Source organism: Streptomyces sp. NBC_00271 (genome assembly GCF_036178845.1).
Classification (GTDB): Bacteria; Actinomycetota; Actinomycetes; order Streptomycetales; family Streptomycetaceae; genus Streptomyces.
This window is the reverse complement of the sequence record NZ_CP108070.1, coordinates 5338962-5396632: the sequence shown is the minus strand read 5'-3', so window position 1 is coordinate 5396632 and position 57671 is coordinate 5338962. Positions and strand designations below refer to the sequence as shown.

Below are 57671 nucleotides of genomic sequence, written 5' to 3'. Positions count from 1 at the left end.
AGGCGGCGCATTCCCACGTCGATGTCGTGGTCGCGGGTTTCGATCAGGCCGTCGGTGTACAGGGCGAGGAGACTTCCCTCGGGCAGTTCCAGCTCCACGGCCTCGAAAGGGACCCCCAGCCCGATGCCGAGCGGGGTTCCGGTGGGAAGGTCGGGGAAGGTGACCCCGCCCTGCGGGTCGATGATCGCGGGCGGGGGATGCCCGGCCCGCGCCATGGTGCACCGGCGGGTGACCGGGTCGTAAACGGCGTACAGACAGGTGGCGCCTACGACCGTGGGGGTCTGGTCCGCGGCGTCGGCGTCTTGCTCGGCCAGTCGCTGGAACGTGTCATCGAGATGGGTCAGCAGTTCGTCGGGAGGCAGCTCCAAGTCGGCGAGCGTGCGTACGGCGGTGCGGAGCCTGCCCATGGTCGCGGCGGCGTTGATGCCGTGTCCGACGACATCACCGACGAGGAGCGCCACCCGGGCGCCGGACAGCGGGATCACGTCGAACCAGTCGCCTCCGACGCCGGCTTCCGCGTCGGCCGGCAGGTAGCGCCAGGCCGCCTCGACCGCCTCGCCGCCCATCAAACGGCGGGGGAGCAGGTCGCGTTGCAGCGCGAGGGCCGTGGTGTGTTCGCGAGTGTATTGGCGGGCGTTGTCCAAGGACAGCGCGGCCCGGGTGACGAGCTCCTCGGCGAGGAGCAGGTCGTCCTCGTGAAACGGAACGGGGTCCTCGGTGCGGAGGAACAGCGCGATACCCAGGACGGCGCGCCGCGCAATGATGGGCACGATCATCAGGGAGTGAATCCCGTACTCACGGATCTTTTGCGCCCGCGCTGGATCCCGGTCGACCCATGTCCCGGGGGAGGCGTCCAGCACCGGTTCCAAATGGGACCTTCCCGTGCACAGAACGCTGGTGAGCGGCGAGGCCGGGGGGACGAAAACCGTCTCCCCGCGCGCAAAGGTCGATTCTGGGATTCCTGGGTGGATCGAGGCCTGACCGGCACGGAGGAAAACGGTAGGGCGATCGCTCATCGTGTCGATTCGGGGCGAGGGCTCTTCGCCGAACGGGATGGATTCCCCCAGGTCGACGTAGGCGTAGTCGGCCAGCAGGGGCACGGCAAGGTCGGCCAGTTCCTGCCCGGTCTGCATGACGTCCAGGGTGCTGCCGATACGCGTGCTGGCCTGGCTGAGGATGGCAAGGCGCTCGCGCGCCCGCTGACTGCTGGTGACATCAACGCTGATCCCGCACAGCCCCAGTGTCTTGCCGTCCGCGTCCTGGAGGCAGAAGTACGAGGCCGAGAATGCATGCTCCCGGCGCGGATCTTCCGCCGGCCACGCCCGGTACTCGTGGACCGCGGTGGTGCCGTTCCGCAGCGCCTGCCGCATCACCGCTTCAAGGGCTTCGGCCTCGAAGCCGGGCCGTGAACCGGTGAGTCGCCGGTCCAACCGCCGGTCACGGGAGATGCCGTCCTGGCTCTCCATCGTGTCGTTCACCCAGACGCAACGTAGCTGCGGGTCACGAACGATGATGCCGATCGGCGCATGGGTGAGAAGCGACTCCCGCACCGATCCGTCTCTCGCTTCCCGGGAGAGCGTGCCGATGTCGGTGACGGACACAAGCCACCGGAATGTTCCGTCCTGCCCCCACACCATCGAGATCCGATGGTTGATGTCGAGCATGTGGCCGTCGCGGTGGCGCACCGTCATCGTGCCCGACCAGTCGTTGTGGGCACGCCACTGCTCGATGAACGCCGATATCGTCGGCGTTTCCCCGGAAGACGGCAGCACGAGTGCGGCAGACCGGCCCACCACGTCCCCGGCGGAGTACCCGAGAAGCTGCTCGGCGGCCTGCGTCCATGCGAACACCGTCCCACGCTCGTCGAGCATCGCGACCGCCGACTCGGATACCTCGTGCGTGTTCGATCGGTTACCAAGGGTCAGCCTGTCAGTGCTGGTCATCGAGCTGTCCTCCTCACCTAGGGGACTGTCGTTCTTACGTAGGTCGGATGCGGCTGCGGCGACCAGGACCACGGCGGGGTGGACAGCTGGAGCAGCATGTGTCCGGGCAGGACATGGACGGCCTCGGCCGGGTCCTGCTGAGATCAATCCGACCAAGTTTGCACCTTTTGGGTAATGGACCGGACAGAGCTCTGATCTGTGACAGGGCTGCAGCCATAGCTGACACCAACGCGGTCCACCACGGCCGCCGCAGGGCCGCGGGAGGGATGGACACGCCGCGGGAGGGATGGACACGCCGCGGGTGTAGGTGAAGCCTTCATTTCTGCACTGGCGTCGTTGACCGTGTGGCGTACGTCAAGAGTCGGTGGGCACCCACTGACGCACACCGTGTCCGTTCGTGCCGTACCAGTAGTGGGACAGGCCCTTGATGCTGCTGGTGCGGAACGGGCGGCCGTGGTCGTCGATGCGGACCGTGCCGGTGCGGCCCTGGGAGGACCAGTCGAGTTCCAGGTACCACTTGCAGTCGTAGGTCTCGGTCGTCGCGGTGACCAGCAGCACCTCCGGGTCCTCGGCGGAGACGCGGTAGGGGAACTGCACGGCGCGCGCGTGGGGGATCGGGCGGTTGATGTCCAGGTTCACGGAGAAGTCACGGGGCGTCAGGCCGCCGCCGCAGCCCTGGCCCATGGCGTACGCGGTGCCGGTGACCGGGGTGCCGCGGCTGACGATACGGACCCGGAGGGCCTCCAGGACCACGGCCGTGGACGACTTCCCCTGCACCGAGATCTGCACCATCGTCTGCCGCCCGGGCACCGCCCCCTGCGTCGCCGCCCACACCGCGGCGTCCTGCTCCACCGGCGGCGGGGGCACCTGGGTCGGCTCCTTGTCGATGACGTAGTCGTACCCGCAACCTCCGTCCCAGATCTGCGAGTCGACGGTCCAGGAGAGCGGCACACCGGTCGGCGCGGGGGCGTCGCTCGTCGTGCCCGCCGACGGTCCGCCCTTTGCCTCGGGACTCCCCGTAGCCCGTGCTCCCGCGGACGGCGAGGCCGACGCGGGGCTGGGGGAGGGGCTGGTCGCTGTGGCCGAGGGGTGGTGTGACGTATCGGTTTCTGTCGTACGGGACCGACCGGTGGCTTTTGCCGAGTTGTCGTGAGACCGGTCGGCCGACAGCGCCGACAGACTGCCCAGCGTCACCAGCAGCACGGTCGCCGTGGCGGCGACGGCGGTGGTGCGGCGACGGCGGTACCAGGGCCGTCCGGTCGAGCGGGTGGCAGCCCACTGGACCGTCGGCTCGGGACTGCCTGGTCCGGGAGCGTCGGAAGTGGGCAGCCCGGCGTCGGATGCGCCCGCGTCGGATGTGCTCGCGTCGAGTCGCCGTGGTGCACCGCTCGTGCCGCCCCCGTCACCACCGATGCCGTCTGCGCTGCCACCCGCGCCCAGCGCCGTCCGGCTGTCCGGACCCGAAGTCTGCCGGCCACCTGCCGGCTCCGGCACCCCCTCGGCGTTCGTCGGCTCCGTTGCCTCCTCGGCCGTTGCCGGCTCTGCCGCCCTCTCACCCGCCCTCGACCGCTGTCGTGCCGTCACCGCGAGCAGCCACAGGCGGTGCAGTTCGAGGCGTTCCTCTGGTGTCGCTCCGCAGAAGGCGGCCAGGCGCTCCACCGGGGCATAGTCCTGCGGGACCGCCTCGCCCGCGCAGTAGCGGTGCAGCGTGGAGGTGTTCATGTTGAGGCGCCGGGCCAGGGAGCCGTAGCTCCGGTCCGTGCGGTCCTTCAGTCGGCGCAGCAGCGCCGCGAACTGCTCGACGTCGTCCCCGGTCGACACTGTGCCCCGTCCTCCCCCGTATCCCCGTATCCCAGGCGGTCCTTATACCTGCACGTCAGATGGGCTGGGATGGTTCCACCGTCGCCGGACGGGCGTCCGGCGTTGCGCCGGGCCGCCGTGACGGCCGATGCTCTTGGTGTCGCACCGACCAGGGCCGGGCCGACCAGCCAGAGGCCAGCGACAGCCGACACCCATCCACTCATCCACGGGGGACACCCATGCCCAAGCGCATCCGAGCAGGCGCGCTCCTCACACTCACCGTCACGGGCCTCGCCCCCGGCACGACGCTCGCCACACCGGCGAACGCCTAGGCCAAGGCGCCCGGGTTCCTCGCGGCGACCCGATCTCCCGCCGCACCCGAACTCCTCCTGAACGACCGGCAAGGTCGCCGCGGGCGTACCGGGGCCGTGGAACAGGACCGCTGCCTGAGCATGAAGCCGGGCGACGACGGCTCGGCTCGCGGCTGACCAAGAACATCAAGTCCTGTGCGGTGTCCATCGAGAAGGCCGACCCGGAGACCGAGGCCGCGCTGAAGGACTACAGCACGCTGCCTGTCGAGGTGAGCACCCAGGTCCACGGCCTGCACACGGTGATCTCCTGGGGCGCCTCCGACATCCGTCTGTTCTGCGTCTGCTCTCCGTCGGCTGGGACGGCAGGACCGTCACGGCCGCGAACAAGCTCCACTGGCCACATGACCGGGGCCGCCCTCCGCCACGGGGGTGGGGAGGGCGGCCCATCGCCCACCGACAGCGCCATTCGGCGCGATTCGTCACGACTCGAAAAGCCACGACTCGAAAAGCAGGGAACACACATGAGCAGCAAGACCCGCACCGTCCTGACCGCCGGCGCTCTCGCCATTGCCCTCGGCCTCGGCGCCACCGCCCAGGCATCCGCCGGCGCCCCGCGCAGCGTCAGCGGCAAGCCGTCCGACGACATCACCCGCATCGCCGACTTCTACGGCGCCTACAGCGACGCGGTGCTCGGCGAGGACCGCGGCCACCTCGGACAGGCCCTGCGCAGCCACTACCTCACCCCCGCCTTCCAGAAGGAGCTGGCGGCCTGGGAGGAGAGGGAGCACGCCGACGGCGTCCTGCGCGCCCAGAACGTCCCGCTCGCCTGGAAGGTCACCGACAACGGCACCACCCGCACCTACACGGAGGCCGTCGTCACCCTCACCTGGGGCAACACCACCACCAAGCTTGTCGTCGACATGGCCCGCGACAGCCACAGGATCTTCCACATCGGCGACAAGGGCGTGGGACGCAAGTAGTCACTCCGGGCGCGGGCTCCGCGTGAGGATCTGGAACGGTCGTAGCCCGAAGGCCGAGTCGCTCTCGTGCAGCCGCCGTTCCAGCAGGGCTGACACCTCGGCCCGGCCCACCGGGAGCCCCGGACCCAGGTGGCCCGCGCCCGCCCGCCCCGGGGACTCGTACAGCCGCACCATCGGATCCCCTCCGCCGACTTCACCGACTCGACGGTCACGGCCGGCTGGTCAAAGGCCACCTACGGAGATCCGTAGGTGGCCTTCTCCTTGGTGCCCAGGCAGGATTCGAACCTGCGACACCCGCTTTAGGAGAGGCCTCAAAGCCTCCCCTGTCTGTGTTGAGCCCAGCAGAACGCCGCCAAGACCCGGGTCGTCACGGATGGCGACGGCCACGTGCTCTTCTGCAGTCCGGCCAGTCCCGGCAGCTGCGCGGACATCACCCACGCCCGCCAGTCAGGGCTGGTCGAGCTCCTGGAGACGCGCGGATGCCGGCTGCCAGGGTCGAGGTGCGCGGACCGGCGGGCGGGTGGTGACCCCGCCGCACCGCAAGTTCAAGTAGAACGCGCCGGACTGGTACGAGGACATGCGCGAGCGTCAGTGCAAGGCGCACTCCTCGCGATGCATCGGGATTGAGCACGGCATCGCTCGCCTTCAGAGCCGCGCTGGAACAGTCCTGTCAGCCAACCTGTGGCTGGCTGACTTCCTTTCTGTGTCCGCGGCGGCCCCGAGCCGCTGCGCCCCCTCCGATACGGATCACCAGGAGTCGACGAAGGTCCGGCCCACTATGGGCGAGTGGGGGGAAGATCTCGTACGACGCGTGAGGTGGAGGAGGAGCGGGCGGCCGGCGGCCCGGTCCACGGGTCCGCGGGTCCGTGGGTCAGGCCTCCATGTGGAACTTGTCGATGTCCCAGTGCTGGTTGCCCCGCTCGCTGAAGACCAGGACGTTCAGCCGACCGCTGTTGAAGTTGAAGTCGCAGGTCTTGGACTTGCCCTTGCCGCCCACCTTGCACACGCGGACGTTGTCTGAGGCGGGCCCGAAGAGACTGACGGCGAAGGTGCGGCCGTCTGCCTTGAGGTCCTTGACCGTGACAGTGTCGGTGGCAGGGTTGTACGACATGGAGCCCTGGGCGTACCGCTCGTTGACATTGTGCGGGGCTGCCGAACTCGTGCCCGCGCCGATAGTGAAGGCGAGGCCGAGGCCGACGACGGCGGAAACGGGGGCCGTGATCAGTGCCCGGCGTATGGACTTATGCATGCGCGTTGCTCTCTCCAGCTGAATGACCGCGAAACAGTGGTTTCTGTGCAGATGCTAATCGCACGGGGTGACTTGGCGGCCCGGGGGGGGGCGTCCCGATGGCATGCAACACGCCGTCCAGTTGCGGAGCCTGACACCTCATCACCAAAGAAGGCATCGCGCAGCGGCAGTACGCCTCCTGCCTTCCGCCCTGGCTACGCGGCGACCTCGACACGGCAACAACGGCCGGGACACCGTGGTCCACTCGGCATCCGACATGCCTGTCGGGTAGCGCGTTACCTCCACCGCTGGGCCGCCGCGAGCACTAGGCCGTGTCTTCACCGGTGGGCCATGGACGGCACGTTCGAACAGATGCTCCGTGCCGCCCAGGCGCGGGCCGACGCGGCCGGGGACGTCGACTGGCTGGTGTCGGCGGGAACACCAACGACTGCACCCAGTTCACCGCCGTGATGGAGGCGATCCGGGTACCCCGCATCGGCCCGGGACGCCCCCACGTGCGGCCCACCCACGTCCTGGGCGACAAGGGCTGCAGCTCCAGAGCAATCCGCGGCCGGCTCCGACGGCGAGGCATCCGCCACACCATCCCCCAACGGGCCGACCAGGTCCGCAATCGCCTCCGGCGCGGCAGCCGCGGCGGGCGTCCGCCAGCCTTCGACACGCAGCTCTACAAGCGGCGCAACGTGGTGGAACGCTGCTTCAACCGGCTCAAGCAGTGGCGCGGCATCGCCACCCGGTACGACAAGACCGCCGAGTCCTGCCAAGCAGCCGTCGCCCTCGCATCGCTCCTGATGTGGGAGTGACATCTGAAGACAACTCCTAGGCCCTCACCTCCCGCACCGCCTCGGCAGCCCCGCGCGTCCTGGCCGGCGGCCCCGGACACGCCACGGCGCCCTGCGCGGTACGGATGCGAGGGCGCCGTGGCAGCACGGGGGCGGGTCAGCGGGTGCGAGAAGATCCTGAGCCGCCCGGGGTTCGGGGCGCCCAGGTCGGCTCTGCCGTGGCCTCCTTCATGGACGGTTCGTCCATGAGGACGTGCCAGCCGTCGTCGCCCGCGTTCCCGTCGAGGCGCACGCTGATCTCCTTCGTCTGCCCGGTGTCCTGGAAGTACAGGACGACGGCCTGACGCTCGGAGCCTTCGCCGTAGAAGTCGGCTGCGACCTTCCCGCCCGCTCCCTTTCCGAATGCCTTGATCCAGTTGTCGGCCGTGCTGCGTGCGGCGTCCTTGCCGCCGTCACCGGTGGCGAGTGCCGCGAGCCGGTCGGCGGAAGCGTCCGCGATCCGCCAGACGAGCTGTTGCGTGACGCCGAGTGAGCCGGTGGAGGGGTAGCCGAGCACGTGCAGGGGTTCATGGCCGGTGTACTCCTTGGCGTAGCGGGTGTCCGCCGTGTCGTCCGTGGACGAGCACCCGGTCAGCGCCGCGAACAGCACACTGGCTGCCAGCGCTCCGGTCATCGGGCCGCGCGCTGCGGTCCCTGCCCTCATTTGGCACTCCTGGGTCGGATGATCAGGACTCGTTGTATCGGGTTGCTGGTGCCGCGGTACCGCGCCAGCACATCGTCGAGCGTGGTGTGGTTCTTGATGCCGTGCTGGGAGAGTCCCAGGTGTCCCCGCACCTTGGAGGTCACCACCGCGGCGTGGTTGTAGCGCCGTTCCTTCTTCCATTTGAAGAAGACGATGTCGCCCAGCTGGGCGTTGTCCGTCTTGGAGATGCGGGTCGCGGGACGGTGACACCGGAACTTCATGCCGCCACCGTGGTAGAGGGCCGTGGGCCCGGGCGCGACCAGGACTCGTCGGGGAAGCCGTTCTCGCCCAGTTCGATCGAGCCGAGGTCGTCCGAGGTGCCGTCCGAGTCCTCCGCGGAGGTGGTCTCCACCAGATCATGTCCTTACGGGGTAGCCCTCGGTTGTGAGACACCGTGCCGGATAGTGCTGATCCGTCCGAGAAATATCGGGGCCTAGCGACCCGTCCGCTCACGCACTGCTCACGCAAACGGCCCCGGACGAGGAGTCCGAGGCCGAACAAAGTGCCTCCCTGGGCGAGAAACCCCAGGTCGGCGGCGTACTGCGTTGTGCCCCCGGCAGGATTCGAACCTGCGACACCCGCTTTAGGAGAGAGGTTCGAGAGTCCGTCCGCCGGCCTGGGGCTTCGATACGTGGTGAGGCGGACGGCAGCGCGGCTGTAGGACGCCCTCGTTGACCGTGGCTGACCCCAGTATCTGGCACGGTTGTGGCACGAGCCTCAGCCGACGACAGCCAGCCACGATGGCGGGTGCGCCGTCCGACCAGGCGCGCGTATGTCTCGCTGTACCCCCACCGGCCTTGGCCACGCCACCGGCTTGTGTCGTCGGCCGGATGCCACGGCCGTCCCGTGACGGGAGTGCCGGAGCGCCGTGCCTCGGAACTCTTTGCTTGGGAATCTGCGGCCATTCGCGGCCAGTTCAGGCGCTTACCCGGGCGAACGGTGACCTGCGCGGTCAAAGATCAAACCGAGGTGGTGGGGAGGGGCTGTTCGGTCCAGATGGACTTGCCTGTGCGGGTGTGGCGGGTGCCCCAGCGTTGGCAGAGTGCGGAGATGAGCTGGAGGCCGCGGCCGCCCTCGTCGGTGGCGGAGGTGTGGCGGATGTGCGGTGTGGTCAGGCTGGCGTCGGAGACCTCGCAGATCAGTGCGCGGCTGCGGAGCATGCGCAGCCGGATGGGGCCGCAGGCGTGCCGGATGACGTTTCCGACCAGCTCGCTGACCAGGAGTTCGGTGGTCATGATCAGGTCCTCATCGGCCAGGTCCCAGTCGGTGAGCTGGGCGCGGACCAGCTCCCGGGCCTGGCCCGCCGCCACCGGGTCCTCCGGCAACGGCCACTCGGCGACGTTCTCCGCGTCCAGCGGGTGGGTGCGGACCAGCAGCAGGGCGGCGTCGTCTATCAGCTCGCCGTGGGCGGGAAGGAGCGCGGAGGTGATGGTGGCGCAGAGGGCGTCCAGGTCGGACGCGTCCGCCTGTGAGGTCGGCATGGTGTTCACGGACTGAAGGAGGAGCTCGGCGAGGCGGCTCATGCCGGTGGTGACATCCCTGTCCTTGCTCTCGACCAGGCCGTCGCTGTAGAGGGCGAGCAGGCTGTCGGCGGGCAGGAGGGTCTCGAGGGCTTCGAAGGGCGGAGCGGCCACCCCCAGTGGCGGGTCCGGGGTCATGGGCAGGAAGGTGACGGTGCCGTCGGGGTGGGCCACCGCCGGGGGCGGCTGACCGGCGCTGGCGTACGACAGACGCCGGGTCACCGGGTCGTAGATGCCGTACAGGCAGGTTACGAAGGCATCGGTGCCCAGCTCGCCGACGATGTCGTTGAGGTGTCCGAGGATTTCGTCGGGCGGCAGCTCCAGCTCCGAGAGGGTACGGACGGCCGTGCGGAGCCTGCCCATGGTGGCGGCCTCGGCCATGCCGTGGCCCATGACGTCTCCGATCACAAGCGCCACCCGGGCCGCGGAGAGCGGGATCACGTCGTACCAGTCGCCGCCGACGTCGGCTCCCTGCTTGGCCGACTGGTAGCGCGCCGCCGCCGTCACCTCGGGCAGCTTGGGCAATGCCTGCGGCAGCAGGCTGCGCTGGAGCGTACGGGCCCGGGTCGTCGCCTCGTCGTAGAGCCCGGCCCGCTCCAGGGCCTGCGCGATCAGTCCGCTGAGAGCGGTCAGCAGCGTTCGTTCGTCATCGTCCAGCACCCGCGGTCGACCGAAGGAGATCACCGCCGCGCCGATGTCGCGCCCTGATGCAGTCAGCGGCAGAACGGCCCACGCCTGCTTGCCGCTCTCCCGGACCAGGATCTCGGTCTCCGGGTACCGCTGCAGGAACTCCTCCGGGGAGGAGATGAAGAGGGTGGTGCGGGTGCGCAGGGCGTCCCCGACCGGGTTGGCGACGTCCCTCACTGTCCAGTGCCCGTCCAGCAGTCGGGTGAAGCGCTCCGAATACCCACGGGAGCCGACCACGGTCAGCCGGTCGCCGAACACGTCGAGCATGACGAGTCCGGTGGCCCCGAGGGGTGTCATCACGCCTTCGGCCACCGCCGCCATCACGTCCTGGGCCGTGACAGCCTCGGCCAGCTCCCGCGTCGTCCGCTGCACCAGGGCCGCCCGTTTTCCGGCCGCCCGCTCCGCGGCGGCCCGCTCGACCTCCCGTAGATGTCGCTCGGTGGTGTCGGTGATGTAGAGCGTGAGGCCTTCCGGCACCGGTACCAGCCGCAGGTGGTACCAGGACGTCCCGTTCGACCCCGGTACGTCGAATCCGGCCGGCTGGCCCTGGGCAGCCGTGGCCCGGCACCGTTGCTCCAGTCCCGGCACGGCACGTACCGCGGGAATGTCCCAGAGCAGGGCTCCGGCCACATCTCCCGCGGCGCCGAAGAGCCGCTCGGCGGCCTGATTGAGAAATCCGATGCGCCAGTCCGTGTCCAGGGAGACGAAGCCGTCGCTCATGTGTCGCAGCGCCCGCCCCACCGACTCGGCGGCGGCGTGCGTTTCGCTGCTGTCCCGGAGGGTGCCGATCACCTTCACCGGCATCCCGTCTTCGTCCGTGATCGTCCGGGCACGGGCCTCGATCCAGAGGTATGTGCCGTCCTGGCGCCGGATCCGGTACTCGTTCTGGAAGCCGCCGCGCATCTGGATGCCGGTGTCGAAGCCGGCTACCGCCCCTGGCAGGTCGTCCGGGTGGATCAGCTCTGCCCACGCCTCGATGCCGCCGCTCATCACCTCCGGATCGATGCCGGCCAGCACCTCCACGACGGGCCGGTCGGAGGTCAGCTCGCCGGTGCGCAGGTCCCAGGTGTACGTGATGGACGGCACCGCTTCCACACCCCACGGGGGGACGGCCTCCCGCGGTCCTGGCCCGTTCTCCAGGGCGCGCAGCAGGGTGGGGGACGGATTGAGGATCCCGGACGACTTGAGCCTCCCGGACATCCAGGTCGCCACCTCGTTCAGAAACGCGCGCTCCGCCGCGCCGGGCTCGGTGCCCGGGGCGAAGAGGACGGAGAGCGCGCCGCGTCGCCGGCCACCGCCCGGAATGGGGACGGCCAGGTGACCGATGCCGGCGGGGAGTCCGGAAGGCCACAGGGCGGCGGGGTCCCGGCCTGGCACTGGGTCGGGCGGGGCCAGATCGGGCTGCCAGGTGATGGTGTCGTTGCGGGCGGCGCTGCTGGGCGGCGCCGTGCCCCGTACCGGGATGATCAGCCAGGGCCGGGTCATCGACTCCGGCAGGCCACTGTCTGCGACCAGGTAGAGGATGCCGCTCATGCCGCCGCCCGGGAGATGCACCATGCCGCCCAGGCCCTGCACCTCGGCTACCGCCTGCTGGAGCGCGGTCAGCAGCACTGCGACAGTGCGCCGGTCCTCGTCCACGGCGTCCAGCAGCCGCATCCGCATGCGGTGTCGCTTCAGGGGCCGTACGGTCTTGGTCCGGCCCTGCCGCTGGTGCAGTGGATGGGGGACGTGAGGTATGGACGGGCCGGTGTTGTCCGCTTCGCCGCCTCTGGTGTTCACCACTGCCGACTGTCGCCTCCGCTCACCGCTTGGGTACCCGCTGGGCCGCATGTGATCGGATGTGGACCTGCAGCGATCTATACGCAGCCATTTCATGCTAATCGGAATAACTTAGGCGATTTCATCGCCATGGGGAACCTTTCACATCCGATCAACCTTATGCGGCGTTGGCTCACCCTTAGTTACGGCTGAGGTCTTGTCTGCTGGCTTGGCGCGTCGGCGCTACTGGCAGTTCGTCAGACCCGGCAGTAGAGATCAAGGCCGTGCCCCGCAGTGACCGCGTCGATCAGGGATGGGGGGCGGCACGCATGTGGCACGGCGCCTGAAACGGCGAAGAGCCGGCCTGGGAGGGGGTACCTCCTGGACTGGCCCTGTGTTCCGTGCCCCCGGCAGGATTCGAACCTGCGACTCGCGTGTTCACGGGGCTTCCCGGCCTCATGTGTGCCGAATCCGTTCGCGGAGCGTCTGCGTAGCAGCGCCACTGGTGATCGGTGCGAAATCGCGCATCGCAGAGACAATGCTGTACCTGCTGAACATCTCCGACCTCGACCGGCTGTCGGCGGATTCCGGGGCGGGCCGGCCACGGTGTTTTCCGGCATGCGAGCGGTGGTCTGCCCCGGGTCGGACGAAGTGGGGTTACTGGACCACGTGCAGGCCCGACGGGTGCGCAGGTGGGTCGAGGCAGGCCGCCTGAAGCTTGCCATCCCATGGTCCCAGGAGCACTGTGGATACTGCCTGCGACAAGAGATCAGAGACCACCATGCACACCTGGGGCAGGCGGAACACTCGCCAATTCACCGGTGCTCGCTTGGACGTGTCCGCCGCGGCAGGCGTGCTGGACCGGGACGGCTGCGTGACCCACTGGAGCAGTGGTGCGCAGGAACTGCTCGGATACGCCCCTGTTGAAATCATCGGCAGGCCGGTGGACGACCTGCTGACGGCAGAGGGAACGCTGCGGCACCGCGACGGCCTCGCGCTGCGCGCGCAGGTGCACTTGTGCCCGCTGCAGGACACCGATCGGGATTGCGGCTTCCTGCTCCTGCTGACGGCCGTGCCCGAGGCCGCGACAGGCGCACCACGGCATGCCTTGCTCCCGCAGTGGATATTCGAGCAGCAGCCGCTTGCCGTTGCCATTTGCGACCTCGACGGGCGCCTGCTGCGCGGGAACCAGCCGATGCTTGGAGTGGGGGGCTTTTCCGAGGAGGAGGCCCGCGGGCGGCGCCTGACCGAGATTCTCCAGGGCAACGCGATCGAGGAGGTGGAGCGGCGGGTCCTTCGAGTGGCCCGGACCGGAAAAGCGGAAGCGGTGGAGCCCATCGTCAGGCTCCCCGGGGAATCCAAGGCCCACGCCTGGGCCATGGACGTCTTCCCGCTCAGGGACGCGGACGGCTCGGTGCGTGCGGTGGGCGTTGCGGCGTCCGACTACTCCCAGCAGTACGACTCCAGGGAGCGCATCGCCTTGATCAGCGAGGCCAGGACCCGCGTGGGTACGAGCCTGGACATCGTGGGAACCGCACGAGAATTCGCGGAACTCGCTGTCCCTCGCTTCGCCGACTTCGTCAGTGTGGACCTTCTGGAGCCCGTCTTCCAGGGGGAGCTGCCCGCGCCAGTCCTTCCTCGGGGTGTCACTGCCCTGCGCATGGCGGCATACCAGTGGGCCGCCCGGCACGCGCCCGATGCGGTGATCGGCGCTACGGAAGTGCACACCCATCCATGGTCGTCGCCGGTCGCGCGGTGTCTGGCCGAGAACCGGGCCGTTCGTCACAGCACCAAGGATTTCGAGGTCATCCGTTGGCTGGCCGAGGATCCCGTTCAGGCGTCGCTCGCGGAGACGTTCGGCCCCCACTCGCTCATCGCTGTGCCGATCCGTACTCAGGGCGTTTCCCTCGGGGTAGTCCTGTTCGTCAGGTACGAGGCCTCGCATGAAGAAGCCTTCGGCCCCGACTGCACGGCGATCAGCGAGGACCTCGTCGACCGGCTCGCGATCTGTTTGGACAACGCCCGCCGGTTCACGCGGGAGCGCGGCGTCGCGCTCGCACTGCAGCGGGCCTTGCTGCCCCGGGAGTCGACCGTGCACCCCGCCGTGGAGACGGCCGCCCGTTACCTGCCTGCGGGCGGCGGCGCCCAGGCAGGCGGTGACTGGTTCGACGTGGTTCCCCTCCCCGGAGCACGAGTCGGCTTGGTGGTCGGCGATGTCGTCGGACACGGCATCAACGCCTCTGCGACCATGGGCCGCCTGCGTACCGCCGTGCGCACCCTCGCCGACATCGACCTGCCGCCCGAGGAACTCCTCACTCACCTCGACGACATCATCACCCACACCGCGGGTGAGCAAGGTGGCGAGCCCACCGGTGAGATCCCCGGCGACATCGGTGCCACCTGTCTGTACGCCGTTTACGACCCGGTCTCCGGCACCTGCTCCCTGGCCCGCGCCGGCCACCCCGCCCCCGTGCTGATCCACCCGGACGGCACCAGCAGTGTCATCGACATGCCCTGTGGCCCTCCGCTGGGACTCGGCAGTCTGCCGTTCGAGGCGGCGGACGTCATCGTGCCTGAAGGGGGCCTGCTGGCACTGTTCACCGACGGTCTCCTCACCACCTGGGATCGCGATGTCGACGAAGGGTGCTCCGACCTGTGCAGCGCCCTCGCCCTCCCGGCCACCTCGCTTGATGCTCTGTGCGACACCGTCCTGGACACCCTGTGCCCCGAACCGCATGCCGACGACGTCACCCTGCTCCTGGCACGCCCCTGCGTGTTCGGCGAGGACCGCCTCGCCAGCTGGGACCTGCCCAGCGATCCCGCGGTCGTCGCCGACGCTCGCCGGCTCGCAGCGGAGCAGCTCGCCCTGTGGGGACTGGCGGAGGCCGCGTTCGTCACGCAGCTGGTGGTGAGCGAGCTGGTCACCAACGCGATGCGGCACGCTGGAGGGCCGATCCGGCTGCGGCTCATCAAGGGTGAGACGCTGATTTGCGAGGTCAGCGACGGAAGCAGCGTCAGTCCGTATTTGCGCCGGGCCCGAGTATTCGACGAGGGCGGCCGCGGCCTGTTCATGGTCGCCCAGTTCACTAAGCGCTGGGGCACCCGCTACACCCGCACCGGCAAGACCATCTGGGGCGAGCAGGTGCTGCACATGCCGTAGGTACGGCAATCCGGCCCGGGAGGGCGTTCAGGATCGGCAGCGACATCAGCCTTGTAAGTCTGAGGATGATCTCCAAGCGTCTGCCCTGATCGCCCGACCCGTGGCCACCGTATCGCCTGAGCCGGGCTTTCTCGCCACTGTGATGTGCGAATGACCGTTGCCGACCGCTCGCTTCCGGCACGGCCGAGGTATGAGCCACTACCGCTGCAGACGCCGGTGCCGCTGCTCACAAACCTGTTCATAATGGAAAGGCAGCAGCTTGGAGCACTCGTGATGCCGGATCCCATGCAGGCCGGGGAGCGGACGGCTGCGGTCGGACAGGCCGCAGCATGGTGGAATCTGTTGCCCGTCGCCTTGATCGTCTCCGACGGCACCGGACGGATCAGGCAGTGGGCGAAGGCAGCCCCCGAACTGCTCGGCTACGCCACCGGTGAGGTCATCGGCCGTGACCTCACCGATCTCGTCCTCCCCGACCATCGCCGGGAGGCACGCGCCGTGCACGATGCGGTTGCCGCTGGGCGCAGCGTGACCGGGCAATTTCCGATGCGGCACAAGAACGGCTCCACCATCGGGATGGAGGTGTGGGCGTGCCCCGTGGCCGCACAGGGCGGGGAGGGGTGGGACGTACTGCTCCTGGCCGCCGATGCCCGTGAAGCGCGTCAGACCCGTGAAGCGCGTCAGCTCCGCGAAGTCGGTGGCCCGCTGGACGCGCTGTTCGCCCGCTCGCCGGTGGGACTGGCGATCTTCGACACCGAGCTGCGGTTCCAGCAGATCAATCGCGCCCTGGAGGCGATGAACGGGCTACCCGCCGCGGCACACATAGGGCGCCGACCGTCGGAGGTGCTACCCGGGGTCAACAGCGAGCAGATGGAAGCGGCGATGCGTCGGGTGCTGGTCACCGGTGACCCCGTGGTGAACTTCCGCCGTATCGGCCGCACGCCCGCCAGCCCCGACCACGAGCGCGTGTGGTCCTGCTCCTACTTCCGCCTGGAGGACGCGGAAGGCGAACCGCTGGGGATCAACGCCTCGATCATCGATGTCACCACCCAGGAGAAGAGCGAGCGGGAGGCCGCCGCCGGCCGTCAACGCATGGCGCTGCTCAACGAGGCCACGCTGCGGATCGGCACCACCCTCGATGCGGCCCGAACGGGACAGGAACTGGCCGACATCGCCGTGCCCCGCCTCGCCGACATCGCCACCGTCGACGCCCTGGCCGACCTCACCGAAGCCACCGAGCCGATGACCAGCCTGTGGGGCGGCGCCGCTCTGCGCCGCCTCGGCAAGGCTCCCGCCCGAGATCACGCGGCCGCCGACATCCTCACCCCCGTCGGCCGCACCTTGCACTTCCCCGTCGGCGCGCCCTACGCGCAGGCTGTCATCGACCGTCGGCCCTTCCTCCTGCGCCGCATCGACGCCCGTGCCGTCGCCCAGGCCGCACGCTATTCCTCGATTCCCGAACGGCTCCGGTCCCTGGGCGTGACGTCGATGATGATGGTGCCCCTCACGGCCCGCGGCCTGGTTCTCGGCGTCGCCACCTTCCTGCGGGATGGCGACCGGCCTGCCTTCGACGCCGCCGACCTTGCGCTCGCCGGCGATCTGGCCGCCCACGCCGCCGTCTGCATCGACAACGCCCGGCTGTATCACCGCGAGCACGACGTCGCGCTCACCTTGAAGCGCAGCATGCTTCCCAGCCTCCCGAAACCCCCGGCGGGCATCGAGATCGCCCACTGCTACCGGCCCGCCTCCGACGTCCACGAGGTCGGAGGGGACTGGTTCGATGTCGTCACCCTCGCCCCCGGTAAGGGCGCCCTGGTCATCGGCGACGTGATGGGCCACGGCATACAAGCTGCCGCGATCATGGGGCAGATGCGCACCACCGTGCGGGCCTTCACTCACCTCGACCTGCCCCCCGATCAGCTCCTGCACCATCTCGACGACGCGCTCCAGGAACTCGACAGCCCCCTCCTGGCCACCTGCCTGTACGGGATCTGTGACTGCACGGTCTGCCGCTGCTGGCTCGGCCGCGCCGGCCACCCCCCGCCCGCCCTCGTGACGCCCGACGGCAGCGCCCGCCTGCTCGACCTGCCCGCCGGGGCTCCCCTGGGTATCGGCGGTATTCGCTTTACCACCACCGAGGTCGTCCTGGACCCGGGCAGCATCGTCGTCTTCTACACCGACGGCCTCATCGAAACCCGCGGGATCGACCTGGACGAGCGTCTGGACGAACTCATCCGCCTTCTCTCCGGCGCGCACAACGACCTCAACCAGTTGTGCGACACCCTCATGGACCACTTCGCCCCCAGCCCCGCCGAAGACGACATCACCATCCTCGCCGCCCGCATCGGCATCCCCACCGGTGCCACCGATTCCGCCGAACCCCCTCCTCGGCGGTCCTGCGCATCGCCGGTCCGCCCGCCTGACCCCGCTCGGTCCGGCCGAGGATCCGACCAAGGCCGGCAACGCAACCGACAGTTCTGCTGACTCGACCTCAGCCCGGTAGGGCACTCTCGGACGCCGCACGTGGGGATCGTGCTGGTTGCCCCGACCCTGCGGCCGCGACTGGACGACAAGCACCACGTCGCTGATCGCGTCCCGAGGTCTGCAACGAGGACGCCGGTCTCATCACCGTCGCCAAGCAACTCGTGGTGGACGGCTGGGAGGTGTACGAGGACGACCCCAAGACTGACCCCGGCGCGCGGACCATCGCGCTGGACTCCGACACGGTCCAGGCCTTCATGCGGCACCGCGCCCAGCAGGACGAGGACCGCGAGGAATGGGGGAGTGCCTGGGCGGAGTCCGTATCAGGTTGGGGCTGCGCGTTCGCTCGCTACGACAAGAAATCTCCTCGAAGGCCCCCCTCCCGTTTCTATTGAAGACGGGATGAAAGAGATCGCTGAATCTGATAGGCGCCTGGCACTCGCATACGAAACGGTGCAGATGCTCGGAGATGAGCATGTCGGCAGGGCTGCACATGCGTTTCGCTCGGCCTTGTGGCAACTGAGTGACTACGCACGCGGATTGATTGACGTGGACGCAGCGGAGTGGGAAAAGGCATATAAGAGGTACCGGATATCGCGTGACGGATTCCATGCCGCCATTCGTCACGACCTTGGAATAGCTGGGCGAGGATATCAGCGCAATACAGTAGGTCTTTCGTCTCGTCCTCCCAGCGCTGGAACCCCGTGAGATGAGCAGATACTGCCGAGCTCGGCTCTGTGAAATCACCGCTTTAGGAGCGAGGTGGGGCTAGATGCTGGCTGGCCTGCCGTTCCGCCGGGCAGGTGGGTTACGGCGTCCGTACCCGTTGGTGGCCGCTGTTCCCCGTGGCTCCCCGCCCGATCTGGCACGGTTGTGGCACGAGGCCTTCTGATCCGTAGCTCTCTAGCCGGATCGGTCAGCGACGGTCATTCCGGTCGCTTCACGGCCCCGAAGGGACGCTACCGTTCGGGGCGGCTGCTGGGTTGCGGTACTTCGCTGCTGTACCGGGAGACGGCTCCGCGCGAGCAGGCGGATCGGCGGAGTGGTCGCCTCGGGCTGACACGGAGGCAGGCACGACCTCCGGTGATCATGAGGTGTCGAGTCCCTGATCACCACGATGGAAGACCGTGCCCGCCCGCTCATCCTCGCTCATCCCGGACCCTCGCGGACTCGCCGAAGCCCGGATGCCGGCGGCCCAGATCCGTGGCCTCGCGGCGCTGCCGGGGCCTGCCCGATGATTCGAGCAGGCCCCGGAAAGACTGCCGGCTGCGGACGATGATGCAGCGTGCCGCGAACGCCCGCTGCGCCGGTTCCTCAGGAGGCCGCCGACGGGTACACCGGGAGGCCGTCGATCGAGTCGCGCCCCTTGGCGGTGTCCGCGTACAGCCGGGCCTCGGTGATCAGCCCGTCGTTCACGGTGAACAGCAGACAGTGTTCGTTCTCCATGGTGCGGCCGGTCTTCGCCTTCGCCCGCGCCCTGACGGGAACGATTACGTGCGACCCGGCATCGAGCACCGTGTGTGCGTCGTAGTTGAAGGTCTCGTAGTAGTGATCGTAGATATCCCGGTAGAAGGCGAGAAACCCTTCAGGCCCATGGAATGTCCCGCCATAAGGCAGGGAAGCTGGGAAGTTGAAAATCACCTCGGGCGACATCAGGGCCACCAGGTCCGAGGAATCGTTCTCCTCGAATCCGGAATATGCCCGCCAGCAAGCATCCACGATTTCCTGATTGCGCGACACGTTTCCTCCATATTGCGGCAGAAATGAGTAGGAATCCGTTCAGTCGCGGTCGGCATCCGGCGAGTCTGAACCCGGGGCGGTTCAGACGTCTGCCTGAGCTCGGTCGGCTGACGGATACCGTCGCAAGTCAGTGGGACTGCGACGGGGGCCACTGACCGCGGGAGAGGTCGTGGTCGAGCAGTCGGTCGCTGACATCGCCCTTGTAGAAGAGGTCCGAGCCGAACTCGTCACCGAAGTGCTCCGCCAGCAAGGACGAGAACAGCAGGGCGGCTGACTGTGGCCGGTGGTTCATGACCAGCTGACTGGTCTCGCCCGCCTCGTTGAAGTACACGACGACGAAGTTGTAAATCTCGATTCCACCCGGACGGTAGGTCTCGCTGCCACGGATGGTGGAGCGGTAGTCCTCCAGGAAGAGATCGCCGCGCTTGCCGAAGAAACGGAAGTCCTGGAAAGCGTAGTTGCTTCGAGCGAAGCTCAGTAGCTTCCCTACCTTTTCCTTGCCGGTCACTTCACCGTTGGCGAAATTGCCCTGGAGGATGACGTCGTCGGCGAGATTGTCGAGCCACTCTGGGTAGTAGTCCAGGTGCGGCGCCTGATTCTTCAGCTTGCCGGTGGGCTCGTTCGGTGTGGTCATGGCAGTCGTCTCCTCGTTCCTGTCGTCAGGGGGATATCGAGCGCCTCGGCGACCAGCCTGTTGATCGTGGCGGTCACCTTGCGCTTGTCCTCCAGTTTTGATGTGCCCGCCAGCAAGCATTCCTGCTTCGAGCAGTTCCTCCGATGAAGAGAATCGTTGACCGCAATGGTCGCTGTCCAACGAAAGTCAGAGACTGCACTTATCTCACTGAGAGATAAGTGGGGGGCTCTCTGGCGGATACTGGGAGGGTGGAACTGCGCCAGCTCGAGCACTTCGTCGCGGTCGCCGAGGAAGCGAACTTCACCCGTGCCGCCGCACGGCTGCACGTCGTCCAGTCCGCGGTCTCCACCACGATCAAGAACCTCGAGCGAGAACTTGGCACGCCGCTGCTGGAACGCACCACCAAACGCGTGCTGCTCACCGATGCCGGTGCTGCCCTGCTCCCGCGCGCCCATGCCGCTCTCGACGCCGCCCGGGAAGCCGCAGACGCGGTGGCCGAGGTCCGCGGAGGAGTGCGCGGCACCCTGCGGCTGGGAACGATGACCACGGTGGGGCTCATCGACTTTCCTGCGCTCCTCAGTGAATTCCACCGGCGTCATCCCGGTGTGCTCCTGCAGACCAGCGCCGCCGCCTCCGGCTCCCAGGGCCTGATCGACGCCCTCCTCGAACGGCGGCTCGACCTCGCCTTCGTCTCCCTGCCCGGACCGCACCCGACGGGCATCACGCTGACCGACCTCGTCACCTCGGTGCTCGACCTCGTCGTGCCTGCCGACCATCCGCTCGCGAAACGTCGCACCGTGCCGATCACCGAACTGGCCGGCCTGGACTTCGTCGACTTCCCCGTGAGCTATGGCATCCGGACCGTTGCCGATCAGGCCTTCGCTGCCGCCTCCGTGACCCGGCGCGTCGCCCTCGAGATCACCGACGTCCCCACCGGCGTGGCCTACGTCCGCAACGGCCTGGGCGTGGCGCTATTGCCACGGCCTGCCCTCGCCAAGGCGGAGGACGTCGCCACGCTGACCATCGACGACGCCGACCTGGACTGGCCGTTTTCCCTGGCCGTTCCGTCCGAGCGCACGCCCAGTCGTGCGGCACGTGCCCTGATCGCGATAACGCACGAGTTCCTCATCTGGCGAGGATGAGCATCGCCTCGGAGTGTTCAGACCGGGTTTTGTAGTCGCGCATGGTTGACCTTGTGGACGATCCGGATGTCTGGTCGGTGTAGCGGCTTTGGGCAGGAGCTGCCATGGGGCGAGAGATCGGGGCGCAGTTCTTCCGAGTCCGAGCGGAGAGCGTGGGCGATCCGGGGAAGGATGGCCACGGGATCGGAGTGATTGAGGGCAAGGCCGATCACGGCCACTCAGACGTGCGGCTCCCCGCGGTCAAAGGCCGCGTCGATTTCCCCTGGCTGGTCCATCCCGAGCAGGCCCGTACCCCTCTGCCCAGTTGTAGGCCCAGTCAGGAGAACCTGTGCCTGCACGCTCGCTTGTCACGCGCCGACCTTACGGCTGGCCGTGTACCGCCGCGAGATCAGCTCCGCTGGAAGTGAAGGGCCGGGTCTCTGACCTGCGGCCGTGTAACGATCAACGCTGCGACCTGCGACTTAGCTGTCGGTGGTTGTCAGCGTTGGTCGTCGCTGAGCACCCCCGTACGGCCCAGAGGCGGCCCGAGCGGAGGTGTCGCGGTGTGCCCCTCGATGCGAACTACGGGCACGATGGTCGCTGAGGTCTGCGGACCTGGTGAAGGAGGTGTTGGCGGCCACCGCAGGGCGCTGGTGGCCAAGGAGGTTGCTGTAGCGCGGACAGCTACGACGTGCCTGAGCGGCCCGTGTTGTCGGTGGCGGAGGTCTTCGGCGTGGCCGATGCCATGGCCCCGCGCTACCGGCTGCTAGTTCTCCTGGCCGCGTTCACGACTCTCCGCTTCGGCGAGTTGGCCGCGCTGCGTCGCAAGGACATCGACCCGGCCGGCCGCCTGGTCGTGGTCCGCCAGGCGCAAGCCGAGTTGCAGGACGGGCGGCTCTTCGACAAGGCGCCCAAGTCGGCTGCGGGGGTGCGCACGGTCTCCTTCCCCGGTGAGCTGGTCGACGCGATTACGCTCCACCTGGAGCACTACGCCGCTGCTGGACAGGACGGTCACGTGTTCGTCGGGCCGCAGGGTGGGCAGCTGCGGCGGAGTAACTTCCGCGACGACTGGGTCAAGGCGCGGAAGGATGCGGGCGTCACGGCCGAGCTGCACTTCCACGATCTGAGGCATACGGGCAACACGCTGGCCTCCACGGCCGGGGCCAGCACCCGGCAGCTGCTGACGCGGATGGGCCACAGCAGCTCGCGGGCCGCGCTGATCTATCAGCACATGACCAGTGACCGTGATCGGGCCATTGCTGACCGCCTCGGCGTGATGATCCGCGACGGCGGGGGAGACCCCTCGGACAACGGCGACAAGGGCTCAGCACGGACGTAGTGGCACGCGTGTGGCACGGCGCCTGAAACGGTGAAGGGCCAGCCTGGGAGGTGAATCCTCCTGAGCTGGCCCTTCTCTCTGTGCCCCCGGCAGGATTCGAACCTGCGACACCCGCTTTAGGAGTTCGATCAACTGAACCTCCTTCCTGGGTGCGGAGCTGGCGACGAACCATGGTGAGTGTCCCGGGAGGTGCCCAAGGCCGATGCAGTCTGCCGACGTTGCCGTCAGAGGTTGCCGTCAGGACCCCTTCGTCCCGAAGCAACTTGGGCGGGGGTCTGACCTTGAGTCGTGAGGCTCTCACTTGCTGTGATGGTCCACAGGTGTGTGCGCTCGTCCGCTGCTGTCCGTCGGCGTTGTCACGCAGTTAGACACTCATCGAGCATCGCTAGAAGGTGTTTCCGCGGCTGGCGGCAGCTTTCTGCTGTCCTCCATGGCTTGGCCGAAGCTCTTGCAGAACTCAGTGAAGCCCCACTGGGCGCTCGGGGCTGGCACAAACGAGGCGAACGCTCCAACCTGCTCGCCACTCACTGCTATGTCCAACGTGCCCTGCTCGCCGATGTGCGCACTTGGACACTCTCGAAGGTCCTGCGCGAACATGGGGCTGGTCTGTCTGCCCTGTCCCAGCCAAGCACCCCAGTAGATGGTCCGGTCCGTGAGGAAGAGGACTCCATCCTGAGGACCGTCCCACAGGTTCCGTGCGGGCACACTGGCAATCTTCCGTTCTCCAGGTTCAAGCACGGGCTCAATACTCTGCCAGTACTCCGCCTGAGCTTTGTCGTAACGCCGCTGTGCCCACCGTCGCAACATCGCCGATAGCCCCTCTCCCTCAGCTGCGCTCAGTATCGTGCGCTGTTCAGCAGCTAGCACTGTGTTCGGGTGATCTCGCACTAGGCGGGGTCATGACTGTCGAGTGGCTGCGACGATGGCGCCCCGCCGAGTGGTGTAGCCGATCACAGCAGCGGAATCCGCAGGTCGGGGGCGGTGGCTCCGCTGGGGCCGGGTGGTCAACTCGCCTCAGCAGGGCGCCTCGTGGACTACCGCGTCTGCGGAGATCGTCAGCTGCCTCGTACCGGAACCCGCAACGCTTGATCGCCTACACCACAACGCGGGACACGACCGCTGCGACTGCTGGCAGGGGCAGGCGTTTAGAAGGCGCAGGGCTGGTTTGGGTTGCTGCAGCTCCTGACCTGCAAGCTTGTCATTACTCGCCTGGCAAGCAGAACATCCTTCGACACGCATTCGACAAGCACCAGCCGTATCTTCCTGGCTGCGGGAGCTCGTACGTACTTGGCCTGCGGGTCACAGCCCAGCGCTTAGAACGGCCTGAGCCGAGGCTATGAAGTGGTCTCGGCGTTTCGCAACGTACGGGGCATGGTAGCTAGGTATACCCCCCGGAAGCTTTGCGGGATCCCCTTGAGCGTTGCTAGCCCACTGCTCGACATGTCGATGCCAATCGGATATTTCCTTTACCAAGGCATCGCCAGCACGGAAGACGTCTTGCGGTCCTTCAAGTTGAAGAAGAAGGGACACCCTTTCTAAATCATTAAGGGCCAAAAGTAGTTGGCGTGAGTCCGCGGTGAGCCTTGCCTGAAGAACTATGGCCGCGGTTTCGCGGGTGTCATTCATGGAAAAATCGGTAATGCCGTACAGTATTCGGGCAACTTCGTTCGCCGCATGAAGTACTTCCACATAGGTATGACGCCGTGCGTCTCTCTGCTGGCCGCGCTGCTGTCGCTTCGCCGTGGCTGCAGCCGTGACGTAGGCGAAGCTGGCGGTGATCGACGCGCCACCGAGGGCAGCTGCCACAACTGGCCAAGAACTTGACATGTCGTCATGTCTGCCCAGTTTGCGACGAAGTTACAACAACGACTCCGGAGAGTCTTTCAGATGCCTGCGTTTCTCCTGGCCAGCCGATGTGTAACCGCCCTGGTACAGGCAACCTGTCCACGGACACGGAGTCGGAGGCCGGCTGGGTTCTGGGCGTCCTGGCCAAACATCGCCCGTATGCGGATTACACGGCGGGCCCCTTTGAGGCTAAGGTCTCCGGTTTATGCGCATGAACCTTCGTGCCACCATAGCTTCGAGGGGAAGAAAGGAAATAATCTGTTCGTCCATCCGAGTCTCGCTGTGGTCAGGGCCATACCGATCGAGGTCTATCTGGAGTGCCCTGTTTGCAATTTCGAGAGCCTGTTGTTCATCCCCCATCAGGGAATACGTCCGAGCCAAATGTAAGAGAGTCGCCGGTAGCGGCGCGGCGTTAGGAATCCTGTCCATTATCTGGATGGCTTGCATCATGTCTTGCCTCGCTCGATACAACGATTTGTCGCCAGGCTGACACGAAAGAAGTAGTATTCGTCCACGGCAGGAGAGGTATTTGGAATTCAGTAGATCGCTTCCGCTAGGTATTGTAGCGAGGAAACGCTCCACTTCTCCAAGGAGAGGAGTTGCCTCCGCGACGTTCGCTTCGTCTAGGTACGAGTCGGCCAGTTCGAGTACGTTCTCCATGTAGACCACGCTGTGGGTCACGCTATTTGCCAGTTGCTCCACAACTGCCTTCTGGTGTTGAAGACGATCTCCCGTATTGTTGCGATGGAGCGCAAGGGCGGCAGCGTCACTGTATATAGCGGCTGAGATCGAATTTCGATCCTCACTGAGCTGCCTCTCGGTGATCTTCCGTAGGCACCACAGGTTGACCTGCGACGCCTCTTCGTCTCTGTTTAGAAGGAGAAGAATTCCAAATTTGATGTGAGCCGTCATTAGGCGGGTCCATATTTGGACCTCTGCGATCTGCGGATCCTCCTCTGAAGTTGGATCCGGGATCCTGTTGAGCGCCATCTCTGCAAGGCCGCTATCGTGCAGGCGGCAGGCTATTCGTCCTAGGTCCGTGTACGCGTACATCTTGGACGTTAGGTCGTCTGGATAGTGGTGCAACACAATGGAGATGTTTTCCATCGCGACGTCGATTGCTTCTTCACGGGCGCCCTGGTATGCGAGTGCGCTACCCAGTGTCTGCGATATCCTGAAGAAGGTGGTCGCAGTGACGAACCCTTGAGGTATGAGCCTTCTGCCTACTTGATGAATTTCAGTAGCTAGGTTTACTGCCCCGTCGATATCTCCGAGGGTGAGTAGCTCCTCGCAAACGGAGACGGCTGTGAAAATCACTGCCGGGCCAGTAAGATCCTCTATCAATGCGAATCGGACCGCCGACCTAGTGTGGCCTGTGTAGCGGTACATTGGAATGCCCTCGGACCTGGTTTCCTCCTCCGCAGGCATTAGCGCCCCGGTTAGTACACCGATCGCGGATTCGATCCAGGGAACTTTGTCCTTTGTAGCTGCTCTGATGATTAGCTGGACCAGAGGGTGCACTACCAGGTGTCCGTCATCGATTCTGCATAGCGCATACTTACAGAGTGATGTGACCGCTTCATCCCGTTGCAAATTATCCCAGAGGGCAATTCTGGAATTCCAGCCGGATTCATCATCTGCGCACCCTCCCCATTCGGGAAGCTTGGTTTTTTGCCATGGGAATCTTTTGATCCGCAACTTTTGATGCCCGTTTGTTACCCATGGGCGGATGGGTTCTTGGGCAAAGAATGATACGGGGATCGGTTCGGCGCTGAGGAATGAAAGAGTGCGAATTAGGCTGCCTGCCTGACCTCCTGCCTCGTCAACTGCTGCCAAAGCAAGGAGGATTGCCTTGGCTACGCTGATGGGGTGCCTGCTCGCTTCACCTAGGCTCAGAAGTTCTAGTGATTGGGACTCTAGCCGGACGATGTATTCGCTGAGTAAAATGCGTGAACTATTGCAATAATTGACCGCTTGGCTGAGGGCCAAAGGATGGCCGGCAAGATGCTCTAAGAGTTCGCTGACGTTGTCTGCGAGTTCCGGCGGCAGTGACTTCGCGACGAAGGACTTCGATTCCTCTTCCGTCCACGCCCCTAGGGCAACGTATTGGAAGCCCTCGTCGATATGATGTGCTGTGCTAGTGATGATTATTCGAGTCAGTGATTTTCTTGGTATAACACCTCGAACTATGCTTGGGTCCGTCACTCCGTCGATAATTAGAAGAGTGGCCGATGACTCGATTAGCGGAGGAGTTTCTGTACTGGAGGCGCCAAAATCGCCACTCATTGAGGTACTCGCGGGAACTCCAGATACCACGGCAAGAGACTCAAGCAGTCCTGCTTTAGTGCTGCCGTCCACGAAGATCGGACGTAGAGTGTCCTGCTCGGATATTGCAAATTGAGACGCGAGCGAACTCTTGCCGATTCCTGCGAGTCCATGAATTACGACAGGCGCGACAGATTCGGCATCGCCAGGGCGTAAGAGGTCGCGAATTTGTTCCAGCTCATGAGACCTTCCGGTGAACAAGGAGTCCTCATGAATGGAGCGAACAGGGGCCCTATTTAATTCGTATGCCGCCTGCCTGTCGGATTCGAAAAGAATAATGTTTCGTAGTGTATCTGCGGACAAGTACCCTTCGAAGTCGGGTCGGTTTATTATGTCATCCCGAATCGTCGGGCTCATGGATCTGGAAGTACCGCTTCGCGATTGCGGTAGTTGGGTACCTGTCTCGCCAATCGATCTAACCAGAGCCTTATAGCTATTCTCGGCGAACTTGGTGTTACGGCCGTTCATTTCCAGATAACTTGCGGTTCTCCGGATCCCGACATCGCTGATCTCGTTGCGGCGGGGAAGTGGTGTGGCTGGCAAATTGAGATGCCGAAGGAATTCCTCGCTGTCGGAAGCGATTGCCCCGAGGGCGCTTGCTAGCTTGGCAATTAGGGTGCTGGTCGGGCTGGCTTCTCCCGTGCAGACGCGCCAAATTTCATGTCCAGTTCCGGAGAATCCGGCATTGCTCCAGAATGCGACTGTGCAGGTCCGTCCTGCCGCGCACCAGGCATCGTAGAGATCCTTAAGGACGCTGTCTTTTCTGAGTGCCGACCAGCTCCATGAGGAATCTCCTGATCGATTCGCTTCTCGATGCTTAATGGAGACGAGTTCGGGAAGTCCGGATATGGGGAGGGTGATTACATCTGTAGAGTGCTCAATGAGCACTCCCTCTAGATCGTCTGAGAGGTGATCTAGTATGAATAGAGCAATGCATTCGTCTTGGTATTCGAAGCGCGCCCGTGTTCCGGGGGCGGTGTTTTTTCGATCTTTTGGGATGCCTCTAAGGGGGCTTGGTACATCCGGCTGATTGTTCGAGCTCTCCCGGTTCCCCATAAAAGATGATCCTAGCTTGGCTGTGCTGGGGTGGAAAGGTCGCCGAGGGCGGCGGAGCGGCTTTGGGCGGGAGCTGCTTTGAGGCGAGTGATCATGGCCTCGTAAGCTCATGGCGAGTCGGGCAGTCCTAAAGTCGTGGAGCCGACCGCCCCAGCTACAGAGGGTTTTCCCACTTCTGCCCGCTGCACGTAGCGCGCCGCCGGGCGCGGCCAGCCGGGGCGGAGACAGGAGGCAGGCCGCGCCGCAGAGGCGGCGCGCGCCCGCGCCGTGCGCGGGCCTTGATGACGTAGGGAAAGCGCGTCGGCGTTGTGATCCGGAACGTCCGGCAGCCTGGCTGTCGGCGATCCGCCGGCCGGGTTACGACGCGCGTCGGTTACAAGCGGCCCCGGTGGGGAGTGCGTGACGGACGGCCCGTCGCGTAGCTTCGCTGTGTGCTGGCACTTTTCGACCTCGATAACACCCTGATCGATCGGCGTGAGAGCCTTGAGGATTGGTCCCGCGCCTTTGTGCGCTCGAGGCGCCTGCCCCGAGAGGCGGAGTCCGTCATCTGTGATCGGCTCCGGGAGCGGGCCTACCCCGCAGACTTCGTACACCTGCGGGAGGCACTGGGGCTCAGCGACAACCCGGGCGACCTCTGGCACGAATACGTCGATGGCATCGCCCAGTCGGTGCGCTGCTGGCCGAAGGTTCGGGACAGCCTCGAAGAGCTGCGCGGTACAGGGTGGACTCTCGGTATCGCGACGAACGGCGCGGGAGACATCCAGCGCGCCAAGCTCGCCGCGACCGGGCTGACTTCACTCTTCGACGGGATCTGTGTTTCGGAGGAGGTCGGCGCCCGGAAACCAGCGCGCGCTCACTTCGAAGTGGCCGCTGCACTGTGCGGTACCCGGCTGAGCGCCGGAGGGTGGATGGTAGGGGACAACCCCGAGACGGACATGGAAGGGGGCCGCGCTGCGGGACTGCGAACGGCGTGGGTCGCCAACGGCCGTGAATGGACCGATGGCCTCCGTGAGCCCGACATCGTGGTGCGAGGCGTCGCAGAGACCATCGAGGCAATGCGGGCGGCGGCAGCCTAGCCAGGCTCGTCGTCCGGGGTGCTGTGGAGGTGTTCGAGAGCCTGAGGGACGTCCAAGGACGAATCCTTGAGGTCGTCCCACCGACTCATGACCACGGCCGATGCCTCCGCTAGGTCAGGAGGAAGCCCGACGTCTCGGAGGGCGGACGCCGCCTCTCGCATCTCCGGCCCCCAGCGCCACGACCGCGCGGCCACCTTCGGGATGTAGGCCGTCTCAGCGAGGTAGCTGGTGGTGCGGCTCTGGGCGATGTCGAGCAGTTCCTCCTCTACTCCGTAGTCATGGGCGAGGGCGTACGAGACCGCGGCTAGTACGCGGCTGGCCTTCTGATAGCTGCTGTACGACAGCTTCAGCGCGGAGGCACGGCCGACGCCGCCCGTCAGTTGGTAAACCTTCACCGCTGAGTCCGCGAAGAGCGACGCCACGGGCGTTAGTGCGTCAGCCGGGCCGGACACATACAGGCGAGCGGACTTAGAAGCGGACGGGGGCGAGCCGATGACAGAGCCGTCGACGACGGTCGCCCCGGTCGGTGCCACGATGGAGCAGACACGCGCCATGCTGGCGGGAGAGATGGCGTTGCCGTCCACATAGACGCCTGTGAACAGGTGAGCCGAGACCTCGGCCGCGACGTCCGCCGCGTGCGCCGGTGGGCAGATACTGAGGATGATGTCGGCTCGCTCCGTCAGCTCTCCGAGGTCGCTCACAGCCGTTAGCCCATACCTCTGAGCCCGCTCCTTGGTCGCGGAGCTGCGTCCGGTCGGCAACCACAGAACCTCGGCCCCATTGCGGCTGGCCTGCGCTGCCACGGCCGCGCCCATGCTGCCCGGATGAAGGACCCCGACGACGGTCATCCGACCAGCCTACGGACGTCGCGCCGTTCAGCGGGCGCGCAAGCCAATCGGGCATCGTCGATTGCCTGTGCTGCCTGAGCTGCGCTGACCTGGTCGGTTCTGAGGACGAGCGACCAGGGCTCTGCCGCATGGTCCACGAGATCCTGTCGGGTCTCGTGCCAGACCTTGAGTCGGGCGTCCAGATCCTTGTCCCCGCGTACCTGGCAGCGTTGACGCGTGGTTTCTTCGGGGCACCACAACAGAACGCGCACCCAGTTGATGGGGAAGGTGGCGACGGCGCGAGCCCCGGCAACCTGGCCCATGTGGAGGACGGGAATGCGTCCGGCGTCGACAAGCGCGGAGACCTCACCTCGGTCGATGGCGTATTGGGCGTCATACCGGCTATTTCGATACAGAACCTCTCCGGCCCGCGTCAGTTCCTCGATGTGCTGCGCTGTGGCCAGTCGGTAGCCCGTGGTTCGCCCGGGGCCCGCTTTGAGCCGCTGGAAGAGCGTGAACTCCGGCCGCAGGCGTGATAGCTCGGCTGTAATCGTGTCCTTTCCGGCCCCTGGGGGGCCGTAGAGGATGACTCCGGAAGGACTCATAGCCCGCCGCCACTCAGCACGTCACGGGCTTCGTCGACCAGGGCCACGGCGGCGCCAAGCCGGTTGTCGACAACGAAATGCGGGCCCTCCGGCCGCATCTTCAGGTTGAGTCCCGAGGCGTATTCCTCCCATGCTGCCATCTTCCAGGCATCGCGCGCGGCACCCCGGAATTCGATGTACTCGCGCATCGATTCGAGGTCGCACTCAACCCATATGGTTGCGACGGAAACACGCTTGGATCGGCAACGATTCTGGAAGCGCTGCATCCATTCAGCTTGGGAGAATTCAGTTATGAACGGAGCATCGAGGATCGCAGAAATCCCGCAATTCAGGTTGTCCCATGCGGCTTCCATGAGGCACCGATATTCCAGCGGCCGGACCTTTTCGCGGTAGAGTTCAGAACTTCGGTCGTGCGCCTCTCCGCCCAATGAAACCAATAGTTGGTCCACCAGTGGACGCGTTAGCGAGTCCTTGTCGAGGATCGGCCACCCGGTGAGCCCTCCGAGGAACTTTGCGAACTCCGACTTCCCTGACCCGGCGTAACCCCCGACCAGGACCACGGTCGGGCCTTCGGCATTTACCCCTGCGGTGTGGCGACGCCATGCGTCGACTATACGATTGCGCAGAGCTTCACTGTCCACATCGTCGGATCCTTCACGGATGCTGCTCAGCGCTTTACGTACTGCGTCCGGCTGGTCGGGGAGCTTTCGCTCAGCGGAAGCGGGCGCCGGTACGGATTCCACAGGGGCATCCTCTCCGGGCAGGGCTTTACGGAAGCCGAGTTGAGCTTCGTTGCGACGATAGAGACGGCAGTACGCCCGACGGTAATGCGGACCGGGATACACCGAACCCTTTTCGTGGCCCCAAATCGTCTGGAAGTTCGCGGCAATGTTGAAGCCGTGACGCCCCGCGATTTCGCGAAGCTTCTCCCCCGTATCTTCCAAGGTGAGCCCTATTTCCTCGCGATGCATTCGCAGGAGATCGGGCTTCCAATCTGGGTGCTTCCGAGCCATCTGCCCCTCCTAGATAGCTAGTCGGAACCGCGAGTGTAGCGGCTCGACTAGGCCTATGGAAATTCGTGATAGCGCCTGTGTAAGCGGATGTATAAAACCGCTTGGACTTTCTCAGGTAGCGGGACGTGATACCAGTTTTCGCGCCGCGGCGGTGAACTTGTGCTCACACCGAACGAGGAGGTTCAGATGCCCCGCGCCGCGGCTGTCCAGGCCCAACCCCGGCTTGCTGGAAGGTCAGCTTCCTTCCAGGGTCGCGACGCGTTGGCGAAGCTCCCCTACTTCGTTCCGCAGTTGCTCGACTTCCGCGCGCAGTTCGGCCACGGTCCCGACCGGATCGGCGAGCTGCGCGGCGCGGCCGGCGTCCGGCGTCAGGAAGGCGCCCTTGCCCTGGTGGCTCACAGCGAGGCCATCCGTCGTCAACTGCCGGATGGCGGCGCGAGCGACGGTCACTGTGACCTCGTACGTCTTCTGAAGCTGCGCCAGCGAGGGGAGCTGTCCGGTGCCGGCGAACTCGCCATCTGCGATGCGTCGCCGCAGGTCATCGGCCACCTGCTGATAGGCGAACTTGCCGGTCCACTCGACCATCTACACCCCAAGTCTCGTCTCGGTCTCTGCCTCATAGTGCCCAAGTCGCAGAGCTAGAACCAGCGTCCCACGCCCCTTGTTCCGTGAGGGGACTTGACGGACTCTGCCTCACAGTGCACTCTGAGGCAGAGTTGAGAAAGTGGCTCACCCCGAAAGGGGTGGAGCGCTTGAACGACCTGCTTGACCTGCACGAACAGCGCCCGGATGCACGGCCCGGAGCACGCGCTGCGAAGAACTGAACAGTGATCGTGCGGGGCTGACGCGAGTCGGCGGTCGCGGTAGGTGCCTAGGGCGAGGGTCCGGGGGCAAACCGCCGCGATGAACGTCGTCTCTCCCCTAAGCGCCAGGCAGGCGCCACCCGGTTTTCGGGTGTGGGGAAGTGCAGCGGGGCCCCAACGCACGTGGCGGCAAGAGTGAGACCGCCCCCGCGGCGACCGGGTGATGTCGTCGGCGGCACGCCACCCTGCACGGATTTGTGCAGGCCGCCCTGCTGGCGTCAGAGCAGTGACGATGACGCACCCGATGTTCCCGGCTCGGGACCGGTGCTCCGTGGCAATGGCACACCGGTGAAGCCGTATCCCTGCTCTCTGCGGGAGGTCGGTGTGAACCGACGACATACCCAGGCGCCGCCGTGATGGACCGGCCGGCGGCGCCTGAACTACTTCCGGTCTGCATCTTGCTGGCCTCGCAGCGGATCGCGCTGCGGCCGGTTGCCTCCTCCGCCCGTCCGGTTCCGCGTACTGCGCGGCGCAGAACGGGCGGGGTTGCAGGGAGCCGGATCCCCCGGTTCTACAACGGCGCGCGGCCCCGGTGCTCGAACACCGGGGCCGCTGTTTCGGGCCGTTCCCACCTGAGAGGAACACGACCCATGAAGTGCATCGTTGCTGGTCATGAAGCCGTTACCGCAGTGGAGTTCGCGGAGCTGGCGTTCGGCATCGACCTGGAGTTGTTCACCGGTCCGGCCGTGGAGTCCGCGGAGGAGCGGGTGGTACGGCTGGCCGTGGCGCGCGAGGTGCTCGCGGAGCTGCGGGAGTCGGACCGGGAGGCCGCGGCGTACGCGGAGACTTTGCTGCGGACCAGCCCCTTGAAGGACGTGCGGGCCGCGGCTCGCCGGCCGCGCCGGACGTCGTCGACGCGCCGGCCGGTTCGGCGCCACGTTGCGGTTATGGCGGTGGCGGCGTGAGCGAGAACCTGACGCTGGATGATGTGGCCGTGCCGCTGCGTGCTCTGCGCATGCTGGCCGCCGACTTCGGGCACCTGCCGGCACCGGACGTGCACGTGTCCACCATCTACCCGGAGCGGCTGGAGTTGTCGTTCTACGACGACCTGCCCGGCTTCGAGATGTGGCGGGAGGCCCTCGGGGCCGACCCGGACGCGGTGACCTACCGCGAGCAGGGTGACGGCCGGACGCGCGTCCTGCGCTCGACGGCCGCCTACGCGGGCGCCGAACTGGAGCTGATCGGCTACGGCGACATCGCCGTCCCGGTGACGGTGGAAGCGGGTGCGGCATGAGCGCCGCGGCCAGCGTCGAAGTACGGTCGACGGGCGTCGACGCGCCGTTGACGCCCGTCGGCGTGGAGCGCGCGATCACCGCCCTGGCGAGCGTGCTGACGGTGGTACTCACCGCGGTGGCGTTCTGGCTGTCGTACGAGCACTTGCAGGAAGTCGCCGCCGCGCACGGCATGGCCGCAGCCGTGGCCCGCTCGTGGGCGTGGCCCGCCACGGTGGATCTGTTCATCGTCATCGGTGAACTGTTGATCCTGCGTGCCTCGCTCGCCCACCGGGTCGACTGGTGGGCAATCGGCCTGGTCACCGCAGGCGACGGAGCCTCCATCGGCCTGAACGTGGCCGGGGTCGGCCAGGACGCGGGCGCCCTGAACTACGTGGTGGCCGCGGTGCCTCCGGTGGCCGCGTTGCTGGCGTTCGGGGCGCTGATGCGGCAGGTGCATGCCTACCTTGCGAGCCGCGCGGTGACGGGCGTCAACGCCCCGCCGCCGGGCGTCGAAGCACCGTCGACGCCCGTCATCGTGAGCGTCGACCGCCCGACGGCCACACCCACGGTCGAGCCTGCGGGCAGGACGGAGCCGCTTCCCGAGCTCCCGGCGCTCATGCCAGAGATCGAGGAAGCTTCGACGCCCGTCGACGTGGAAGCGGCCCCCGTCGCCGCGTCGTCGACGGCCGTCGACCTGTGCACGCCGGTGGTCTACACGAACCGGGTCGATCAGTTGGTGCGGGCCCTGTACGGCACCGACTTCACCCAGCCCAGCACCGCCCGCATGACGCAGGCGATGGCCGCGGTGGGGTTGGGCGCGTCGGAGTCGACGGCCCGCACCGCGCGCGGTCGGGTCAAGGCACGTGAGCCGTACCTGACCGACTTCCCCACCGCGATCGCCGGCTGAGCGGCGGCCGGCCATGTCACTCGCCTACGCCGACTGCTACGACCCGACCGGGCTCCGCTACGGCATACCAACTGGAGTTCACGCGGGTTCGCCAGCGCTTCTTGTACGGGTAACAGTGCAAGTGGGGAGGTGAGGGCCTTCTTTCTGGCTGTCACCCGTCCGTGTCGAGTTTCCCAAGTTACTGGCAGATTCTGCGAGTTCGGCCAGTAACTTGCGGGGCTATGCGGGATTCAGGAAGTCGCCGCCGTCTGACATTGCTCACCGGGCAGCCGGAGGATGGCGATGCACAAGGCTCCGGCGGGCTGCGGGACAGCGGCCTGGCGGACGTGCAGGTGCTGCAACGGCGGGCCGCTGCACAGACCGATGCCGTCGATGAGCAGGGCTTCTACCTGGACACCGTGTCCGAGTATCTGTGGGCCCGGGACGTCGCCGGACTTGCTCCCACCACCTTGGAGAACCTGGTCCGGCCGGTGATGGAACTGTGCTCCTTCTACGACCTGGTGCCGTGGCGACTCACGCCGCGGCACGTGGACCGGTTCTATGCCGGGCAAGGACGTCGGCGGGCCCGCTCGACGGTGCGGAGCAAACTGGTCAAGGTCGACAGCTACTTCGCGTTCCTGGAACAGCGCTATGCCGGGGAGATCGCCCGGAGGTTTGGCGCGACTGTCGAGTCGCCGGTCGACACCTTCAACAGGCCGGTCCACCGTGGGGACTTCGGGCTGCGGATTCCCCCGTCGCAACGAGCGCTGACGGAGTGCTTCACCCAGTGGAGGGCATCGCTCCCGGCGACGCGCAAGTACCAGGTCGCCGTACGCGACTACGTGATGGCCAAGATCGCTTACATCTCCGGGGTCCGTGCGAGCGAGTTGTGCGCGGTCCGGCTCGGGGACATCCACTGGGAGCTGGGGCAGTGGGGTCGCTTCGTGGTCCAGGGCAAGGGGGCCGGCGGCTCGGGCAAGCGCGAGCGGCAGGCCTACCTGTTCGCGGAGGGACGCGAACTGCTGTGGTGGTACATCGAGGAGATCCGCGGCTCGTTCAGCGACGACGCCACAGACCCGGCCGCACCGCTGTTCCCTTCCGAAAGGCGACCGCGGGCGCTGGCTGCCGTGGACATCGCCGTGGGCATGCCGGTGAAGGCCGACGCGTTCCGCAAGGCGCTCAGGACTGCTGGCGAGCTCTACCTTCCAGGGCCGGTGACCTGCCTGATTCCCCATCTGCTGAGGCATGCGCGGGCGACTCATCTCTATGAGAGCGGCATGGCGCTCTGGGATGTCCAGAAGGTCCTCGGTCATATCTGGGCCAGCACTACGGTCGGCTATCTCTCGACCGTCCAGGCAGACCCGGAGCTGGCCGGCCTGCAGTCCGCACGCCGGGCGGTCCGCCGACTGAGCATGGAGGCATGAACGATGAAGTGGAATCTGCGGATGGTCGCCGCGCAGCGCGACATCTGGCGGCCGACCCAGCTGCAGACCGTGCTCGCCGAGGTGGGGTTCACGCCCTCCCTCAGCAAGGTCGCCGCACTGTGGAGCGGCAAGCCGGTCACGGTCCGGCTGGAGGACCTGGACAAGATCTGCGCGGCACTGGACTGCACCGTTGCTGACCTCATGCAGGCCGAGCCGGAGTCGTATCTGGCTTCCCGAGAGCAGGGCGAACGCCGGGTGGCCGGCGCTCGACACGATCACGGGACCGCTGTCCGGCCGGTCCCGGGAAGCGGCCGCGGGCTCCGCGGGCTTCCGCCCAACTGAGCGTCGAACGGGATGCATTGGCGTCAGCAGGTCTTCCGCTTCGGCCCTGAGCTGCCAGTTCTCCGCTGGCGCCCCTGGTCGCCGGAGCTGGCAGTGCCCACTGTCCGTGACGATCCCAGAGTCTGTCCTGCGCAGGTCCCCGGTCAGCTGTCCTTGCTGTCTCTGCCCCGAACACTGACGGTGGACCACGCCCACCGGATCGCGGACCGTGCCTTCCCCGAACTGCCGGCGATCGCCGCAGCCGTCACCCAGATGGCAGCGGAACGGAGCCTGAGCGAGGGGTGGAAGCGCCTTGGCCTTCATATGGCCCGCCTCGCGCTCGCCGGCCGCGAAGCCGACCAGCAGCTGGTGCGTGAGCAGGACATTGCCCAACTTCCCGAACTCCGCGGTCCGATGGTGGAGTTGTTCCAACGCACGGAGCTGCTGCGACGCCGCCCGAATCGGTGGCATCTGGCGCTTCACCCTCATCTGCCGGCTGTCAGCTGTCAGCACTGTCTGTCCTGGTCCGGCACCACGTCGAGATTGTGTTCTGCCTGCAAGAACTGGCGGCGATTCGCCGTCGGCACAGGTGAGTGCCGACGCTGCCATCGGGTCCTTCCGGTGTCCCTGGGGCGCTGTCGCCGCTGCCGTGTCGTCCAGTTGGAGCAGACCCTGGTCGATGCCCCTGTCCCAGACCAGCTCTGGTTCGGCGGCGAGATCGACATCTACGCGAACAAGACCGGCCGCGACCTCAACACCGCACGAGAGCGCCAGGCCCGCCAGGCCCGGGCAGCCCACCGCTACTGGCCCGAACACCTGATCGATCCTGCCCAGCTCGAACTCTTCCCCGTTCCGGAACGGAACTGGAAAGCGGTCCCAGACCCCGGGTTGTTGAAGATCAGCCCCGCGGCACAGGCGATCGTCGACGAACTCGACCAACTCGCCCGAGCGCAATCGTGGAACTCCGCGACCCGCAAGAAGAGCCTTCGCACCCTGCGGGTGCTGCTGGGCTGGCTCGGCACCCAGACCCCGATCCTCGAACGCGACGTCTACGGCGTCGGCCGCATGACTCCGTACTACAACTCCGTCCGTGTCGCCGGGTTCCTCCAGACCAAGGGCCTGCTGGTCGCTGACTCACAAGCGATCGGAGCCGACGAAGCATCCGTTCATCGGTGGACAGCGCAAGCGCCGCCGCAGTTCCAGGCAGACCTCCGGGCCTGGGTGGCCGTGCTCCGTGGCAACGGCAAACGGCCCTCCCCGCCGATGCCCTGGAACACGATCCGCGGCTACATGCTCCACGTCGCGGCCGTCCTGGACACCTGGGAGCACCTCACCTCACTCAACGAAGCCACCGAGAAGGAGGTGAAGACGGCCGCCGTCAACTACTCATACTTCACAGGGCTGCGGTCGCTCTTCAGAGCCTTGCGGCGCGAGCGCCGTATCTTCCGCGACCCAGCCCGAAACGTGCACCTCAAGGCTCCCGTCAGAGTCCCCCGGGCCATCCCGTCGGACCAGCTCAGGGGGCTCTTGGATCAAGTCCCCGGCGCCAAGGACAAACTCGCCCTCGTCCTGATCGCTGTCTATGCCATCCGCCCCAAGCAGGTTGCCGAGATTCGGCTGGACGATCTCGACCGATCGACCGGACGCCTGCGGATCCGCCGACCGAACCGGCTCGACCACGAGGTCTGCCTGGACGAGTTCGCCCTCCGGCTCATCAAAGACTGGTTGGTCGAGCGCCACCACCGGTGGCCGCACAGCACCAACCCCTATCTGATCGTCAGCCCCATCACGGTCATGCACGTCGACCAGCCCGCAGTCGGCGTCTCCAACTTCCACACGCTCCGCGACCGGATCGGGATCAACGCCACACAACTGCGGCAAGACCGGCTCCTCGACGAGGCCCGCGAGACCGCAGACCCGATCCGGCTCATGCGTCTGTTCGGAATCACCTCTCACACCGCGATCCGCTACGTCCGCACGGCTTACCCCGAGCGCTTCACCATCGATCCCATCCAGGCCTAGCAGGTGCTGGAGATCCAGTCCTCGTTGTTGCGGTGGCGGTCCAGCCCCACGGCCTCGAACTCGTCCTCGCCCAGGCTCCTTCGTGCGCCTAGCCGCTGCAGGGCCTGGGAGATGGGGCTGACTGCCCGAGAGAACCGCTTCTTCGTCGGCTCATCCAGCGGCCCCAGTGCCAGTGCGCCGTCAGCCCAGACGGCGGCTCGTTGCTCGCCGACTCCCCCGAAGTATTCAGCCTCCACATAGGCGATCGGCCCTGCGGCGGACCACTGAGCCAGCAGCGTGCCGAAGCCCCCTGGCAGCCGCCAGAACCCCAGGTCGCCTGCGTCGCTGCCGTCCGTGACGGCATCGAAGACCTCATCGGTCATCGGCATCAGCGACAGGCCCTGACCAAGAGGCACCACCTGGGATCCAGGAACCTCCCGCGACGCGACGCGCAGCAACTCGTCACCCGCGATGACCGCCTGCAATTCGTAACCCACCCCGAGGCCTCCCCAACCGATTGGAGCCTCATCTTGCCTGACACGACGCGCATGAACCCGCGTGCCTCCCCACCCCAGAACCCACACCCACCAGCGGGTTCCTGCCACATGAACCTTCAGATTCCACGAACCCGCTGGTTTCGGCCTACCCCTACCGCCTCGCCCCGAAGGGCCTGGCCACCCGTCGTCAGCTCCGCGCCCGGGGCTTACGTCCGGGTGGTCAGCCGATCGCCGCGCAGCTCATGCGGGTCAACCGGCGAGCGGGCGGCCACCAGGTCGCCTATCTCTACCGGATCGACCTGGCCAAGCCCGTGCGGCCGATGACCTCCCGCAAGTGGGGCGCGCTCGCGCTGGCGATGCTCGCCCGCCGCACCTGCCCCCGCTGCCAGTTGGACGTCGGCTACTGCATCCCCCGCTCCTACGGGATCTGCGGCCTGTGCATCGCCGTCGAGGAACAGCGCACCGCCTGAACATCCGAACTCTCGTGAGGAGTTGCTCTGTGAGCACCCAGACCACCGCCGCCGGTAAGGCTGTCGGCTTCCACTACGTCCTGACCGTCCAGACCCGCAGCGGAGAGCAGCTGACCGTGTCGTCGGTCGCCACCTTCGACCCCGCGTACTTCTCCCGCTCCCAGGCCTACCAGGAGATCCGGGCCATCGCCGCGGACGAGCTGGGCCACGGCGACTTCACCGTCCTGTTCTTCTCGCTGGAGCCGGACGCGTTCTAGCCCAGCCCGGCGCGGCCCCCCGCTTGCAGGCCACGGGGCCGCGCCGGTACTCCCATCCCGCATTCGAGACGGAGCACTCCAGCATGACGGAACTCAGCACAGAACCGGTAGCCGTAGAGGCTGCCCCGACCGCACCACCCCCGCCGCCCGACACCCCTTCCACTCCGACCCAGGCCGCGGCCGACGTGGACCACACGCCCGGCGGTTGGCCGGTCGTGCCGCTGGCTCTGTCGGGTGCGAACACGACTGTGGGCATGGTCGCCGCCGCATCCCTCGCGGGCGGTCCGATCGCCGCCATGGTGGCCGCCACCGGGGCCGTTGTCCTCGGAACGGTCGCCGCCACCCGCTCCCACAAGCCCGGCGCACGCCGCGAGCAGCGACGCACTGCTGCTCGCACCGCAGGCCGAGCCGCCGCCCGCTCCACGGGCCTGCGCCATGGCGGCGCGGGCCGGACCGGGGGCGGGGGCCGTTCGCTCACCTCCGGCGCCGGGGGCAGGTCTGGCCGGGTGCCGGGCCAGCACCGCCGCGGGCCGACCACTGCCGCACGGCACGCAAGTACTGCTACCAGCGGGAAGACCCTCAACAAGGCTGGTCACTCGTCCGCCAAGCGCGCGCACGGTGCGGGTCAGTCTGCGGGCCGGGCTGGCCAAGTGCGGGCGCTGCGCGCGGCGCAGCAGGCTGCGGCCGGCTCGCGTGCCGGGCAGCGGGCGCAGACCACTGCCGCCCGCCGCGCGGTCGCCGATGCCCGCCGCAACGCCAAGACTGCGGGCGGCGCAGGTTTCACCAGCCGTGCCGGGCGCCGGGGTGGTCTGGCCGGGCGGATGCTCGGTGGCACGGCGCGTAAGGCCCGTGCCGTACGCGATGCGGCGATCGCCAAGAACCGCGCCCGGCGGGACAACAAGGCTCGCGCCACGGTCGACGCGCAGCGCGGCGCGGTCCGCAAGGCACCCGCGAGGAAGGCGGCCCGCAGCGCGCTTTGGAGGTCTGCGGCCCGCTTCCACGGTCGTCGCCTGCTCGCCGCCCTGCTCGCGCTCCCGGTGGGCCTGCTCGGCCTCCTGACCAGCCCGATCGGCCGCAAGTTCAAGCTGCCGTGGCTGATCCACCCCGGCCGGCGCCTGTACCGGCGCCTGTGCCAGACCGCCCGCGAACAGCGCAACCTCCGCGACGACGCGATACGCGAGGAGCTGACCGACCAGGAGGACGCAGCGGATGCCGAGGCCACCCAGGACGGCACCGACGGCATCACCGACCACGTCCAGCGGCCGGCAACGCAGGTTCCGACCAGCACCAACACGCCCGTCAGTGAAGGAGAGCACGTGTCCGGCTTCCGGTTCGAAGAGGTCGCTTCCGAGATGGAGCAGGCCGCCAACTCCTACGACCCCGAGGACGCCATGGAGATCCTCGCCATGGTCGAAGGCCTCCCGGCCGCGCTGACCAGCGTGGCGAACGTGATGAAGATCCTCGCCGAGCGCTCCGACAACGAATTCCCGCTGGAGAAGGAAGTCGCGGACGCCTTCAACGACATCTTCGGCGCACTGATGAGCGCCGTCGCGGTCGCCGAGGACATGGGCCCGCTGTTCCGGCAGGTCCACGCGCAGGACATCGCCCGATTCGAGGACCCCCGCAACGGCCCGCAGGCAGAGAAGGGTTGGAACGTCTGAGATGAGCACCGCCACCGCCAAACAGCAGGGCAGTGGCCCGGTGCTGGACTGGGCGGCCGGTCACGGACCCGTGACCGGCGCCCTGTCCGCCACCACCGGAGCCTTCGCCGTCGCCACCACCGGCGCCGCAACCGCCATGCCCCCCGGATGGGCGCTGGCAGTCGGCGCCGCCGGCGCCCTCGGCCACACCATCGTCGGCCTGCGGGTCCGCAACGCCGGCCGCACCCTCGCCACCCGCGCCGCCTCCTGGCTCGTCGGCGCCGGCTGGACCACCTGGGCCATGACCCACGGCCCCCTCACCTGGGCCGCCCTCGGCTCCCTCGCCACCATCGGTGTCGGGATCGGCGCCGCCGCCCGGTCTGCCGCGCTGTTCGAGGAGGCCCGCGAGGAAGAGGCCACCGCCGCAGCCGAGCGGCAGATCGCGCGGGAGTTGTCCGCGGAGCGCCGGGCGATCGCCGCGGAATGGGTGGAGCGCATCCAGCGGGTGTGCGGGATCACCGTGCGCGTACTGGGTGTCGAGCAGTGGCCGACCGGGGCCGGGTTCTCCATCGACGCCGAACTCCCCCAGGGCGGCGCCACCTACGCCAAGATCGCCGCCGAGTCGGCGAAGCTGTCCGCGGACGCCCGGCTGCCGCACGGCTGCACCGCCACCGCGTCCCCCGGCATCCACCAGGGCCGCGTCATCATCGACGTGACCACGGTCAACGTCCTGGAGCAGGAGCGCACCTACCCCGCCGACTACAGCCCGCTGTCCCTGCTGTCCGGGATTCCGTGGGGGTACCGGACGAACGCGGCGAGCATCCTCGCCTACCTGCGCGAGCAGTGCGCCCTGGTCGTCGGGCCGACCGGTTCGGGCAAGACGAACATGGTCCACACGATCCTGGCCGGGTTCGCCCGCGCCGAGGACGTCCTGACGTGGGTGATCGACCTCAACGCCGGATCCGCGGGCCTGCCCTGGGTCCTCCCGGCACTGAACGGGGAGATCGAGACCCCGGAGGGCAAGCCCGTGCGGCCGGGCATTGACTGGCTTGCCGGTACCTACGACGAGGCCATGGCGATGCTGGAGACCGCGGTGCGTGTCGCCAAGCAGCGCAAGATGGGCTATCAGGACCTGTTGGCCAAGGCCAACACGGATCTGCTGCCTATCAGCCGGAAGATCCCTCAGGTCATGCTGGTGATCGATGAGGGTGCGGAGATCCTGGCCAGCTCGGACCGGGCGATGCGCAAGCTCGCGGAAAAGATCCTGGAAGTCATCCGGATCGCCCGTGCCATGGGCGTGCGTACCGTCCTGACCGCCCTTGGGGCCACCGGGGCGGTGCTGGGCAACCTGATGATCCGCCGGGAAGCCAAGGTCCGCGTCGCCCTCACCGGCGGGGAGACCGAGGGCATGGACCTGGGCAAGATGTTCCCCGGATCCCGCGGCCTTCGCGTGGACCAGGCCCCCTTCAAGGGCGCCGGGTTCATGGGCACCCCGGAGTCCCCGGCCGCGCTGTTCAAGGCGTGGCGCATCCTCCCGAACCAGATTCGGGAGATCACCGCGGCCACGTCCGAGCGGCACCCGCGGCTGGACGATGTGTCCGCCAAGGCTGCCGGGCCCGACTACGCCCGCCGCTGGGACGCCGACCGCACCGCATGGATGCGCGAGCACACCCCCGACGACGGAACGGGCGGTGCGCCTTCGGGCGCGGGTGGGGGTGGGTTGAACCTGTCCGCGCTGAGTGCCCCCCGAGCGGAGCAGGGCTCGGAGGATGACGAGATGCTGCGGCAGTTCCGGGCACAGATCGACGCCCAGTTCGCCACCGCGCCCGAACCGCAGGCCTCCGATGATGGCCCGCCGGCTTCGGGAGACGGGCTGAACCTGTCCGCGCTGCGGGGTGAGCGGGAGCACGGCCCGGCATGGCTGCCCGCCGCGCTGGAGGCGATCAAGGCGACCGGCGCGGAGGGCATGAAGCCCTCCGCGGTCGCCGAGCTGGCCGGCAAGGACCGCAAGACCGTCCGCGCCGCCCTGCAAGCCGCAGTTGAACGGGGTCAGTTGGTCTACCGGGACAACGGCCCGCACTCGGTCTACGTCCACCCCGACCACGCCTGAGCGCCCGCACGCAGCGCTACTGAGTAGTGGGTAGCGGGGAACGCCCCACTACCCGCTAAAGGCCCCTACTGGGGCGCACAGGGGCTATGAGCAGGGCTTCCCCACTGGGGACCCCACTACCCACTACCCAGTAACCCCCGCACACCCGTCACGCAACGCCACCACCAGCCCTTGCCGAAGGGACGCCGTTGTGCACCCCGACACCTCGTACGAGATCACCACCGCTAACCGGCCGCGGCCCCATTCGCTGGCCTACCACCCCGACTGGAGCCAGCCGCTGCGGATGCTTCCCGAGGAACTCCCGCCCGGCGTGCAGGTGGTCACCCTGCCCGGCGGGATGCGCACCCTCGCCTACACCCAGCCCCCCGCCCACACGGCGCCGCCCGTACCGGTGGTTCAGCCGATTCCGGCGTGGGCCAAGACCACCGCCCTGCTCGCCCCCACCGTCGGATGCGGCATCGCCGCCGCATCCGTCGGCATCTCCTACGCCGCACCGGGACTGATTGCCATGAGCCACGCCCTGTGGTCTGCCGTCGCCCTCATCGCCGCCGGCGTCGTCGCCATCCCGGTCATCCTGCGTGCCGGGCGCCGCCCCACCGGCCCGGCACGGATCACCCAGAACATCACGGCCACCGGCCTGTTCGGTCGGGCCAACGGCACCATCAACCATCGCTGAGGAGACCGCATGTCGTTCGGAGAGACCCCGATCACCATCGTCGGCAACCTGACTGGTGACCCGGAGTTGAAGTTCACCGAGGGCGGGGCCGCGCTCGCGAAGTTCACCATCGCTGTCACCCCGCGCAGCTTCGACCGCACCTCCAACCAGTGGAAGGACGGCACCACCGCGTTTTACCGCTGCGCCGCCTGGCGCACGCTGGCCGAGCACATCGCCGACAGCCTCAAGAAGGGCTCCCGCGTGGTGGCCAGCGGGCGGATGCGGCAGCACGACTGGACCACCGAGCAGGACGAGAAGCGCTCCATGCTGGCCGTCGAGATCGACGACATCGGCGCCTCCATCCGGTTCACCACCGTCACCATCAACGCCAAGCGCGCCCCCCAGAACGGCCCCGCGAGCGACGACCCGTGGACCAAGAACAGCGACACCACGGGCGGCTCGGAGTACAGCGCAGAGCCCCCCTTCTAGCAACGCCAAGGGCGGCCCCCGTCTCACGCCAATGAATCCGGGGCCGCCCTTGCCCAACCAATCCAGAACAGATCTGTTGGAGGTCTTCCAGCATGACGCAACCCACCGACATCCGGCGAGTATCGGCTTTAGCCGCACCGCTCCGGGTGCTGGACGCCTACTGCTGCATCGGCGGTGGCACCAAGGGATACAAGCGCGGCATCCCCGGTGTGCACGTCACCGGTGTCGACATCCAGGCGCAGCCGGACTACTGCGGCGACGCCTTCCACCAGGGCGACGCGATCGACTTCATCCGCGCGCACGGCCACGAATTCGACTTCATCCACGCCTCTCCGCCCTGCCAGGGCGAGGGTGCCCCGACCAAGGGCACGAACGCGGCTCGCAACGCGGCGATCGGCCGCACCTACCCGAGGCTGATCGCCCCGACGCGCGCCGCGCTGGAGGCCACGGGCCGGCCGTACGTGATGGAGAACGTGCCCGGCTCCGAGGTACGCAAGGACATCCGGCTGTGCGGAGAGCAATTCGGCCTGGCCGTGCTCATGCACCGCTACTTCGAACTCGGAGGCTGGACCACCGTGCAGCCAGCCCATCCCCGGCACCGGGGCCGGGTACGCGGCTGGCGCCACGGCGAATTCCACAAGGGTCCGTACGTCGCCGCGTACGGCAAGGGCGGCGGCAAAGCCACTGTCGAGGAGATCCGCACGGCCAAGGGCATCGACTGGTCCACCGACCACTTCCGGCTCCGGGAGGCCCTACCGCCCGCCTACACGGAATGGATCGCCCACGCCTACCTCGCCACCCTCGCCGCCACTCTGGAGGTCGCGGCATGAGCGAGCCGATGACCGTGGCCCTGGAAAGCCTGCACCTGCTCGCCGCCGCGCTGCTCTCCGCAGAGCGCGGCTGGCCCGTCATCCCTCTGCACCCGAACACCAAACGGCCCGCCGGGCACCCCGAGCGGGCATGCCCCCGCACCGGACGCTGCGCCGGCGGGCACCGCACCCCGGAGCAGCGGGCGACCACCGACGCCAGCCTGATCCAGACCGCTTGGGCGAACCGCCCGTACAACGTCGGCATCGCGACCGGCCCGGCCGGTCTGCTCGTGGTCGATCTGGACGTGCCGAAACCGGAAGAGCAGGAAGGAGCGCCTGACGGCGCCACTTCTTTCAAGACGCTCTGCGAGCGCGCCGGACAGCCACTCCCGCTCACCTACCAGGTGCGGACTCCCAGCGGGGGCAGCCACCTGTACTTCACCGCCCCGCCCGGTATCCAGTTGAAGTGCAGCGTGAAGCGGCTCGCCCCGCACATCGACACCCGTGCCTGGGGCGGCTATGTCGTGGCGCCCGGCAGCACCACCGAGCAGGGCGTCTACGAAGTCGCTGAGGCGGCGCCCGTCGCGCCGCTCCCCGCGTGGCTCGCCACGCTCCTCACCGAGACCGCCAAACCGGCGGCGGCGCCCGTCCCGACGCCAGTGTGGGACGGCACCAAAGCCGCCCGCACCGCACTGGAGCGGGAATGCGCCGTCATCCGGGGCGCCAGTGAGGGCGGCCCTCACGGGCGGAACAACACGCTGTACCGCAGCACCTGCAAGGTGGCCCGGTTCGTCGCCTGGGGCCACATCTCGCGCCCCACGGTCGAAGAGGCAATCCAGGCGGCGGGGGAGTCGACGGGACTGCCGGCTGCCGAGTGCCGCACCACGATCCGCAGCGCCATGGAGTGGCTCCTCACCAACGCCACACCGCGGGAGGCCGTATGACCGCCCCCCGCTCCCCCCGCCTGGATTGCCCCATCCCCGCCATGGACAGCCCGCAGGACGCCGAACAGGCCCGCAGGACAACGGGTGTGGGCGCCCGAGAGAAGTCCGCCCGTAAGGGCGTCCTTTCAGCTCTTCCCACCGCCCTCCGTATCGCGGGCACGGCCCGCTGCTCCGACAGGAGGTATGCCGCATGACCGCCACCATTGACGGGGCCGCGCTGCTCAATGAGGTGGAAGCCTTCCACCGCCGCTTCAACGTCTTCCCCCGCGAAGCCGCCTACGTCGCCGTGGCCCTGTGGGACGCGCACGCCCATCTGATCGAGTGCTTCGAGACGACGCCAAGGATCGCGTTCCTGTCCCCGGAGCCCGGGTCGGGGAAGTCGCGGGCGCTGGAGATCGTGGAACTGCTCACCCCCCGACCGGTTGCCACCGTGTCCGCATCCGCCAATGCCCTCTACCGGCTGGTCGACTCGGCCGAAGGACTGCCCACCGTGCTGTTCGACGAGGTGGACACGATCTTCGGTCCCAGGGCCGGCGCCGATGAGGCCCTGCGCGGCTTCCTGAACGCCGGATACCGGCGCATCGGCGGCGCCCTGCGCTGCGTCGGCGAAGGCTCCAACCAGAACGCGCAGGTCTTCGATTCCTACTGCGCGGTCGCCATGGCCGGGCTCGGGTCCCTGCCCAACACCGTTCTCACGCGCGCGGTCATCGTCCGCATGCGCAAGCGCGCCCCCAACGAGAAAGTTGAGCCCTACCGGCAGCGCACCCACGAGAAGCAAGGCCACGCCCTGCGGGACCAGCTCGCCAAGTGGGCGGACACCGTCCGCGACCGGGTGGCGAACGCGTGGCCCGAGATGCCCGAGGGCGTGACCGATCGGCCCGCCGATGTGTGGGAGCCCCTGCTCGCCGTCGCGGATGCAGCCGGGGGCGACTGGCCGGCACGGGCGCGGGCCGCCTGTGTGGAACTGATCAGCGCAGCCCACGACAACGACGAATCCTCCATCGGCATCAGGCTGTTGACGGACCTGCGGGACAAGGTGTTCTGCGGCGCGGACCGCATGCCAACCGCCGTGATCATCGAATGCCTGCTCCGCATGGACGACGGACCGTGGGGCGATGTCGACGACAAGCCGATCAACTCCCGCACGCTGGGACGGCTGTTGGGGCAGTACGTCACCCAGGCGAACAAGCCGATCAAGTCGCGCGGCATCCGCACCCCTTCCGGATTCCCCAAGGGCTACTACGCGGAGGACCTCGCGGACGCGTGGGTGAGGTACTGCCCTCCGCCCCCTGGAGAATCCGCCACGTCCGCCACGTCCGCCACACTGCAGGTCAGCGGGGGTGAATCCGTGGCGGATAGTGCCACGGCTATCCGCCACACGTCCGCGGAATCCGCCACACAGCCCGTCCTCGCCGGCTGACCAAACCGGCTCTCCCGGTGCCGCCGCATCCCCTGGGTGTGGCGGTACCTATCCGCCACAAAAACGCTATCCGCCACACGATCAAGGCTCTGACCTGCGATGTGGCGGCGTGGCGGACGTGGCGGATTCCCCACAAGGAAGCCAACAGCCCCGTTTGGGAGGCCGCAGTGAGTTCCGCCCTGCCCACTACTCACCAAGCGCTCACGGTTCCCGAAGTGATGGAGGCATTGAGCCTTAGCCGTTTCAAGGTCTACGACCTCATCCGCTCTCGACAGCTCAAGAGCATCAAGATCGGCCGATGCCGCCGCGTGCCTGCCGATGCTCTTCGAGCCTTCATCAATGACCAGTTGGAGGAAGCCGCCTGATGGCACGCAAGAGGAATCCAAACGGCGCCGGCAGCATCTGGCAGCGCAAGGATGGTCGGTACGAAGCCCGTGTGTACGTTCCGCAGCCTGACGGCACCCGCAAGCGCAAGACGGTCTACGGCGCCACGTGGGAGGAGTGCGACACCAAACGCCAGGAACTGGTCCGACGCGACCGCCAAGGCATCCCCACGCCCGCCCGCTCCGCCAAGCTCTCCGAGTGGCTGCCGTACTGGCTGGAGCACTACGTCGAGCCGCGTCGCAAGCTCAGCACGTACGACAAGTACGAGGCGCATGTGCGGCTTTACCTGGTCCCGATCCTGGGCGCCAAGCGGCTGGAGTCCCTGAGCGTTGCTGACGTGCGCCGCTTCATCACTCGGGTGCAAGGCGCCCACACGGCCGCGACCGCGAAGGAAGCACACCGGGTGCTGCGCACGGCGCTTTCGGCAGCCGTCCGAGAGGAACTGATCACACGCAATGTCGCCGCGCTGGTGGAGCCGCCGCGCGTCAAGCAGCGGGAGATTCGCCCGTGGACGCTGGAGGAGACCCTGTCGTTCCTGGAGGCGGCGCGAAGCGACCCGCTCTACGCCGCGTTCGTGCTCGCTGTCGCTATGGGACTGCGCCGCGGTGAACTGGTGGGCCTGCGCTGGTCGGACCTGGACTTGGACAACCGGGTGCTGCACGTGCGTCAGCAGACCCAGCGCCGCAGGGGCACGCTCTACGACGACGACCCCAAGAGCCGTCGCAGTCGGGTGGTCCCGATGCCCGCCCTGTGCCTCGCCCCGCTCCGGTGGCACCGGCTCCGGCAACGGGAGGTGTTCGCGCGCACCGGTGTCGCCTGGTCTGAGAACGGCCACGTCTTCGCGACGAGGAACGGCCGGCCGGTGGAGCCGCGGAACGTCTACCGGTCCTTCACTCGGGTTGCCGCAGACGCCGGGCTGAGGGTGGTCCGGCTGCATGATGCACGGCACGGCTGCGCCACGCTGCTGACTGCGGCCGGGGTCGCCCCGCGGGTCATCATGGAGATCCTCGGGCACAGCCAGATCAGCATCACCATGGACGTCTACACGCACGTCGTGCACGACACGCAGCGGGAGGCGATCAGCCACATGGACCGCCTGCTCAAGCGCCGTCTGCCTGCTGCCTGAGAGGCGACTGCCGTCAAATGCTGCCGTCAAAGGCCCCGGACCATGATCGGTCCGGGGCCTTTTGGCTGGTGCCCCCGGCAGGATTCGAACCTGCGACACCCGCTTTAGGAGAGCGGTGCTCTATCCCCTGAGCTACGAAGGCGGGGGGATCTCTGTGAGACCCGGCGACTAGCGTAGCGGATTCGGTGGGGTGGGGGTTCTGGCGTTCGGTCAGTGGGCGGTTCGGGTTTCCAGGCCGTCCAGGACGCGGTCGAGGCCGTACTGGAAGTTCTCGTCGCGGGCGGTGCGGGGATCCTTGCCGCGTTGTTCGGCGTAGCCCTCGCGGAGGTGGGGGTAGGACTCGGCGGCCTGTTCGGCGGTGGGCCAGAGGCTTTCCACGTACTGCTGTTCGGTGTGGCCGCTGCGGGCGAGGACGTTGAGGTAGGCGGCCTCGCTGGTGGCCATGCCGGTGACGTAGGCGACGAGGGTCGAGGCGGCCTGGTCGGCCTCGGTGGTGGGCAGGCCCGCGCGGGTGAAGAGGGCGAGCAGGAACTCGGCCAGGCGCATGGCGTTCGGGCCGAGGTACGACATGCCCATCTCGCCGAGGACCGAGGCGATCCACGGGTGGCGCAGCATCGTCGCGCGCAGGCTCTGGGCGCAGTGGGTCGCGTCCGCGCGCCAGGTCGCGGGGTCGGTGGACCGGGGGATCTCGATTTCGCCGTAGATCTCGTCGATGGCCAGCTCGATGAGCTCGTCCTTGTTGGCCACGTGCCGGTAGAGCGAGGTGGCTCCGGCGCCGAGGCGGGTGCCGAGCTTGCGCATGCTCAGGGCGTCGATGCCGTCGGAGTCGAGCAGGCGTAGCGCCTCGGCGACGATCTGGTCCCGGCTCAGCGCCGGCTGTTCGCGACCGGCCCGGGGGCGGGTCCACACCGACTGGACGGGCGTCGGCGGCCCCGCTTCGGCCTGCTCCTGGGGGGACATGCGGCTTCCTCTCTCCCGGTCCGGCCACCGTAGCGCACAGCATACGCAGGGTGCGTACGCATGGCCCTAGATCCGTACGGCGTTCTCTCTTGCGTACAGTGTGCGCATCGCCGTACGGTGTTCCACGGAGCGCACGGTGTGTGCGGCTCAGCCCGTCGTTCGAGAGGTAGTGAGATGGACCGTCATCCGCGTCGCTGGCTCATCCTGATCGTGTTGTGCCTCAGCACTCTGGTGCTGGTCGTCGACAACATGGTTCTCACCGTGGCGATCCCGACGATCGCCGAGGACCTGAAGGCCAGCGCCCAGGACCTCCAGTGGATCCTCGACTCGTACATGCTGGTCTTCGCCGGGCTGCTGCTGACCGCGGGCAGCCTCTCCGACAAGTTCGGGCGGCGGAAGGTGATGGTCATCGGGCTCGCGCTCTTCGGGGCGGCCTCGGTGGTGGCCATGGAGGCCGCCACGCCCGGGGCGCTGATCCTGGGGCGGGTGCTGATGGGCGTCGGGGGCGCGCTGATCATGCCCAGCACGCTGTCGATCCTGGTCACCGTCTTCGACGACGCCGAGCGGCCCAAGGCCATCGCCGCCTGGAGCGCCGTCGCCATGGTCGGGCTCGTCGGTGGTCCGGTCGTCGGGGGCGCGCTGCTGGCCCACTTCTGGTGGGGGGTCGTCTTCCTCCTCAACATCCCCATCGCCGGTCTCGCGATCGTCGCCGCGCTGGTCCTCATGCCCGAGTCCAAGGGGCCCTGGCGCAAGGCCGACCCGATCGGCATGGTGCTGTCGATGGTCGGCATGACCGCGCTCATCTGGACGATCATCGAGTTTCCCAAGGGCGGCCTGGGTCAGCAGGGCACGCAGCTCTCGCTCGGCGTCGCCGTGCTCGGGCTGGTCGGGTTCGGGGTGTGGGAGAGCCGTTGCTCCTCGCCGATGATCCCGGTCTCGATCTACCGCAACCGTGTCTTCACCGGCGCCAGCTTCTCCCTCGTGCTGCTGACCCTGGCCCAGGGCGGCCTGATGCTGGTGCTGACCCAGTACCTGCAGTTCGTCCTCGGCTACTCCGCCACCCAGACCGGTCTCGCCTTCACCCCGCTGGCCCTCGCGACCCTCGCCTTCAACAGCGTCGGCGCCGCCCTGCTGCCGAAGACCGGCAACCGCGCCATGGTGGTCTTCGGGCTCCTCGTCATCGCCTCCGGGTTCGGGCTGCTGTCCACGCTGAACCCGGAGAGTGGGTGGGGCGTCCTCGCCGGTGCGATGTGCCTGATGGGCGCCGGCGGCGGGCTGACCATGCCCGCGGCGATGTCGGCCATGATGGGTGCGATCCCGGACGAGCACGCCGGTGTGGGCTCCGCGCTCAACGACACCGTTCAGCAGGCCGGCGCCGCGCTCGGTGTCGCCGTCCTCGGTGCGGTTCTCTCCAGCACCTTCACCGGCCACATGCCCGCCGCCGCCCCGGCCGCCGCCCGCCACTCGATCGGCGACGCCCTCGCCGTCGCCGCCCGCACCGGCGACAAGTCCCTGCTCGCCTCCGCCCACGACGCCTTCACCAGCGCGATGTCGGCGAGCTTCCTGGTGGGCGGGGCGGGAGTCCTGGTCGCGGCCGTCCTCGCCGTCTTCCTGATGCGCGACGGCAGGGCCGCCGGAGCCTCGGACCAGGGTGCCTCGGACCAGCGTGCGGTGGACCAGGGTGCGGCGGACGAGGGTGTGTTGGGCGAGGTCGTGTCGGTTGGGAGTGCGGGGGTCAGCCGCTGACGTCCAGGGGGGATCCTCACACCTGCGCCCGCCTGTGTCCGGACCACGTTCCCTTGGTCCGGGCACAGGCCTTCACGTGCTCAAACGGTCGTCAGAAGGGGTACGCGCCGGCGCGTCACGTCCGCGGTACCCGGCGGAACCGTCCCGCCACCCACAGATCCTCCTCGATCCTTCCCACCGTGGCCCGCAACTCCGGCAGCACCTCGGCGACGCACTCCTCGGGCGTACGGCGGCTGCTGTGCATCGCGACATTGACGGCGGCCACGACCCGCCCACCGCGCTCGCGCACCGGCACCGCGACCGAGCGCAGCCCCACCTCCAACTCCTCGTCGACCAGGGCGTATCCCTCTTCCCGTACGCGGTCCAGGACGGCCTTCAGCCGAGCGGGGTCCGTGATCGTGCGGGGGGTCAACGGAAGCAGTTCGGTGAGCGGGGGCTCGGGCAGGTCCGCCAGTATCACCCGGCCCAGCGCGGTGGGGTACGCGGGCAGACGGGTGCCGATGGTGATGTGGACGCTCATGACGCGGCTGGTGGAGACGCGGCCCGTGTACTGGATCTCGTCGCCGGTCAGGACCGCCAGCGACACCGAGTCGTGCAGCCGCTGCGAGAGTTCGGTGAGGTGCGGGGCGGCGATCTCGGCGAGCGAGGTCCGTGACAGGGGTGGGAAGCCGAGGCCCAGCACGCGGGGGGTGAGGCGGAAGACGCGGTCGTGCGCGGTGACGTATCCGAGGTGTTCCAGGGTGATCAGGGCGCGGCGGGCGGTCGCCCGGGCGAGTCCGGTGGCCCGGGCGACCTCGGTGAGGTTCAGTTCGGCGCGGCCCTCGCCGAAGGCGGTGATGACGGTGAGGCCCCGGGCCAGCGACTCGATGAACTCCCGGCCCAGTTCCTGCTTGGAGGCGCCGGTCCAGACGGCGAGGCCGGAGGGGGCGGTGGTGGTGCGGGGCGTGGCGGATTCGGCGTGCTGTGCCTCGCGCAGTTCCCGTTCCATCGCGGCGACGGCCTCCCGCAGCCGGGGCAGCAGGGTGTCGCGCAGATCGGCCGCGGTGTGCCGGCTGGTGTGGCTGACCACGCTCACCACACAGGCGATGCGGCCCGCCTCCCGTACGGGCATGGAGAGGGCGACCAGGCCCGGTTCGATCAACTGGTCGTCCAGCGCCCAGCCGGCCTCCCGCGCCTCGGCCGTACGCTGCTCGAAGTCGTCGCCGAGGGTGGGGAGTCGACGTGCGCTTCGGTCGGCTCCCGGCTCCTCCGGCCTGTCCGCTGCGAGGCTTTTGCCGACGGTGAGGTCCCTGCCGACGGTGAGGCCCTTGGTGACGGTGAGGTCTTTGGCGACGGTGAGGTCTGTGCCGTTTTTGCTGTTCGTGCGGCTCGCGCCGATCCTGTCCTTCTCGTCGTTTCGGCAGTCCTCGCCGTCCTCGCCGTACTCGATCGGCCGGCTCCGCGCCGGGACCGCCGGAAACCCCCGGTCCTCCGGGTCGGCCGCGCGCCGCTCGCGCCACCGCGCCCACTCCCGATCGCCCCACTCGGTGGCGAACAGCGGGCCGGGCGCGGTGCGTTCGGCGGGCAGCAGGTCGCCGATGCGGAAGCTCAGCGACATGGCGCGGCGCCGGGTCGCCTGGTGGATGAAGCGGATGCCGTCCTGGTCGCCGACCGCGAGCGAGACGGACTCGTCGAGCTCGTCGGCAAGGGCGTCGGCGTGCGCGTCGAGGAGGCGGGGCAGGCGCAGGGCGGCCAGGTAGGCGTTGCCGAGTTCCATCAGACGGGGGGCCAGGACGGCGTCGCGGCCGTCGAGGCGTACGTACCCCCGGCGCGCCAGGGTCGCGGTGATCCGGTCGACGGTGGAGCGCGCGAGCCCGGTGGACCGCTCCAGACCGCTGAGGCTGGACACTCCGTCGGCGTCGGTCAGCCGCCGTAGTACGGCGATACCGCGGATGAGGGGGGTGACGGCCTCGGCGGGAACCGCGGCCTCGGCGCCTGCGGCGCTGCTGGTGCCGGTCCCGGGGGCCGGTGCGACGTTCGATGGCATGGGCTCTCCGATGCGGATCTCTGAAGAGACGCAGTCGCGGATCTCCGAAGAGACTCAGAACAGACACCGTAGTCCTTGCACGGCCAGGTCAGCAGGTCGGAGGCCGGGAGGGGCGGGGGGAGAGACCGGTAAGGGGAGGGGGAGCGGCCGGTCAGCGGCGGGTGACGGACACCCGGTAGTCACCGCTCGGATCCGACGCCGTGACCGCGATCGTGATGCCCGTCTTGGGGTCCTTGAAGGACTCGCCGGGGGTGAAGGGGGCGTCGGAGAGTTCCGCGTGGACGTTGGGGCTGCGGGTGCAGCCGCCGCTGTGGCGCTTGGAGTCGTAGACGGTGATGGGGCCGTTTCCGGTGTCCACGCCCGCGTCGACCTTGTAGATGAGGATGCCGGGGCGGCAGATGGCGGAGTCGTTGCCATCGTGGGTGCGCAGTTCGAAGGCGTACCCCGCCTTGGTGCTGGTGGGTACGAAGACCAGTTTCTCGCCGCCGGGCCGGGACAGCGGGGTGAGGGTGTACTCCGTCGTCCCGGGCGACGCGACGCATCTGACCTGCGACTCGTCGAGCCAGCCCAGCTTCCACTTGTGCCAGCCGAGGAGGTCGTTGTCGGCCCCCCAGTCCTCGCTCATGATGTCCCAGTGGCCGACCGCGCCTCCGCCCTCCGGGGTGTAGAGGTCGGGCAGGCCGAAGGTGTGGCCGTTCTCGTGGGGGAGTACCCGGTAGCCGGTCTCGGCGTAGGAGCCGGAGCCGTCGTCCTGGCGGCTGTAGACGAAGGACGCGTTGGAGACGGGGACGCCGTCGGCTATGGGTGCCTCGGTGTTGCCGGCGAAGGTGACGGACAGGACGGTGTCCAGGGCGGAGGGCCCGGCGTTCGGCGTCACCAGCACGTTCAGGAGGTCGTACGAGTGGAAGTCGACCTCGGGGTCGGCCGTGGCCACTATGTCCTGGACCAGATCGCGGTAGCCGGGGTCGAAGGGGGCGCCGCGTTCTATGCCGTACGCCTTGAAGGGCTTGGGCATGCGCAGCCAGTGGTGGATGGGGGTCTCGGGGCGGTAGTCGAGGCGGCCGTAGGAACTGGTGCGAAACCAGTTCTGGGTCTGCGGGAAGAACTCGGCGAGCCGTTCGAGTGCGCTGCCCGGGCCGGGCGCGTCGGAGAAGTCGACCATCAGGGTGAGGGCTCGGACGGTGCCGGTGGAGCGGGCGTATCCGGGTTGGGTCGGTATGCCCTCGCCCATCTGTACGCCCATCGGGCCGGTGATCATGCAGGGACCGAGCGCCGTGGAGCGGGCCAGCGCGATGGAGCCCGCTGTCGTGGAGCCCGCCGGGAGGTGACCGGTGCCGGCGGAGGTGCTGACCGTCAGCGTCAGAAGGGTCACCGTGGCGAGGGCGGCCACGCGGCGCGAGCGTATCCGGCGGGTGGTGGGCTGCATCGGCTGCATGCAGGGGCCCTTCGCTCACGGCAGCCGCCCGGTCACCGGCTGCACCCTGTGCGATCACCCTGTGACGGGGGATGCGGGGGCGCGCGCTGGAAGAGCCCGAACGTGGGTTTCTTGCCGGGAGAGGGGTGACGGGAGCCGCGTCAGAGGTTTGGCCATGAGTTGGGGTGGGGCGGATGCGCGGGTGCGGTGCGGTGCGGTGCGGTGCGGTGCGGTGCGGGGTGGGGTGGGGTGGGCGTGCGGGCGTGGGGTGGGTTGGGGTGGATGTGCGGGCGTGGGCTGGGACGGATGCCCAGCCGTGGCTGGGGTGGATGCTGAGCTTCGGGCCGCGTCGGATCTTCGGCAGCGCGCCGCGCCGTGCTGGGCGCTTGGCCGGGAGCCGCGCTGGGCGCATGGGCGCCGGCGGGATGCCGGTCGCGAGCCGCGCCGGATGCTTGGTCGTGCGCTGGACGGGATCCCTGCCGGGAGCGGTGCCCGGTGCTCGGCCGGTGGTCGTGGCGGATGCTTGGCCGTGCGCTGCGCGCGATGCTCCGCTGGAAGTCTCGGCAGATGCTCTGCCGGGAGCCACGCCGGATGGTCTGCCGGAGGCACGCCGGATCGTCGGCCGTGCGCTGCGCGGGATGCTCTGCCAGTGGCACGGCGAATGCTTGGTCGTGCGCTGGACGGGATCCCCTGCCGGGAGCGGTGCCCGGTGCTCGGCCGGTGGTCGTGGCGGATGCTTGGCCGTGCGCTGCGCGCGATGCTCCGCTGGAAGTCTCGGCAGATGCTCTGTCGGGAGACACCCCGGGTGCTCTGCCGGAGGTACGGCGGATGCTTCGCCGTGCGCTGCGCGGGATGTGATGCCAGAGGCCCGCCGGGTGCCAGGCCGCGTGCCGCGCAGGTTGCTGCACCCGGAGTCTGGCCGGATGCTCGGCCTGGAGTCACGCCGGACTCCGGGCCGCCCACCATCCCAGGCGCCGGGCCGCTCACCACGTCGGACGCCAGGCTGCCCGCCGCGCCGGGCATCGGGCTGCGCACCACCCCAGACGTCGGGCTGCCCGCCGCGCCGGACCTCGGACGCCGGGCCGCTCACCACGTCGGACGTCGGGCCGCCCGCCGCGCCCGACGCCGTCCCCCACCCCGACGCCAGGCCGTCCCCCACCCCCCAACGGCAGACCGCACCCCACCCACAATTCCTAGTGACGCAGGTCACATCAGATCTCTGGGAATGCGGGAAATAACCGGGGACCGTTTCCCCGTTTAGCCATGTGTCCGAGCGAAACGGGGACGGATTCCCCGGATCGCGCCACAGTCTTCCTACACCTACGTCTGAGGAGTACGCCGTGGAGACCGCCACCCCCGTGAAGCGTCGCGTGCCCCGGCCCCGCGCCGATGCCCTGCGCAACCGGGAGCGGATCGTCGCCGCCGCGCGTGAGATGTTCGTCGAGTTCGGCCCCGACGTGCCGTTCGACGAGATCGCCCGCCGCGCCGGTGTCGGCAACGCCACGGTGTACCGCAACTTCCCGGACCGCGACGCGCTCGCGCGGGAGGTCGTCTGCTCGGTCATGGACCGTACGTCGGAGTGGATCGAGTCGGCTCTCATGGAGGGCGGCGACGCCTTCCAGGCGCTGAGCGACTTCGTGCACTTCGCGGCGGACGAGCGGATCGGCGCCCTGTGCCCCATGCTCTCCGCAGCCTTCGACCAGCACCACCCGGATCTGTTCGCCGCAAGCGAGCGGACCATGGAGCTGGTCGGCGCGCTGATGAGGCGCGCCCGCGAGGCCGGACAGTTGCGGCCCGACGTCGAGTCAGGTGACCTCATGGTCGCCGTCAGTCAGCTCACCCGGCCGCTGCCCGGCACCGCGTGCCAGGGCATCGACCGCTTCGTGCACCGTCATCTGCAGCTGTTCCTGGACGGTCTGCGGGCACCGGCCCGCTCCGTACTGCCCGGAGTGGCGGCCACCGTGGAGGATCTGCGAACAGCCTGACCAGCAGCCAGACCAGCCTGACCGATGAGATCGGCGCACAGCGCCAGTCTTCAGTCCGACGTTAGTCCAGCGTTAGTCCGAACTTAGTCCGACAAGCTTCCGGAGGCTTGCGGCCGTCGTCGACGACGAGCCGCCGGCTCCCGTGACCTTCCCTCACCTTTTTCACTGCGAAGTACCGGAGTGGGTATCCCCATGTCTGAAACAGGCACCTCAGCCTCGGCAAAGTCGGCGGCCGAACTCGCCGACGCACACAGCAACCGCTGGAAAGCGCTCGCGTTCATCGCGCTCGCCCAGCTGATGGTCGTCCTCGACGCGACCATCGTGAACATCGCGCTGCCCTCCGCCCAGCAGGACCTGGGGATATCGGACGGCAACCGGCAGTGGGTCATCACGGCCTACGCCCTCGCCTTCGGCGGTCTGCTGCTCTTCGGCGGCCGTATCGCCGACCTGTGGGGCCGCAAGCGCACCTTCGTCACCGGTCTGATCGGCTTCGCGGGCGCTTCCGCCATCGGCGGCGCCGCGCAGAGCGAGGCGATGCTGCTCGGCGCCCGCGCCCTGCAGGGCGCCTTCGGTGCCCTCCTGGCCCCCGCCGCGCTCTCGCTGCTCGCGGTGATGTTCACCGACGCCAAGGAGCGCGCCAAGGCGTTCGGCATCTACGGTGCGATCGCCGGTGGCGGTGGCGCCGTCGGCCTGATCCTCGGCGGCTTCCTCACCGAGTACCTGAACTGGCGCTGGACGTTCTTCGTGAACATCCCGTTCGCGATCATCGCCGCCCTCGGCGCGTACTTCGTCATCCGTGAGCCGGCCGGCGGCCGCAACCGTTCGCCGCTCGACATCCCCGGTGTCATCCTCTCCACCCTGGGTCTGGTCTCCCTGGTCTACGGCTTCACCCGTGCCGAGTCCAACGGCTGGGGCGACTCCACCACCATCGGTCTGTTCGTCGCCTCGGCGGTGCTGCTCGCGGCCTTCGTGTTCACCGAGTCCAAGGTCAAGGCCCCGCTGCTGCCCCTGCGCGTCATCACCGAGCGCAACCGCGGCGGTG

At 67.9% G+C, this 57671-nt stretch carries 46 protein-coding genes, 2 tRNA genes and 1 pseudogene (2 of these 49 cut by a window edge); 28 read left to right on the top strand and 21 right to left on the bottom strand.

Annotated elements, in window-relative coordinates:
• On the bottom strand, window positions 1-1943 hold the 5' portion of the coding sequence (locus tag OG798_RS24700; protein ID WP_328757691.1) for a SpoIIE family protein phosphatase. Its footprint begins 556 nt before the window's first position; only the first 1943 of its 2499 coding nucleotides appear in the window; it begins with the start codon at window positions 1941-1943; its stop codon lies off the left edge, out of view.
• 354 nt (window positions 1944-2297) lie between these two features.
• Complete coding sequence (locus tag OG798_RS24695) at window positions 2298-3764, bottom strand: helix-turn-helix domain-containing protein (protein WP_328757690.1); 1467 nt, start codon at window positions 3762-3764, stop codon at window positions 2298-2300.
• A gap of 811 nt (window positions 3765-4575) precedes the next feature.
• On the opposite strand from OG798_RS24695, the gene OG798_RS24690 reads away from it, so the two are divergent.
• The gene (locus OG798_RS24690) at window positions 4576-5034 is read left to right on the top strand and encodes a hypothetical protein (RefSeq protein ID WP_095854111.1); all 459 of its coding nucleotides are present in this window, start codon (window positions 4576-4578) and stop codon (window positions 5032-5034) included.
• On the opposite strand, the gene OG798_RS24685 is transcribed toward OG798_RS24690, so the two are convergent.
• Both OG798_RS24685 and OG798_RS24680 read right to left on the bottom strand, forming a co-directional pair.
• Window positions 5035-5208, bottom strand: coding sequence for a glycosyl hydrolase-related protein (locus OG798_RS24685; protein ID WP_267062126.1), 174 nt, complete (start codon window positions 5206-5208; stop codon window positions 5035-5037).
• 697 nt (window positions 5209-5905) lie between these two features.
• Window positions 5906-6283: a hypothetical protein gene (locus OG798_RS24680; RefSeq protein WP_095854112.1), complete on the bottom strand. Its 378-nt coding sequence runs from the start codon at window positions 6281-6283 to the stop codon at window positions 5906-5908.
• Between the two features lie 383 nt (window positions 6284-6666).
• Between OG798_RS24680 and OG798_RS24675 the strand changes: the two are divergent.
• A pseudogene (locus OG798_RS24675) lies at window positions 6667-7083 on the top strand (transposase); the annotation flags it as partial.
• Window positions 7084-7219: 136 nt separating this feature from the next.
• Here OG798_RS24675 and OG798_RS24670 read toward each other — a convergent pair.
• From OG798_RS24670 to OG798_RS24655, 4 genes are all read right to left on the bottom strand, one after another.
• Complete coding sequence (locus OG798_RS24670) at window positions 7220-7765, bottom strand: hypothetical protein (RefSeq protein WP_328757689.1); 546 nt, start codon at window positions 7763-7765, stop codon at window positions 7220-7222.
• Window positions 7762-8025 carry an amidase domain-containing protein gene (locus OG798_RS24665; RefSeq protein ID WP_121415843.1) on the bottom strand — a complete coding sequence of 88 codons (264 nt, stop codon included), beginning with the start codon at window positions 8023-8025 and terminating at the stop codon, window positions 7762-7764. Before OG798_RS24665 ends, OG798_RS24670 begins: the two co-directional genes overlap by 4 nt.
• Window positions 8022-8156 carry a hypothetical protein gene (locus tag OG798_RS24660; protein WP_328757688.1) on the bottom strand — a complete coding sequence of 45 codons (135 nt, stop codon included), beginning with the start codon at window positions 8154-8156 and terminating at the stop codon, window positions 8022-8024. Before OG798_RS24660 ends, OG798_RS24665 begins: the two co-directional genes overlap by 4 nt.
• Before the next feature lie 607 nt (window positions 8157-8763).
• Window positions 8764-11790: a SpoIIE family protein phosphatase gene (locus OG798_RS24655; protein WP_328757687.1), complete on the bottom strand. Its 3027-nt coding sequence runs from the start codon at window positions 11788-11790 to the stop codon at window positions 8764-8766.
• An 814-nt stretch (window positions 11791-12604) separates the two neighbouring features.
• On the opposite strand from OG798_RS24655, the gene OG798_RS24650 reads away from it, so the two are divergent.
• The 3 genes from OG798_RS24650 (at window position 12605) to OG798_RS24640 (ending at window position 17802) form a co-directional block, all read left to right on the top strand.
• Window positions 12605-14929: a SpoIIE family protein phosphatase gene (locus OG798_RS24650; RefSeq protein WP_328760075.1), complete on the top strand. Its 2325-nt coding sequence runs from the start codon at window positions 12605-12607 to the stop codon at window positions 14927-14929.
• A 273-nt stretch (window positions 14930-15202) separates the two neighbouring features.
• On the top strand, window positions 15203-17410 hold the full coding sequence (locus OG798_RS24645) for a SpoIIE family protein phosphatase (RefSeq protein ID WP_267062120.1): 2208 nt from the start codon (window positions 15203-15205) through the stop codon (window positions 17408-17410).
• Between the two features lie 164 nt (window positions 17411-17574).
• On the top strand, window positions 17575-17802 hold the full coding sequence (locus OG798_RS24640; RefSeq protein WP_328757686.1) for a hypothetical protein: 228 nt from the start codon (window positions 17575-17577) through the stop codon (window positions 17800-17802).
• A 919-nt stretch (window positions 17803-18721) separates the two neighbouring features.
• Here OG798_RS24640 and OG798_RS24635 read toward each other — a convergent pair.
• Window positions 18722-19147 carry a nuclear transport factor 2 family protein gene (locus tag OG798_RS24635; protein ID WP_267062119.1) on the bottom strand — a complete coding sequence of 142 codons (426 nt, stop codon included), beginning with the start codon at window positions 19145-19147 and terminating at the stop codon, window positions 18722-18724.
• Window positions 19148-19274: 127 nt separating this feature from the next.
• Window positions 19275-19781 carry a hypothetical protein gene (locus OG798_RS24630; protein WP_267062118.1) on the bottom strand — a complete coding sequence of 169 codons (507 nt, stop codon included), beginning with the start codon at window positions 19779-19781 and terminating at the stop codon, window positions 19275-19277.
• A 248-nt stretch (window positions 19782-20029) separates the two neighbouring features.
• On the opposite strand from OG798_RS24630, the gene OG798_RS24625 reads away from it, so the two are divergent.
• Window positions 20030-20923 (top strand): LysR family transcriptional regulator, encoded by an 894-nt coding sequence (locus tag OG798_RS24625; protein WP_095854119.1) that lies wholly within the window; start codon window positions 20030-20032, stop codon window positions 20921-20923.
• A 670-nt stretch (window positions 20924-21593) separates the two neighbouring features.
• Window positions 21594-22241 carry a tyrosine-type recombinase/integrase gene (locus tag OG798_RS24620; protein WP_328757685.1) on the top strand — a complete coding sequence of 216 codons (648 nt, stop codon included), beginning with the start codon at window positions 21594-21596 and terminating at the stop codon, window positions 22239-22241.
• An 84-nt stretch (window positions 22242-22325) separates the two neighbouring features.
• On the opposite strand, the gene OG798_RS24615 is transcribed toward OG798_RS24620, so the two are convergent.
• Both OG798_RS24615 and OG798_RS24610 read right to left on the bottom strand, forming a co-directional pair.
• A tRNA-OTHER gene (locus OG798_RS24615) sits at window positions 22326-22380 on the bottom strand.
• A gap of 1895 nt (window positions 22381-24275) precedes the next feature.
• Window positions 24276-27467 (bottom strand): tetratricopeptide repeat protein, encoded by a 3192-nt coding sequence (locus OG798_RS24610; RefSeq protein ID WP_328757684.1) that lies wholly within the window; start codon window positions 27465-27467, stop codon window positions 24276-24278.
• A 431-nt stretch (window positions 27468-27898) separates the two neighbouring features.
• Between OG798_RS24610 and OG798_RS24605 the strand changes: the two genes are divergently transcribed.
• Window positions 27899-28543 (top strand): HAD family hydrolase, encoded by a 645-nt coding sequence (locus OG798_RS24605; RefSeq protein ID WP_328757683.1) that lies wholly within the window; start codon window positions 27899-27901, stop codon window positions 28541-28543.
• Here OG798_RS24605 and OG798_RS24600 read toward each other — a convergent pair.
• From OG798_RS24600 to OG798_RS24585, 4 genes are all read right to left on the bottom strand, one after another.
• A complete protein-coding gene (locus tag OG798_RS24600; protein ID WP_328757682.1) occupies window positions 28540-29391 on the bottom strand; it encodes an NAD(P)-dependent oxidoreductase in 852 nt (283 codons plus the stop codon). The genes OG798_RS24605 and OG798_RS24600 overlap by 4 nt on opposite strands.
• Window positions 29388-29975, bottom strand: coding sequence for an AAA family ATPase (locus tag OG798_RS56585; RefSeq protein WP_443053834.1), 588 nt, complete (start codon window positions 29973-29975; stop codon window positions 29388-29390). The genes OG798_RS24600 and OG798_RS56585 overlap by 4 nt, the downstream gene beginning before the upstream one ends.
• A complete protein-coding gene (locus OG798_RS24590; RefSeq protein WP_328757680.1) occupies window positions 29972-30988 on the bottom strand; it encodes an AAA family ATPase in 1017 nt (338 codons plus the stop codon). The genes OG798_RS56585 and OG798_RS24590 overlap by 4 nt, the downstream gene beginning before the upstream one ends.
• A gap of 234 nt (window positions 30989-31222) precedes the next feature.
• Complete coding sequence (locus tag OG798_RS24585) at window positions 31223-31573, bottom strand: GntR family transcriptional regulator (protein WP_328757679.1); 351 nt, start codon at window positions 31571-31573, stop codon at window positions 31223-31225.
• Between the two features lie 868 nt (window positions 31574-32441).
• Between OG798_RS24585 and OG798_RS24580 the strand changes: the two genes are divergently transcribed.
• The 6 genes from OG798_RS24580 (at window position 32442) to OG798_RS24555 (ending at window position 37718) form a co-directional block, all read left to right on the top strand.
• Window positions 32442-32756, top strand: a complete 315-nt coding sequence (locus tag OG798_RS24580; protein ID WP_328757678.1) for a hypothetical protein — start codon at window positions 32442-32444, stop codon at window positions 32754-32756.
• Window positions 32753-33085 carry a hypothetical protein gene (locus tag OG798_RS24575; RefSeq protein WP_328757677.1) on the top strand — a complete coding sequence of 111 codons (333 nt, stop codon included), beginning with the start codon at window positions 32753-32755 and terminating at the stop codon, window positions 33083-33085. The genes OG798_RS24580 and OG798_RS24575 overlap by 4 nt, the downstream gene beginning before the upstream one ends.
• Window positions 33082-33972, top strand: coding sequence for a DUF2637 domain-containing protein (locus OG798_RS24570; RefSeq protein WP_328757676.1), 891 nt, complete (start codon window positions 33082-33084; stop codon window positions 33970-33972). Before OG798_RS24575 ends, OG798_RS24570 begins: the two co-directional genes overlap by 4 nt.
• 221 nt (window positions 33973-34193) lie before the next feature.
• Window positions 34194-35375, top strand: a complete 1182-nt coding sequence (locus tag OG798_RS24565; RefSeq protein ID WP_328757675.1) for a tyrosine-type recombinase/integrase — start codon at window positions 34194-34196, stop codon at window positions 35373-35375.
• Between the two features lie 3 nt (window positions 35376-35378).
• Window positions 35379-35717 carry a helix-turn-helix domain-containing protein gene (locus tag OG798_RS24560; RefSeq protein ID WP_328757674.1) on the top strand — a complete coding sequence of 113 codons (339 nt, stop codon included), beginning with the start codon at window positions 35379-35381 and terminating at the stop codon, window positions 35715-35717.
• A 180-nt stretch (window positions 35718-35897) separates the two neighbouring features.
• Complete coding sequence (locus tag OG798_RS24555) at window positions 35898-37718, top strand: hypothetical protein (RefSeq protein WP_328757673.1); 1821 nt, start codon at window positions 35898-35900, stop codon at window positions 37716-37718.
• Here the strand turns inward: OG798_RS24555 and OG798_RS24550 are convergent.
• On the bottom strand, window positions 37715-38194 hold the full coding sequence (locus OG798_RS24550; protein ID WP_328757672.1) for a hypothetical protein: 480 nt from the start codon (window positions 38192-38194) through the stop codon (window positions 37715-37717). The genes OG798_RS24555 and OG798_RS24550 overlap by 4 nt on opposite strands.
• Window positions 38195-38328: 134 nt before the next feature.
• Here OG798_RS24550 and OG798_RS24545 point away from each other — a divergent pair, with 134 nt between their 5' ends.
• The 11 genes from OG798_RS24545 (at window position 38329) to OG798_RS24495 (ending at window position 48498) form a co-directional block, all read left to right on the top strand.
• A complete protein-coding gene (locus tag OG798_RS24545) occupies window positions 38329-38664 on the top strand; it encodes an RRQRL motif-containing zinc-binding protein (RefSeq protein WP_443054195.1) in 336 nt (111 codons plus the stop codon).
• 29 nt (window positions 38665-38693) lie between these two features.
• Complete coding sequence (locus OG798_RS24540) at window positions 38694-38921, top strand: hypothetical protein (protein WP_328757671.1); 228 nt, start codon at window positions 38694-38696, stop codon at window positions 38919-38921.
• Between the two features lie 83 nt (window positions 38922-39004).
• Window positions 39005-40582 (top strand): hypothetical protein, encoded by a 1578-nt coding sequence (locus OG798_RS24535; protein WP_328757670.1) that lies wholly within the window; start codon window positions 39005-39007, stop codon window positions 40580-40582.
• Between the two features lies 1 nt (window position 40583).
• A complete protein-coding gene (locus tag OG798_RS24530) occupies window positions 40584-42671 on the top strand; it encodes a hypothetical protein (protein WP_328757669.1) in 2088 nt (695 codons plus the stop codon).
• A 190-nt stretch (window positions 42672-42861) separates the two neighbouring features.
• Window positions 42862-43347 carry a hypothetical protein gene (locus OG798_RS24525; RefSeq protein WP_443053833.1) on the top strand — a complete coding sequence of 162 codons (486 nt, stop codon included), beginning with the start codon at window positions 42862-42864 and terminating at the stop codon, window positions 43345-43347.
• A gap of 9 nt (window positions 43348-43356) precedes the next feature.
• A complete protein-coding gene (gene ssb, locus OG798_RS24520) occupies window positions 43357-43815 on the top strand; it encodes a single-stranded DNA-binding protein (RefSeq protein WP_328757668.1) in 459 nt (152 codons plus the stop codon).
• A 92-nt stretch (window positions 43816-43907) separates the two neighbouring features.
• The gene (locus tag OG798_RS24515) at window positions 43908-44645 is read left to right on the top strand and encodes a DNA methylase (RefSeq protein ID WP_328757667.1); all 738 of its coding nucleotides are present in this window, start codon (window positions 43908-43910) and stop codon (window positions 44643-44645) included.
• Window positions 44642-45568 (top strand): bifunctional DNA primase/polymerase, encoded by a 927-nt coding sequence (locus OG798_RS24510; RefSeq protein WP_328757666.1) that lies wholly within the window; start codon window positions 44642-44644, stop codon window positions 45566-45568. The genes OG798_RS24515 and OG798_RS24510 overlap by 4 nt, the downstream gene beginning before the upstream one ends.
• 190 nt (window positions 45569-45758) lie before the next feature.
• Window positions 45759-46988: a DUF3631 domain-containing protein gene (locus OG798_RS24505; RefSeq protein ID WP_328757665.1), complete on the top strand. Its 1230-nt coding sequence runs from the start codon at window positions 45759-45761 to the stop codon at window positions 46986-46988.
• A 167-nt stretch (window positions 46989-47155) separates the two neighbouring features.
• On the top strand, window positions 47156-47353 hold the full coding sequence (locus tag OG798_RS24500; protein WP_067376440.1) for a helix-turn-helix domain-containing protein: 198 nt from the start codon (window positions 47156-47158) through the stop codon (window positions 47351-47353).
• Window positions 47353-48498: a tyrosine-type recombinase/integrase gene (locus OG798_RS24495; RefSeq protein ID WP_328757664.1), complete on the top strand. Its 1146-nt coding sequence runs from the start codon at window positions 47353-47355 to the stop codon at window positions 48496-48498. The genes OG798_RS24500 and OG798_RS24495 overlap by 1 nt, the downstream gene beginning before the upstream one ends.
• A gap of 66 nt (window positions 48499-48564) precedes the next feature.
• On the opposite strand, the gene OG798_RS24490 is transcribed toward OG798_RS24495, so the two are convergent.
• Window positions 48565-48640: transfer RNA gene (locus OG798_RS24490), tRNA-Arg, on the bottom strand.
• 68 nt (window positions 48641-48708) lie between these two features.
• Window positions 48709-49458 (bottom strand): TetR/AcrR family transcriptional regulator, encoded by a 750-nt coding sequence (locus OG798_RS24485; RefSeq protein ID WP_095854138.1) that lies wholly within the window; start codon window positions 49456-49458, stop codon window positions 48709-48711.
• Window positions 49459-49632: 174 nt separating this feature from the next.
• On the opposite strand from OG798_RS24485, the gene OG798_RS24480 reads away from it, so the two are divergent.
• Window positions 49633-51204: an MFS transporter gene (locus tag OG798_RS24480; protein WP_121415860.1), complete on the top strand. Its 1572-nt coding sequence runs from the start codon at window positions 49633-49635 to the stop codon at window positions 51202-51204.
• A gap of 115 nt (window positions 51205-51319) precedes the next feature.
• Here OG798_RS24480 and OG798_RS24475 read toward each other — a convergent pair whose 3' ends face one another.
• Both OG798_RS24475 and OG798_RS24470 read right to left on the bottom strand, forming a co-directional pair.
• Window positions 51320-53230 (bottom strand): IclR family transcriptional regulator domain-containing protein, encoded by a 1911-nt coding sequence (locus tag OG798_RS24475; protein WP_267062117.1) that lies wholly within the window; start codon window positions 53228-53230, stop codon window positions 51320-51322.
• Between the two features lie 151 nt (window positions 53231-53381).
• Entirely contained in the window at window positions 53382-54665 is a 1284-nt protein-coding gene (locus OG798_RS24470) for a M6 family metalloprotease domain-containing protein (protein ID WP_328757663.1), read from the bottom strand.
• 1319 nt (window positions 54666-55984) lie between these two features.
• On the opposite strand from OG798_RS24470, the gene OG798_RS24465 reads away from it, so the two are divergent.
• Window positions 55985-56629, top strand: a complete 645-nt coding sequence (locus OG798_RS24465) for a TetR/AcrR family transcriptional regulator (protein WP_095854141.1) — start codon at window positions 55985-55987, stop codon at window positions 56627-56629.
• Window positions 56630-56821: 192 nt separating this feature from the next.
• Window positions 56822-57671, top strand: partial view of an MFS transporter gene (locus tag OG798_RS24460; RefSeq protein WP_267062116.1) — the 5' portion only. 701 nt of this gene lie beyond the right edge of the window; only the first 850 of its 1551 coding nucleotides appear in the window; its start codon is at window positions 56822-56824; its stop codon lies off the right edge, out of view.

Bases quoted from the DNA above. Each gene is read 5' to 3' on its own strand.
- OG798_RS24690 (WP_095854111.1), top strand. From the start codon at position 4,576: ATGAGCAGCAAGACCCGCACCGTCCTGACCGCCGGCGCTCTCGCCATT.
- OG798_RS24685 (WP_267062126.1), bottom strand. From the start codon at position 5,208: ATGGTGCGGCTGTACGAGTCCCCGGGGCGGGCGGGCGCGGGCCACCTG.
- OG798_RS24680 (WP_095854112.1), bottom strand. From the start codon at position 6,283: ATGCATAAGTCCATACGCCGGGCACTGATCACGGCCCCCGTTTCCGCC.
- OG798_RS24670 (WP_328757689.1), bottom strand. From the start codon at position 7,765: ATGAGGGCAGGGACCGCAGCGCGCGGCCCGATGACCGGAGCGCTGGCA.
- OG798_RS24665 (WP_121415843.1), bottom strand. From the start codon at position 8,025: ATGAAGTTCCGGTGTCACCGTCCCGCGACCCGCATCTCCAAGACGGAC.
- OG798_RS24645 (WP_267062120.1), top strand. From the start codon at position 15,203: ATGCCGGATCCCATGCAGGCCGGGGAGCGGACGGCTGCGGTCGGACAG.
- OG798_RS24630 (WP_267062118.1), bottom strand. From the start codon at position 19,781: ATGACCACACCGAACGAGCCCACCGGCAAGCTGAAGAATCAGGCGCCG.
- OG798_RS24610 (WP_328757684.1), bottom strand. From the start codon at position 27,467: ATGGGGAACCGGGAGAGCTCGAACAATCAGCCGGATGTACCAAGCCCC.
- OG798_RS24600 (WP_328757682.1), bottom strand. From the start codon at position 29,391: ATGACCGTCGTCGGGGTCCTTCATCCGGGCAGCATGGGCGCGGCCGTG.
- OG798_RS56585 (WP_443053834.1), bottom strand. From the start codon at position 29,975: ATGAGTCCTTCCGGAGTCATCCTCTACGGCCCCCCAGGGGCCGGAAAG.
- OG798_RS24590 (WP_328757680.1), bottom strand. From the start codon at position 30,988: ATGGCTCGGAAGCACCCAGATTGGAAGCCCGATCTCCTGCGAATGCAT.
- OG798_RS24585 (WP_328757679.1), bottom strand. From the start codon at position 31,573: ATGGTCGAGTGGACCGGCAAGTTCGCCTATCAGCAGGTGGCCGATGAC.
- OG798_RS24580 (WP_328757678.1), top strand. From the start codon at position 32,442: ATGAAGTGCATCGTTGCTGGTCATGAAGCCGTTACCGCAGTGGAGTTC.
- OG798_RS24570 (WP_328757676.1), top strand. From the start codon at position 33,082: ATGAGCGCCGCGGCCAGCGTCGAAGTACGGTCGACGGGCGTCGACGCG.
- OG798_RS24565 (WP_328757675.1), top strand. From the start codon at position 34,194: ATGCGGGATTCAGGAAGTCGCCGCCGTCTGACATTGCTCACCGGGCAG.
- OG798_RS24560 (WP_328757674.1), top strand. From the start codon at position 35,379: ATGAAGTGGAATCTGCGGATGGTCGCCGCGCAGCGCGACATCTGGCGG.
- OG798_RS24535 (WP_328757670.1), top strand. From the start codon at position 39,005: ATGACGGAACTCAGCACAGAACCGGTAGCCGTAGAGGCTGCCCCGACC.
- OG798_RS24530 (WP_328757669.1), top strand. From the start codon at position 40,584: ATGAGCACCGCCACCGCCAAACAGCAGGGCAGTGGCCCGGTGCTGGAC.
- ssb (WP_328757668.1), top strand. From the start codon at position 43,357: ATGTCGTTCGGAGAGACCCCGATCACCATCGTCGGCAACCTGACTGGT.
- OG798_RS24515 (WP_328757667.1), top strand. From the start codon at position 43,908: ATGACGCAACCCACCGACATCCGGCGAGTATCGGCTTTAGCCGCACCG.
- OG798_RS24510 (WP_328757666.1), top strand. From the start codon at position 44,642: ATGAGCGAGCCGATGACCGTGGCCCTGGAAAGCCTGCACCTGCTCGCC.
- OG798_RS24505 (WP_328757665.1), top strand. From the start codon at position 45,759: ATGACCGCCACCATTGACGGGGCCGCGCTGCTCAATGAGGTGGAAGCC.
- OG798_RS24495 (WP_328757664.1), top strand. From the start codon at position 47,353: ATGGCACGCAAGAGGAATCCAAACGGCGCCGGCAGCATCTGGCAGCGC.
- OG798_RS24485 (WP_095854138.1), bottom strand. From the start codon at position 49,458: ATGTCCCCCCAGGAGCAGGCCGAAGCGGGGCCGCCGACGCCCGTCCAG.
- OG798_RS24480 (WP_121415860.1), top strand. From the start codon at position 49,633: ATGGACCGTCATCCGCGTCGCTGGCTCATCCTGATCGTGTTGTGCCTC.
- OG798_RS24475 (WP_267062117.1), bottom strand. From the start codon at position 53,230: ATGCCATCGAACGTCGCACCGGCCCCCGGGACCGGCACCAGCAGCGCC.
- OG798_RS24470 (WP_328757663.1), bottom strand. From the start codon at position 54,665: ATGCAGCCGATGCAGCCCACCACCCGCCGGATACGCTCGCGCCGCGTG.